The organism is Proteus sp. GOKU (assembly GCF_015475555.1).
In the GTDB taxonomy this organism is placed as follows: domain Bacteria; phylum Pseudomonadota; class Gammaproteobacteria; order Enterobacterales; family Enterobacteriaceae; genus Proteus; species Proteus mirabilis_B.
In genome coordinates this window covers 922,743-980,413 of record NZ_CP034105.1, presented here as the reverse complement: position 1 = coordinate 980,413, position 57,671 = coordinate 922,743, and the positions used below count along the sequence as shown (strand labels likewise).

Sequence of the window (57,671 nt, the reverse complement as noted above, 5' to 3'; positions counted from 1 at the left end):
CCACCGTGCGTAGAAAGCGACTGCCTCCCTGTTTTTTTGTTTGCATCATTTATCCTTTTTATAAAAAAAACAGAAAATGCACAGTACACAACCCTTTTTATTATGACTATCTGTTAATCCTATTTATAAATACCTTATTTAAGATAAAAGCTAGGGCAAAATTGTTAAATAAAATATTTTTTACCATAATAAACAACCAATTAAAAATTAATCATACAATTACAAATCACTTGCATTAAAATTAATTTATAATATCTAAAATTAAAAAATGTGCATAAGGTAACATTTTTTAACATTTTCATGATTATTTATTAACCTTTTCTGATTGAAAATGCCTTCAATTAATAGTCAGAAACGATTAAACACTCAGATAAACCTGATAGTAACGGTTGTAATTACTATAAAAAAGAAAATAATGACGAATAAATGGTCAGGATAGGTTAAAACTTTAGATTATTTGTAACATGAACAACTAATATTGCAGTAGATATTGAACGTTCAACTATACGTAGAATGAAGAATTGCTGATCTGAGCAAAGAAAGAGAGAAATCGTAAATTAAAGATTTAAAAATAATGATGTTGATATTTTAAAGATAAAAAAAGAGGACAAAATTATATTTTGCCCTCTTTATCTACCACTCAATAAGAAAATATTTACTGATTAGAAGATAATATCTGGTGTGGTTTCCGCCATAAAATATATACACTTACTTGCATGTCTATCTTCAATCTCTTCTTCAACGTGAAAGCAATCTTCAAAAAACCAGTAAATTGGGGTTCTTAAATAGACAGCTAATGTCACAAGGTAGCTCAAATCTATTTTATTTAACCCGCGTTCATAACGTGAGAACTGTTGTTGGCTTATACCTAGTTTATCAGCAATGTGGCTGCCAGTATAACCAAGCTCTTTGCGTTTTTTCTGTATTCTTCTGCCAACTAATTCATTCACATTGATGTCTATAAAATTATAATCCATCATCGCGTTTTCCAACTTCATCTCTATCAAGGCATTGTTAAAATAATTGTCCCTACACCAGAGAATGGGCCTGGTGCAACTCGACCTCGAGTACGTAATATGGTGCTAACTTCAATAGGTGCTGCACGGAATTTTTGTACAAAAACAGTTGCACCACTTTCACCTGGTCTATCATTAAGGTAGAGGTCGGCATATAGACTATTATCAGGGCGAAGTCTTACGCTTGAACCATCCATTCCTGATGCGATTGCCATAACCAGCATATCTTTATTACAAGTGACATTAATGGTTTTCTTTCTATAAGCATTATTCAGATTTTCTTCATTAATATCGCCGTAATCCATATCCACCGAACCTTCAATAATTTGGCAGGCACCTGCCGGTGGTGGGGCAATACCACACATTGAGCCTGGCAATAAACGACCATCATCAGCAATCCCGCCAGAGTTTTTTTGATAGAACAAGCCTACACACTCTTGAATGGTATCAACAAGGACACCACTATGCTTCGCAACTTTAGGGCCATACGGCAGTGGTAATTTTCCACTATTTTGAACCGCAACACGCAGTTCCTCCATCGTTCTATACTTCTCAGCATGGCTCAGAATAACCGTTGTTCTGAGTCCCCCCGAACCATCAGGCTGGTGTCTATGGTTAATAGTAATATAGCATTTTGACCAACCATAACATGGGTTTAATGCCCCAGGAGGCTCAGGGTCCCAACGTTGAATTATAAAGGTATAGTCAGCAGCCTTTCCGCTACTACTCACTTTTGATTCCGTAATATAAGAAAAAATGGCAGCCATTGATGATGCTGAAAATAGCATCATTACGCTAAATATAAATAATGCTGATAATCGTTTTGGGGTAAACATATTAACCTCAATCGTAAAGATTAATCATAATTCAGATGGAATGTGGCTATTGCACTGAAACGGCCTCGTTTTATTGACTCGTTTGCAATAGCATTCGGTTCTGCTTGTATAAATGCACGGAACCTTAAAATCGAATCCCCTGAATTTAAGGCGATATTACTTGTTTCCTGATTAATCCGCAGTGGACTACCATCAGAATTTTCTAAACCAATAGCAATGCCTTCTGCTTGGCTTCCTGCACTTAATGCAAGAAAACCTTGCCCAACCATTGCTTGATTTTCATTACCACTGAATGTCACTCTTACTTTCTTATTAATAGAAAGGTCACATTCTGATAAATGAATTTGAAAAGTTTGGCTATTTGTTCTACCCGCGCCAATATAAAATGTTTTATCAGGTACATTACCAAATTCTAGAGAAATGGTTTCATCACCTGGCTTAATCACACAAGGCTCATCCACCAATGTGCCATAAAGTCGCATATTATTCGGTGCTGCATTGGCTGTTGTTAGTGTTCCCATTAGTAGCGTTAACCCGCAAATAACAGGAAGCGATAATGTCTTAAATTTCATTTTCACACTCCTATTGATATTCAGCGAGTAATGTTGCTGTTACTTCGAATGGGCCTTTTGCCAATGTACTGCCCGGTTTTTTCACCGGAACAGCTTGAATAACAGGTGGCTTAGTGGGCGATATAATAACGCGTTCATTTAAAATAAAAGGTTCGCCATCACGTATCATATGTATGGCTAAATTTGCCATGTTAGTCTGTAATCCCGCATCATCAAATTGGCTTTTAGGACCAATAATTGACAAGGTAAGATCCCAACCCTTTATATTTTGATCGCACTTTAATGTGTAATTCACAGGTTTTGTGTAATTAATTCCATCTACTCTATTAATACCCACATTGTTGCCAAAAAAGACTTCAATTAAGTTATTATTTTCAATCACACAAGGTGGCGGAATTAATAATGTGCCAAATAACTTCATATTGGGTTCATCAGCACTTGCAAACAAAGGTGTCACTGCAAGTAGTGTTGTCAGACAAACCTTTTTCAAATTCATAAGCATTGTGCTGACTCCTTACTGATATTCCATTCGAAGAGTGGCTGTTGCTGTAAATTCACCACCTGTTGTTAATGTTGTCGAATAATCGCGAACAGGTACTGCCTCAAGCTTAGGAAAATCAGGATAAGTAAAGTTTACTGTTTGTCCTAATCTTAATGTCTTGTTTTGGTAAAGAATGCGTACACCAAGCCCTGTAAAATTCGTTCTTAATGCATTTGCATCAAAACTTGCACCATTTCCCACAATAGAGACTTTTAGTGTATTCACTGGCATCTGCTTACATACAGCATTGTAAACAATAGGTCTTGTATAATTAGTACCATCAATACGCGTACTCATTACTTCACCAAAATCGACTTCAACCGTTTTGCCGTTATTAATAACACAAGGTGGAGGTGCGATTACGTTGCCTCTAATATAGATATATGACATCCCCGGTATAACGGCGCTAGGTGCCGCTACCGCTTTAGGTGATGTACTTGCAACAGCAGCTGAACTCAGGACACCAGTAAATGTTGTCATTAATAAAATCAACACTGCTTTGCTTGTGTTTAACCGCTGTTCCATATCCATAAATAAACCTATTAATTTCCAGTCGCTGTTTCTACAACCTTACATTCGTTGCCACTACAGCTAAATTTCAAACGAGGGCGTCCACCGTAGTCATTGATATAACTTAGTACAGGTGATGCACCAAGTGCAGAAGCTTTTAGACTAAGGTCAGCACTACTTTTTGGATCAATCATTAAAGGCATAAATCCAGTTATACTTTCACCTTTTAACCCTGTTAAACCATCAACAATTGTCACAAAATAAGGCGTTGGATTATTAACCTGATAGGTATCCCCTTTCTTCGTTAAGGTGATTTTTTCCTGCCACGGATTTGTTAAATCCGTTTGTGTGGCATAAATAGCTGCTGGACGATAAAACAGTTTAATACGTGTTTGTAATGCAATTTGTAATACGTTTGGTTTATCACTACGTGGTGGAATTTCACGTAAGTTAAAATAGAATACGCTCTCTCTATCTTGAGGTAACTTAGCGACATCAGGTAATGATTGTATTTTTATTTGGCTTTTATCACCTGGTTCAATACGCTGAATAGGTGGCAGAACGATTAATGGACTTTCTACTTTTTGCCCATTGATATCTTCCATCCAACCTTGTGCTAAATAAGGTAGATCTTTATTTTGATTACTAACATTCAGGCTGACAGACTTATCAGCTCCATTAAAAATGACACGAGTTCTATCCAATGCAATCGCAGCAATGGCTTGTTGAGTGAATACCATGCCAGTTAATAATGTGGTTGCTACAATGAATGAGCGCTTTAATAACATCATCTTTAATTACTCTTTTGTTTATAAAATCGTTTAATTTTTCCCTTCTCAACCTTCTGTTTTAACAAGCTGTGGTTGAGATGGTGATTCGGTTCTCTCTTCTGCTGGAGAAGATATTGATGGAGTGGCTCCACAAGTTAATAATAGTGAAGAAATAAAATAACCTTCATCTAATTTAGGAACTTGTACTGTGCACTGTTTTTTACCACTCCAACGTACGTCTAAAATATCACCTGAATTTATTCCACTGAGATAAACATTACCGCTATCATTCACGATCCCCAATTCACGCCCTTTCGTGGTGGTAATGCTTGCTCCAAATGGTGGATAAGTACCGTCTTTCAAACGTACGATTGCCATCGCTTTTTGCCCTGCAATAACATCAAACTCACGGTAACCAATAGCCCCTTCAGTCAGGGTTAATTGTTGTATTGAACGTACCGCATCGACATCATCAGGTAATTTATCTAAATCGATTGTTGCACTATTGCGATAATAGTTATTAATATCTGGAAGTACTGCTTTACCAAAGGCATTGGTGTAGCTTACTGCCCCTAAACTTCTCACTGGGACTCCAGAAACGCCATTAGTATCAACTAATAGCCGCGCCGCTCCCGGCATTGCTGTACGGTGGAATGCGCCACCTTTTGGTGTCAACGTTGCCCCACCTTGGAATGAAAGTGATGCCGATGTATTTTCACCTTGAATATGGCTTGCACTTGCAGTGACTAATGCAGTATCACCATAACGAGTATAATAAGCGTCAGCTGAAGGACGACCACGGCTACTTAAACCAGCACCTAAACGATAGTTATTATTGTCATCAAGACGGTCGAAATAACTTACGTTATGTGAATTACCGTGTTTATTAATCACAGTGTTATAGCTAATTGTGGCTTTATCACTCCACGGCATACTGACGTTCAGATAAACACCATCATCATTCGTGCCATTAAATTTGTTGCGATATGCTGACAAGTTAAAGTTAATATTTTTAAACTTACCAATATCCATAAACTTAGATAAAGATAAGTTGTAGTAATCGTTATCAGGCTTATTCCAATAAGTTTGGTGGTTATAGTTAAGATAAGCACTCAAACCTATATCTGGGAATTGCTTACTTAATGTTATGGTATAGAGCTCTTTGTTATTATCGCGGTTATTGTCACGATAACGACGATCCAAATATTGATCCATACTCATAAAGTCACGTTCTGAGAAGCGATAACCGGCGAAAGTCACCTGACCATTAATTTCTTCAAAACGTTTAGAGTAACTGACTCTATAAGAACCACCGTGATAGTTGTTACCATCATTAGGAATTTTTGCCCATGAATGTGTCGCATCAAATGAAATTGCACCTAATACCATCAAGTCACGACCAATACCTAAAGAAACAGAATTATAATCCCCTGCAACTAATGACCCCCCATAGAGTGACCAACCATTAGCAACACCCCATGAAAACTCACCCATTGCAAAAACAGGCCCTTCTGTCTTGTGATCCATATCAGAAGGTTTACCTGCTGATAATTTATATTGCACACGACCCGGACGTGTTAAGTAAGGGATACTTGCGGTATCCATTTGATATTCTTGTACTGAGCCATCTTGCTCTTCTACTCGAATATCAAGCTTACCACTCACTGCATCATTAAGGTTTTGAATACGGAATGGACCCGGTGCGACTTGAGTTTCATAAATAACACGGCCTTGCTGACTAATTGTTACTTTAGCATTAGATTTCGCCACACCCGTTACTTCAGGAGCATAACCTCGTAAGTTTGGAGGTAACATCTGGTCATCAGTCAGTAAACTGATACCTGTAAAACGGAAGTTATCAAAAACATCAGAGCGTGAGTAAGTCTCACCCATAACAAGGCGAGCACCCCACTGAGTGATTGCTCTATAAAGATAATATTGGCTCCAATCCCAATCATTTTCTGAGCTACTATTCACACCTGTTGTATGTTGATAGCTTGCTTGCCAATCAGCACGGAAACGCCAAACACCTAAGTTCGCCCCCGCAGTACCACTTCCTGTTACTTGTTGTCTTTGTTTACCATTTGCAGGATCGTTGACGTTCGCATTGACGTTATAGTCAAAAATAAGACCTGAAATCCCCTCATCCCAACGAGAAGGCGGATCCCAGTCTTCAGTTGAATATTCAACATAAGCTTGCGGAATGGTGACAATAAAGCTACCCGCACCTAAGTTAGTGCTTGTTGTCATACCCGGCAATGAGGACTCATTAAGACAGGCGTCACCATCCTTCCAAGTTACCGCTTTAACCCACTCTGGTTTCAGCGTAAATTGATTGACCAATTCACGAGGAATACAAGGAATACTCGCTTTAGGATCATTTTCGGGAACTATATAATTAATAGTATAGAGATCAGGTAATTCATTATTATTAACTTTAACAATGAATTCATATTTTCCTGGCATAATATAGCCAGCTCTAGAGAAGTCAGATAAATCAATATTTTGTTTATCTTTAAGATCAAGAATATCAGAGTTAAACTCGATGTCACTAGCAGCAAACACCACATTAGAAGCACTTGCCATACCAGCAATAATTAAATAGATCAGTGCCGCAACAGGTCGAATAGTATGCTGATTACTCTTTTTTTCTGCTTTTCGTGAAGCAGTTTTGAATGATTTAGCCATAAATAATCCAACCAATCCATTTAATAATATTCGAGTTTAAAACGCAGGGTTGCTTGGTAATTACCTGCTCGTGGAATTTCGTTATTTTTGACGAGTCTTGCTTGATATAGCAAAGACAACGATTTTGTATCAATATCCACAGGAGGTAGAGGTTTCCCTGGTATTGCCAATCTTCCATAACGGTCAGCAATAGCTAACGAAACACCTTTCGCGTCACCAAAAAGTTGGAATAATCCGTTCTGTGCGGGGCCTTCAAAAGTAGCAATAAAACGAGGACGCTCAGCTTGTGTACCTTTCTGGTCAACAAGAGAACATTCTGTTAAGCGAATAGAAAAATATTCAATAGGACCTTGGCCTTCGACAGCTAAGGTTGGAATAGACACGGTACTTAAAGAGATAACTTGCTCTCGGCTTCCTGCTGAGATGGTACATGTTGGTTCTAAAATAGAGCCTTGTAGACTAACCACGCCGAATCGCTGATGTGATTTTACATCTTGTTTTATGTCGGTCACTGCTATTACAGGTTTAACAAATAATCCTGTTGCAACAAGTAATAATAGTGGCACCATTTTGCGATTCATTGCGCTCTACTCCATAAAATAAACCATAAAAAAATAATGCTAGAAATGAAGCCCTATACATCCTTATACAGGGCTTAAAAGAACATCTATTATTGGTAAGTTAATGCGAAAGTAGCGATCGCAGTAAAGTCACCAGGTACAGCTGCATCTGTTGCAGAACCTTTTAAGTAAGCTGCAAAGTTCAGATCATTGTTACCGTCACGTAATGTTTGAGCTTTAGTTGGTTCACCTAATTTGATTTGTGTACCACCTGCATCAGTAATAACAACTGCTGCATTTTGCGCTAAACCTTCGATACCTAAAGAGCCAGGCAGGATAGCCGCTGCTTCAGCACCAGTGAAAGTAGTTTGAACTGTTTTATAAGTTTCAGTAGAGCATTGCAGTAATTTGATTTTGAAAGTGTTAGAAACGCTACGGCCGCCATCTTTCAGTGCATTTGCTGAAACTTGTCCTAGTGGAACACGTTGGTCACCTGAGTTAGGATCAATTGAACATGGAGCATCGATGATTGAACCCCAAAATTCTACAGTACCATGACCTTGATCAGCCGCGAATGCAGAACCAGCAGCAACTGTTAAGCCTAAACCTAAAACTAAACCTAATTTATTTAATTTCATCTTTATGTTTCCTGAAAATATAAGAACGAAGATATTTAAAATAATAAAATTCAATATAAGCAAATTGCTTAAATGAATGACACACTAAATAGAGTTTCTATATTTTGATAAATTTCATCTAACCAATTTCATATTTAATTATGAAACCAGATAAAGGAACCGTATCAAGTTGGATATATTATTCGCTCGGGTTTTATTTAAGTCAAACCACCAAAAATTAATTAAACCTATTTTATTAATTTACTGATATTAGGTGTATTTTTTACATTTTCATACAAAATATTACTTTTTGAAAATGACGAAATGGAATTTAAAACCAACAAAATACTCTTAAAAAGAGAAATATGAGATTTAAATTCTGCCATCTCAAAATTTAAAGTTAAAAGATCTAACTTTCTTTTTACGAATAGGAGTAATTGTCAATTAAGTAACATTTTATTATTTATTTATCTTAACCTAATATAACCAAAATTTTACATATTGAAACAAATCAAATCTAATATATTGATTTATAAGTAGATCAAAATAATGAATTTGTTAATTGATTTATTATCATTATTTACTCCCATGCGGAAATCACATTAAATAAATCTTTTAATGATAATCTTAAATTGAATTGGATATTAAAACACCAACCCCAACAATATATAACTCATTGTATTTAATAGATAAATTAATAGTTACATCTTTTATAGTTACGCATATTTACAATAAATAACATAAAAAGAGTAAAAAAATTATAACACATTGATTTATAATTAATTATACAAATAAGTCAGTCAAGAATAGAGTGTTTTGATAATAATTTAACACTTAGACATAAGTATTTATACTTAAGAAATTGAAGTCAAAAAGCGAGTTTTTTATACGACTTGCATTTTTTGATTAAGAACACTCCTATATGTTAACTAGCTGATAATTCAAAAAAGAAATTCGTGTAATGCTCATTTCCCCCTCAAAAAAAACCAAAAATCTAATCATTTGATTGAGAATAATTACGCCTTTTTTGGGTAAAAAATTTAATGTATTTACTAAGAGCTACTTCAAACATTTAAATTATTTATTTATTGGATTATTGACTATTTTACGTATTGCTACTAATTTTATTATTAGCTTATTCATATTATTACTTTCCCACAGAATCCACATATTTTTATCCAAACAGAAACACAGTAAAATACATTTCATTCACATTAAATATATATTAACTTAACATTACTCATTTAAAGCGTATATATATTAGTCGTTATTACTTGTTTTTTAATTATCAAATCTTTTTCAATAAGAATATTGGAATTTTTTTATCTTTACGATAAATTAGGAATAGTTTTATATTATTTGAATAGATTTAACTCATTTTTGAATAGTTAATTAATTTAAAGAAGTAAGTTTTAAGGTATATATTGGAAACAATCTTTTATCGACCAAATGATAACAAGTTAATAATTTAAATAAAAATAGAGAATTCCATTAATATTATTTAATTATTCAACTCACCACCTCTTAATAAGAATGTCATTATTAGAAGATCTTTATTTAATAAATTAAGTTAGATTTATTTATCTTTTTCATGATGTAATAAAAAAAAGACATGTTTAACTTAATAGAAGCCTATATTTGCAAGACACTCGCTTTAAGAGTATTCCGATCCCGCTTTTCAAGAAAAATACCTGTTTTAGATAATTATTATCATCATAAAATGATAACTTTACTTTTATGACCCATTTTTTCCTCTTATCAAAGTGTAAAAATTGATTATCTATCCCCTCTCTTTTTTGCTGATTACACGATCAATAACTCAAGTTTAACTAACAGTACTTAGTATTTTTTAGCATAAAAAAAGGGCAGGGTTTCCCCTGCCTTACCAATTTGGTAATCAATCAAAGAAAAAGCATACGCTCTAAAACACCAAGTTTGAGTTCCTTTTAGCGATATGCATTAGTATAAAAAAACATCAGGCATCGCTTCAGCAGTGATGCTACTGCGTTTATCAATTCGCTGATTTTCAGATGAAGATTTCGAGGTAAAGCAGTCTTCGAAAAACCAATAAATAGGAGTATTCAGGTAATTCGCTAACAAAACGAGGTAACTTAAATCTATTTTATTCATTCCTCTCTCATAGCGAGAAAATTGCTGTTGGCTTACACCTATTTTTTCAGCAATCTGCACACCGGTATAACCTAATTCTTTACGTTTTTTCTGAATTCTCTTGCCAACTAATGCATTAACATCAATATCTGTAAAATCGTAATTCATCATAATATTCACCCATTATCATGATTAAGGCATCGTTAAAATAATTGAACCTGAACCAGAGAAATAGCCCGGTGCAACGCGACCATTGGTATGTAAAACTGATTTAACCTCTACGGGTATCGTTCCATTTTTAGGAACATCAATGACAGACCCCTTTTCTCCCGGGTGTCCATCAAGAAATAAATCGGCATAGAGACTGTTATCTGCTCGTAATGGCACTCGTCCACTATCTGAACCTGATGCAATAACCAGAACTTTCATTGCCAAGTTACAAGTCACATTAATATTTTGAGCGCGTTCCGCATTTTCCAAACTCACTTCATCAATATCGCCATAATTTAGATTTACAGCTCCTTCTGTTATTTTGCAGGCACCTACTGGTGGCGGCGCGATACCACATAGTGATCCTGGTAATAAACGTCCATTTGGAGACCAACCTCCTTCCTTAGATTCATAAAATAGTCCAACACACTCTTGATTTGAGGTTAACGGATCACCATCGTGTCTTGCCGTTCCTTGTATTGGAAAACTTTCAACTTTCATTACTGCTTCACGAACCCCTGCTAAATACTGTTCCTTTTCAACACGAACAATACTTCTTACTGCCGACCCCGGAGAACCATTAGCATCATGTTTATGGTTAATGGTTATCCAGCATTTACTCCAGCCATAACAAGGATTGGGAGTATAAGGATCTTCAGGATCCCAACGCTGAATAACATAGGTATAAGTGGCGTGAGCTGGCTCACCTTCAGAATGTGTAATATAAGAAAAGATAGATGCCATCGTAGGTGCTGAAAACAGCAAACCTATTGCAATACATAAAGCCGGAAGTCGCTTTAATATGGACATATAAAACCTCAACCCTAATAATTAGTCATAATTCAAATGGAATGTGGCTATTGCGCTAAACGGGCCGCGTTTAATGGACTGGTTAGCAATCGCATCCGGCTCCCCTTGAATAAAGGCATAAAAATTTAAAATCGTGTCATCTGCATTTAATGACATTTTGTCTGTTTCTTTATTAACAGGTAGCGCATTTCCATTTTCAGATTCCAGTCCAACAGCAATACCCGCCGCTTGACTACTTGGGCTGATCGCTAAAAAACCTTGTCCTGCCATGGCTTGATTTTCATCACCTTTAAAGGTGATTTTGACACTTTTACCAATCGTTAAGTCACATTCAGACAAACGTATTTGAAACAATTTGCTGGGTGTTCGTTGATACGCATAAAGGTTTTTATCCGGAATATTGCCAAAATCTAACTCAACGGTTTCGTCCCCGGGCTTTATGGTGCAAGGCTCATCGACCAATATGCCGTGAAAGCGCATATTATCTGGCGCAGAGAAAGCGGTTGATGTTAATCCCATAAATGTGGCAAAACCCAATACGAACGGGATCGATAATCTTGTTATATTCATCAATACGCTCCTATTGGTATTCAGCAAGCAGTGTTGCAGAAACTTCAAATGCACCTTCAGGCAAAGTGCTCCCCGGCCTTTTAACAGGTACTGCTTGGATCACCGGTGGATTATCGGGTGATATCGCAATACGCTCGTTTAATTTAAAAGGCTTACCATCTTGCGTGAGATGAATACCTAAATCAGGAATATTGGTTTGTAGCGCTGCTTCATCAAACTGTGTTTTAGGGCCAATAATAGAAAGCCCTAAATCCCAACCTTTTAAATTTGGATCACAGACCAATCGGTAATTCACGGATTCGGTGTAGTTAATGCCATCTACTTTATGAATACCTACATTGTGCCCAAAATAGACATCAATCAGTTCGTTGTTACTGATGACACAAGGTGGTGGCACTAATAAGGTGCCAAACAATTTCATATTAGGTGCATCTGCGCTCATGACAGAATAAGAATTCAGTAATGCAATCAGGCACATGTACTTTAATTTATTCATCTTCTGACCTCTTACTGATAATCCACATGCAGTGTGCCACTTGCGACAAAATCACCACCCACTAAGGCTTCATTCTGATCACGAACAGGAATAGCTTCTAATTCAGGTAAGTTGGGATAGGTAAAATTCACCGCCTTACCTAAATCTAATAAGTTTCCTTGATACAGAATACGCACGCCCAATCCTGTAATATTTGTTTGTAGCGCATTTGAATCGAAGCCAGTTGCGCTACCCGTAACATAGACTTTCATCGCATTTGTCGGCATTTTTTGGCAAGTCGCGGTGTAGTGAATAGGCTCTTTATAACGAACACCATCAATACGTGTACTCATCACCTCACCAAAATTAACTTCGATCATTTTGCCGTCATTAATTAAGCAAGGCGGGGGCGCAATGACATTCCCTGAAATATTGATATAAACAATTCCCGGAATGACATCTTTCACCGCTCTAGCGGGTAAATTCGCAACAGCAGTAAAACTTAGGCCTCCAGTAAACGTTGCCAAAATAAGAATCAACACTGCTTTGCTTGGGCTAAACCGCTGTTCCATTTTCATAAAATAGACCTATTTAGTTTCCTGCTGATGTTTCTGCGACTTTGCATTCATTGCCATTACAAGTGAATTTCATCTGTGGGCGTCCACCGTAGTCATTGATGTAACTGAGTACAGGTGATGCACCAAATGCAGAAATATGCAGATTTATCGTTCCTGTGCTTCTAGGGGCAATCATGATCGGTTCAAAACCGTCGAGGCTTTTTCCTTGTAATCCTGTTAGCCCATCCACTAATGTCACGTAATAAGGTGTTGGGTTATTCACTTCATAACGATCACCTTTCTTTATTAAGGTGATTTTTTCCTGCCAAGGATGGGTGAGATCCGTTTGTGTGGCGTAAATTGATGCGGGGCGATAAAACAGTTTAATTCGTGTTTGTAATGCAATTTGCAACACGTTAGGTTTATCACTACGAGGTGGAATTTCACGCAAGTTGAAATAGAAAACGCTTTCTCTATCTTGTGGTAACTTGGCAATATCTGGTAATGACTGCACTTTTACTTGGCTTTTATCGCCCGGCTCAATACGCTGAATTGGAGGCAAAACTAATAATGGGCTGTCAATACGTTCTCCATTTTCATTTTCCATCCAGCCCTGAGCCAAGTAAGGTAGCTCTTTGTTTTGATTGCTGACATTTAAGCTAATAGATTTATCTGCACCATTAAAAATGACGCGCGTTCTATCTAAAGCAATCGCAGCAAGGGCTTGACTAGTAAAGACCATTCCAGTTAATAAAGTGGTTGTTACAATGAATAAGCGCTTTGATAACATCATTTTGAATTACTCTTTTTGTCTGAAATTATTTTTATCTTTCCCTTCTTTCCTAACCTTATTGTGTAATCAGTTGAGGCTTAGGTAAGGGCTCTGTTCTTTGATTGATTGTCGAAGGTGTTGCATCTCCATCACTACAAGTCAGTAATAATGAAGACATAAATAATCCTTCAACTAATGTTGGAATACGAACTTTGCACTGCTCCTGACCATTCCAACGCACACTCAATACATCATCACTATTAATCCCCGTCAGATAGACATTCCCACCATCATTGACAATACCAAGCTCACGCCCTTTCTCGGTTGTGACACTGGCACCAAATGGTGGATAAGTTCCGTCTTGTAAGCGAATGACAGCCATGGCTTTTTGTCCCGAAACCACATCAAAGTGGCGGTAGCCTATTGCACCTTCTGTTAGGGTTAATTGTTGAATTGAGCGTAATGCTTCAGCGTTATCTGGCATCTGATCAAGGTCGATACTGGCACTGCTGCGGTAATAATCATTGATATCAGGCAGTACGGCTTTACCAAAAGCATTGGTACGAGTAATAGCGCCGATACTTTTCACTGGTACATCAGAAATACCATCTGTATCAACCAATAAACGAGTACTACCAGTACGACTTGTACGGTGTAATGCACCACCTTTTGGTGTTAATGTTGCTCCACCTTGTAGTGATAATGTGGCTGATGTGTATTCGCCATTAATATGGCTCGCACTGGCAGTGACCAATGCAGCATCAGCATAATGCATGAGATAGGCATCTGCGGATGGTTTACCGTTACTGCTTAAACCAGCACCAACACGATAGCTACTATTGTCATCAATACGATCGTAATAACTGACATTATGTGAATTACCGTGCTTATTAATCACAGTGTTGTAGCTAATGGTCGCGCGATCGCTCCAAGGCATACTGACATTCATATAAACGCCATTATCATTGGTGCCATTAAATTTATTGCGAAACGCTGACAAACTGAGATTGATATTTTTAAAGCTACCAATATCCATCGTTTTGGCTAACGATAGGTTATAGTTATCATTATTAGGTTTATTCCAATAAGTCTGATGACTATAGTTTAAGTAAGCACTCAACCCCCATTCAGGGAACTGCTTACTAAACATAATGGTATAAAGCTCTTTATTGTTATCTTCTTCACCACCACGATAACGGCGATCTAAATATTGATTCATACTCATAAAGTCACGTTCAGAGAATCGATAGCCTGCGAATGTCACTTGGCTATTTATTTGTTCAAAACGTTTTGAGTAACTTAAGCGATAGGAACCACCGTGATAACGCTTATTATCACTTGGAATTTTTGCCCAAGAATGTGTCGCATCAAAAGAGATAGCACCCAGTGCCATCAGGTCACGACCAATACCAGCAGAAACCGAGTTATAATCTCCCGAGACTAATGAACCACCATAAAGTGACCAACCGTTACTGATCCCCCATGAGAATTCACCCATACCAAAAATAGGACCTTCTGTATTACGGTTCATATCCGACGGTTTACCCGCAGATAATTTATATTGCACTCTGCCGGGACGTGTTAAATAAGGAATACTTGCAGTATCCATTTGGAACTCTTGAACAGATCCATCTTGCTCTTCAACACGCACATCTAATTTGCCACTTACTGCATCATTGATGTCTTGAATACGAAACGGTCCCGGAGCCACCTGAGTTTCATAGATCACACGACCTTGCTGGCTAATCGTTACTTTCGCATTTGTTTTTGCTACTCCCGTTACTTCAGGGGCATATCCCCTTAAGTTAGGTGGTAGCATATTGTCATCCGTAGACAAGTTAACCCCAGTAAAACGGAAGTTATCGAAAATATCAGAGCGTGAATAAGTCTCCCCCATTACAAGGCGAGCCCCTAATTGCGTAATTGCTCTATAAAGATAAAGTTGGTTCCATTTCCAACTATTTTCAGTGCTATCAGGAAGACCCGTTGTATGCTGATAACTTGCTTGCCAATCGGCACGGAAACGCCAAACACCAAGGTTTGCTCCCACGGTTCCTAAACCTGTAACTTGTTGGCGCTGTTTCCCTTTAGCGGGATCGGTCACGTTAGCATTGACGTTATAGTCGAAAAGTACGCCTGAGATACCATGATCCCAACGAGACGGTGGATCCCAGTTTGGTGCTGAATATTCAAGATACGCTTGAGGAATAGTAAGAATAAGATTGCCATTTCCCAGACTTGCATTTACCGTCATTCCGGGAATAGAAGAGATATCAAGACAACTTCCATTATCTTGATATTTCACTTTTTCAGCCCATTCAGGTTTGAGCCCTATTTGGTGGATCAATTCTGGTGGTAGGCAAGCCTCGCTACCTTTAGGATCATTAGCTGGCACAACATAGTTAATGTTATAAAGTTCAGGGAGTTCATTATTATTCACACGAACAACAAACTCATATCGGCCGGGCATAATATAGCCAGCACGAGAGAAATCTGATAAGTCGATATTTTGCTTATCTTTTAGATCCAAAATATCGGCATTAAATTCAATATTACTATTTGCTAAAGCTGAACTTGAAATACTGGAAGCGCCAGTAAGAATTAAATAGATCAGTACAGCAACAGGCCGAATAGTATGTTGTTTTTTCTTTTTTTCCGTCCCTAAACCAACGGTTTTGAATGTTCTAACCATAAGTTATCCAACCCGATCCATTTAATAGTATTCCAGCTTAAATCGCAGCGTTGTTCGGTAATTTCCAGCTTTTGGTATTTCGTTGTTTTTGACTATTCGCGCTTGGTAAAGTAACGCCATTGATTTAGAGTCAATACCAACAGGGGGTAATGGCTTACCCGGAATTGCTCGTCTGCCATAACGATCAGCTATCGCTAATGACGCACCTCTTGCTTCACCAGAAAGTGCAAAATTACCATTCCCGTTAGAGGGACCTTCAAACGTTGCAATAAAACGAGGGTTGTCCGCTTCCTGACCTTTTTGTTCAATTAGCGTACATTCCGTTAATCTGATAGAAAAATACTCAATAGGTCCTTGCCCTTCAGTCACCAGCATCGGAATTGAAACCATTGTCAGTGGAATAACTTGTTCACCACTTCCTGCTGCAATCGTGCAAGATGGTTCTAAGATCGAGCCTGAAAGATTAAGTACCCCAAATCGCTGATGCATGTTTTTATCTTGTTTTACATCACTCGCTACTGCTGTTGTTGTCAGTAAGCTGGCAATAAGGCATAGCCATAGTGGTGTCATCTTGCGATTCATATTTTTCTCCGTAAGAAAAAAATCGTTAAAAATAGACACAGGAAAAAAAGCCCTGTACATCCCTGTACAGAACTCATTTTTTCTTACTGATAAGTCAGTGCGAAAGTTGCGATTGCAGTGAAGTCACCAGGAACAGCAGCTTCTGCAGAAGAACCTTGTAAGTAAGCAGCAAAGTTCAGATCGTTATTACCATCACGTAATGTTTGAGCAGCACTTGGTGTGCCTAATTTGATTTGTTTGCCACCAGCATCGGTGATAACAACAGCAGCATTTTTAGCAATACCTTCAATACCTAAAGAACCTGCTAAGATGTCTGCATCTTCTGAACCAGTGAAGGTTGTTTGAACAGTTTTATAAGTTTCTGTTGTGCAATTCTCTAAAGTAATTTTAAAATCACGAGAATTACTACGACCGCCATCTTTTAATGAAGCAGTAGAAATTTGACCTAATGGAACAGTTTGATTTTCTGAATCAGGATGAATAGAACAAGGTGCATCAATAATTGAACCAACAAATTTAACTGTACCGTGACCTTGATCAGCAGCGAATGCAGAACCTGCAGCAACAGATAAACCTAAGCCAAGAACTAACGCTAATTTATTTAATTTCATCTTTTTGTTTCCTAAAATATAAAGGACGAAGACATTAAAAATAATAAATTCACTAGGAATAAATAATTCCTAATTGAATGACTCACTTATTGAGTTTTTGAATTTTGGTATATCTGTGCCCCGTCCTAAACGAAATTAAATATCGTTAGAAACAAAACAAAATACACCAAATTGTTTTGTTAAAAATTTTCATCTCGAAATTAAACGTATTTAGATAATCAATCTTTAAATATCGGAAAAAGAGTTTATAATTCTAAGTGCAAATACTATAATTTGTGAAAAAAGTAAAAAAATTTATTTCTGGATTTTAAACAAAGTAACCAATCATATTCGTTTTTTAAAATAATGATAAATATCAATATGTTAATTAAGTTAAGATATGTGGTTAACATTAAATTTGACTTAAGTGAGAAGCCAGAGAATAATAGTAAACAATTTGGTGTATTCTGTTTATTTCTCTAAAGATGCCTGAATTCCTATCTCTGCTCGTTTTTCACTTTTCCAATCAATAACTTTCATTTTCTAAAAATAAATAAGCTTTCAATAAACTTGTTTAAAATGAACAAGTAAAAGTGAAAGCATAAAAAAAATACAACTCTTTATTGATGCATATTACTTGTTATAGTGATGCAACAATTGACTTTTGTTCCTTGTTATCTCATTGAAAAGGTTATAAAAAATGAAGCAACGTAAGTTTCTTACACGTTTTGAGATCAATTCTATTTTGAAGCAAGCCAAGGAAGGACGGTATCCAGAAAGAGATTACTGTATGTTTTTAATGTGTTTTTTACATGGATTTCGCGTTAGTGAGCTATGTAGATTAACCCTCAGCGATATTGATTTGGAAAGTCGGATACTCTATGTCAGACGTTTGAAGGGGGGGTTATCTACAACGCAGCCAATTATCGAAGAGGAGTATGAAGCGTTAGCTAACTGGTTGAAAAAACGAGAAACATGGAGAGAAGCGGATTCTGAATGGGTGTTTTTATCTCAAAAAACGGGTCCAATTTCGCGTCAACAAGTCTATGGATTACTTCGCCGTTTAGGTAAGAAAGCTAATGTATCCATTACTCCTCACCCTCATATGCTACGCCATGCATGTGGCTATGCTTTAGCTGATTTGGGGCGAGATACACGTCTAATTCAAGATTATTTAGGACATCGTAATATTTCACATACTGTTATCTATACTGCAAGCAATTCAAAACGCTTCGTTCACATTTGGGACGCAAGAAATTAACAATTACTTTTTTATTAATATACACTATGAAGATTAATACACTAAATATAGTAGGCTATACTTTTACAATAAGAATAAAGTTAATTTTTAATATAATTAAGAAATTTAGGATTTGTTTTATACTAAATAAATAACTGCGGTTGTAGATATTAATAAGTTATTAATAATTCCTTTTTAATTAAAGAATGACTCAATATAAGTATTCATTTTATGATTATCTTTATTGGTCAATAATAAATTTAATATCAGAGATTATTTATTAATAATACTAAACATTAATTGTTTGAATTTTGAACAGTAAATAAGGGCTTAATTTAAAGATAACTTTAATTCTTTAACTTGTATTCATTTGCATATCAGCACACGCTTTCATATCTCACTATCCCCAACGTTACCGTTTGGGGATAGTTATGAATTATCTTAAAAAAAACACCATTATCCTTTTACACAAACAACCTGCCGTAGTGTATGAACAACCTCAACAAGTGATAACTGAGCCTTCATAACAGCATCAATATCCTTATAAGCCATCGGAATTTCATCAATCACATCTTCGTCTTTTCGACATTCCACATGTGCTGTTGCTCGAATTTGGTCTTCAACACTAAAGGCTTTTTTTGCTGCTGTTCGGCTCATTACGCGTCCTGCGCCATGGCTACATGAACAGAAACTTTCTGCATTTCCCTTACCTCTAACAATAAAACTCTTCGCTCCCATTGAACCCGGAATGATCCCCATTTCACCTTTTTGAGCAGAAACGGCACCTTTTCGAGTCACCAGAACTTCTTCACCAAAATGCATTTCCTTTTGCACATAGTTATGGTGACAGTTCACTGCCTGTTGCTGAGTCGTAAAAGGTTTAGTTATTTGTGTTGATAATGCCGCCAACACGCGTTCCATCATGATTTCACGGTTATGACGTGCAAAATCCTGTGCCCATTCTACGGCTTCTATATAGTCATCATAGAAAAGCGTTCCTTCTTTTAAGTACGCTAAGTTTTTATCTGGCAAGTTAGCGATATGTTCTCTCATGTCTTCTTGTGCCATTTGTATAAATAACGTACCGATAGCATTACCAACACCACGAGATCCACTATGTAGCATTACCCAAACATTATCTGATTCATCAAGACACAACTCGATAAAGTGGTTTCCTGTTCCTAATGTACCTAGGTGACGATAGTTATTCGTATTTCGTAAACGTGGATACTTATCAGTTAAAACCTTAAAACGCCCTTCAAGTTGTTGCCAATGTTGATCAACAAGTTTAGGTGGGTTCTTCCATGAACCACGATCGTTCCCTGACTGATAACTTGTTCGTCCATGAGGTACTGCTCTTTCTATTGCCGTTCTTATGGCAAATAAATTATCTGGCAGATCATTGGCGTGTAATGATGTTTTCACCGCAATCATTCCACATCCAATATCCACACCAACAGCAGCCGGAATAATCGCACCTTTTGTTGGGATAACACTTCCTATTGTTGAACCTTTCCCTAAGTGAACATCGGGCATTACTGCCATATGTTTAAAAATAAAAGGCATCTTGGCGGTATTGATAAGTTGCTTTAGAGCATCTGCTTCAACAGGTACACCATTTGTCCACATTTTGATTTCCGCAGTCCCTGCTTCTTTTACTATTTGATGATCCAATATCATGCCTGTGCTCCTTTAATTTGTACTAGCCCGTTTAATACTTGGTCTAAACCGCCATAAACGGAAATCTTATCAATACGTTCTGCAATACGTTCTACGGTTTCTAGCTCTTTTAATCGTAGAGCTACTGGATTGTTTTCCATCACTTTTGCCGTATTTAATAAAGAACGTGTCGCGGATGTCTCTTCTCTTCGACGTATAACATTAGCCTGAGCTGATTTTTCAGCCTCAACCACTTGCGCTAAAATCGTTTTCATTTCGCCTGGTAAAACAATATCTTTTACCCCTAATGAAGCCACTTCAATACCATATCCTTTAGTCACTTCACTGATTTTTTCACTTACTAAACTATCAATCAGTGTTTTATTTTCTAATAATTCATCCAACGTTCTTGTTCCTACGGCCTCACGTAACGCAAATTGCAACTCTTTATATAAGAACTCAAGAGGTGAACTCAGTAGTTGATACGCTGAAAGCACGTCGCGATAACGCCAACTCGCTGACAAATTAATGCGTAAGGTCACTTTATCTTTCGTTAAGATCTCTTGTCCGCTTACATCGAGTGTTTGCAAGCGCATATCTACAACTTCAACATCAACTTTGTGCTGATAACGCCAATAGCCTTTCAATCCCGGGGGTAATAGTGATTGAGTTTCACCATTAACACGGATAATGCCCGCATGCCATGTCGGAATATCCACACTTAATACACCTTCACTGCCTTTTATCGTCTGGTTACGTAATTTTGGATGCTGTAATTTTTTAACCAAAGCTGGCGAAACTTCCAATTCATTTGCTGACAACACTTCCATTGAGCGCTGTGCATAATTCCAATAGAGACGGCGAGTGCTCGGCGCTAAGATCTCTTTGAGTGAGCCATTTTCATAAAGTAAGCCAATCTCTTCATCAGATAGCACAATATCAAAACAATATTCACTCACCCATTCTGGATGATATTGGCGTAAAAATTCGGCTTTCTCTCTTTCAATTGCAGGACCGTTCAATTCCACCAGCTCAACACTTAATTGACGGCGAAGATCGAAAAATTTATGTTCCCCCATAGTAAGGACATCAATATATTCATCGTCCTTCTTTAATAAACCCAGTTGTCCCTGTTTCACTTTTATTGTTGTTCTTATCATCATTGCTTCCTTTTTCTCTTCTTTATTATTGGCTTTCTTTTATTACCATTTTTATCGTGACTTACTTTCCACGAACAAACTTGGCGAAATCGAAGGGAAAACAAGAGAGGAACGATACTTTGTTTGTCTCTTCTTCTGCCTTCAATCCAGCGTAGTTGCTGGTGGATAAGCAAGGTGACGATACTGCTGTCACAACGATTTTTTTATATTTAATTTTACATTTGGATTTGTAATGGTTTTGGTGTCAGGAATCGAACCTGAAAATAACCCTCTTCACCTACAGAGTCCCGATGTGGAGGAACACATTTAGATAACACCACAGAGTGTTCTTTATGTGCCTACCAGATTTAAAATCTGCTCAAGACATTAATAATATTGCGAGGATCGTGCCAAGTTTTTAAAATCCACCAAAAATATTTTTAACCAATTGTTTTAATTGATAAAAATACCCTCAATGTAATTTTCAAATATTTAGCTATTGAATTAAAATCGATAAAATCTTATCTTTTTATCTATACATTTATAAATATAGATAAAAAGATAAGTAGGGATAACTTAATGAAACGCAAAGTGGTGATTGGTGTTTTAGGTACGACATTAGATAAACGAGGTAAAAGCCATAAAAGATGGAATTCATGGCGTCCAACAATTTCTATTTGCCATCAAAAAGATTTCCCCGTTAGTCGATTGGTCATGATCCATCAACCCAATGATTCAATGCTAGCGTCAAAAATCACTGAAGATATTCATACCGTCTCTCCTGATACAGAAGTATTACCTTACGAAATTGATATTTGTGATCCTTGGGATCTGGAAGAGGTTTACAGTCACTTTCTTGATTTCGCAGTGAATTATCCATTTGATACTGAGAATGAAGAATATTATGTCCATATCACAACGGGTACTCACATCGCTCAGATTTGCTGGTTTCTACTGACTGAAGCGCACTACTTACCTGCAAAACTATTACAAACCTCCCCTTCTTCTAAAATCGAAAATGAAGATGGTATCAAAACAATACAATCAGCCACGGGAAGTTATGCTGTTATTGATCTCGATTTAAGCCGTTACACAAAACTAACGAGCCGATTTGAGCACTACCATAATGAATCACTCTCTTTCTTAAAATCAGGGATAGCCACACGCAATGAACGTTTTAATGCTTTAATCGCTCAGATTGAACGAGTAGCATTACGCTCTGTTGCACCAATTTTATTAACCGGTCCCACTGGAGCCGGGAAATCATTCCTTGCTCAGCGTATTTATGAATTACGACAATCTCGCCATTTTGTAAAAGGCCGTTTTATCGCTGTTAACTGCGCCACTTTGCGCGGTGACAATGCAATGTCCACTTTATTTGGCCATGTAAAAGGGGCATTTACAGGTGCGTTGCAAGCCAGACAAGGCTTATTAAGGGAAGCCGATAAAGGAATTTTATTTCTTGATGAAATTGCGGAATTAGGACTTGATGAACAAGCGATGTTACTGAAAGCTATAGAAGAAAAATCGTTTTATCCTTATGGCTCTGATACTGAAGTGCAAAGTGATTTTCAGTTAATCGCAGGTACACATCGTGATATGGATAAGCAAATTGCGAAAGGGCTTTTTCGTGAAGATCTCTATGCGAGGATCAACTTATGGTCTTTTTCTCTGCCCGGTTTAGCCGATCGTAAAGAAGATATTGAGCCTAACATCGATTATGAATTGCATCACTTTGCCAAGCTTTATCAAAAAGCAATCCGCTTTAACTCTGATGCAAAATTACACTATATTCGATTTGCAACATCTGAACAGGCATTATGGCGTGGTAATTTCCGTGAACTTAGTGCTAGTATAACGCGAATGGCAACACTTGCCGAAAATGGTCGTATTACCCTTCCTCTTGTTGATGAAGAAATTAATCGTTTAAAACAAAATTGGGGAGTTGCTTCCTCTTCTTTATTTAATAGTACTGATATTGATCTTTTCGATCTTAGCCAACTCAATACCGTTATCAAAACGTGCCAGCAATCATCAACACTCTCAGAAGCCGGTAGAAAACTTTTCGCAGTATCAAGACAAAATAAAAAACAACCCAACGATGCCGATCGCCTACGTAAGTATCTTGCGAAATTCGATTTAAGTTGGGAACAAATTCGACATGGAGAATAATATTTCATTATGGAGCTCACTTTTTTAGGCACTAACGCAGGCGTTCCTTCTAAAGAGAGGAATGTCACCAGTATGGTGCTTGATTTACAAAATAAACAAAAAAGTATGTGGATGTTTGATTGTGGCGAAGCGACACAACACCAAATATTGCATACCCGCGTAAAATTACCGCGTTTAAATAAAATTTTTATTACCCACTTACATGGCGATCATATTTTTGGTTTACCGGGATTACTTTGTAGTCGCTCAATGGGAGGAACCGAAACGCTGTTAACGGTGTATGGCCCTACGGGTATCAAAGCTTTTATAGAGACAGCACTGACCCTAAGCCAATCTTATTTAACTTACCCTATTAATATTGTTGAAATTGATGAAGCGGGTTTTCTGTTTGAAGAAGAAGGTATGAAAGTGAGCTGTGAAGCACTTTCTCATCCTGTACCTTGTTTTGGTTATCGCTTAGAAGAAGAAAACAGCCCAGGTAAATTAGATGCAGAAAAACTGAAAGCCAACAATATTCCTGCGGGTGCTTGGTTACAAGAGTTAAAACAAGGTAAAACCATTACATTGCCAGATGGAAGAGTCGTTGACGGCAAAGAGTATATTGGCCCTGAAACAAAAGGTCGTTGTATTGCAATTTTCGGTGATACACAACCCACACCAAATGCATTAAAACTGGCTAATAATGCAGATGTTATTGTTCATGAAGCGACGTTTAAACATGAAATGGCAGAGCAAGCGAATAGCCGTGGACACTCAACTACTGTGCAAGCGGCACAGTTAGCCAAAGAGGCTAATGTCAAAAAACTGATTATCACGCATATTAGTAGTCGCTACTCACCCGAAGACTGTGTTGAATTACTCAAGGAAAGCCAACAGATCTTTAGCCATACTGAAATGGCTTCTGATTTTGAGGTATTTAAGTTGTAATTGCGTTTTCACTAAATAACAATGGCGATATTATATCGCCATTGTTATAAGTCATACTCCACTCGTTGACGTATATTTTAGTGAGTTATCTATAACGTCGTGCGTTTTATCTTTCCATCTTGCAAAATAAAATTAACTTTTCCATCCCAGAATTCAGCTAAGAAAATATCTTCTGGTTTCTCAATATGTTGATTTTTCATCTCATCTTGAAGCCATGTTTCATCTTTTTCTATTTGCGCTAATTCTGATGTTCGAATAACACCGTCTTTCATAACAATAATCGAAGGCATTTTTGCACCGTCACATACCACAGTGATTTGTCCATCAGGTTCAATTTGCGCGTAATTAACCTCTTGAAACGAATGAATACCTTGTGCATGAAGACGAGACGTTATATTTAAAATGTCTATTTTGTTCTTTTTCTCCATGATGTTTTCCATTATAAATTCGCCCTTCTTTATAATGGGAATAGGATTACCAATAGTCACAGCTCGGAAAAAATTGAATCGCTTACTGATATAATTAAGCAACGAGATAAAACAGACACCAATTAAGAAGACGATAATATATTGATAAAGAGGGATCGCATCGGTGTAAATCACCCCCCCCATAATGCCTCCGAGCACAAAATTACCAATAAAATCAATAGGTGTTAATTGAGAGAGTTGAGTTTTACCCGATAAATTCATATGGACTAATATGATAGTAAAACCAATAATAAATTTGATAATAACCAGAAAGTAATATTCCATTTGCGTCTCACATTTCCAATAATTTCTGCACTTATTATAAAGCAGAAAATCTCACCCAGATAAAAATCTAAATTATTTTTGATGATATTTGACTAAGAAAAAACACTTAATATACTTAGGTTTGTTGATTTTAAGACTCACACTATACTTATTACGATCATTTATTCGTAATATCTTACTATCAACTCGATAGCTTCTCGCCTTTTCTAGTTCTTACGCGGGATATCACTGAATTGTTTTTGAACACACATTTTGGAGAAAAAAATGAATAAAAAACTACTTACTTCATTGGTTCTAGCGGGTCTTGTTACTATTACAGCAGGTTGTGATGATTCATCTAAAAAAGTTGATGAAGGTATTGATAAGGCAAAAGAAACAGCAACTCAAGTAACTGAAACGGCGCAAGATAAAGCCAAAGAGTTAACTGAACAAGCTAAAGATAAAGCTGCCGACTTGAAAGAAGATGCATCCGCAAAAGCAGATGAATTAACACAACAAGCTCAAGAGCTAAAAGATAAAGCTGAACAAAAAGCGGCTGAGCTAAAAGCGCAAGCTGATGAAAAAACAGATGCCCTGAAAGAGAGCATTTCACAAAAAACTGATGAACTAAAAGATGCAAGTGCTGCAAAAGCTGAAGAAATTAAGCAAAGCCTAGAAGCTGAAAGCAATAAATTATCTGAAAAAGCCGCTGAGCTAAAGCAAGATGCGAGCAAAACAGCAGATAACCTGATGCAAGAAGCAGACAACAAGGTTGATCAGCTAAAAGGTGATGCATCAAAAACCAGCGATGATGTGAAACAACAAGCTCAAGAGACTGAAAATAAAGCGCTTGATAAAGCGGATCAATTAACGGATCAAGCCAAACAAAAAATTGATGATTTAAAAACTGAAAATAAATAATCTGATTTCAGTTTTTTTGATGGATCTAGAGCCAGTAAGTTTTTACTGGCTTTTTTTGTACAAAAAAAAGACAGGGGTTGATCGATTAAGCAAAAAATGTAACCATGTTCTCCTTTTTTCAACAGGAGAAACCTATTAAAGAGCGAAAGCATCTAGCATAAAAAGTTAGTAATAAATTGATTTAACTGTGTTTTTCTTCATTTTGCGGAAAAGATAATTTACTTCCGTTCTTTTATAAAACATCTTTCCAATTTGGTGTTTTATTCAAATTTTCTTATGAACTTTTCTTTTCTGATGACATAAGCAATCAGAAAGTGGGTAGCGAAAAGTCTCTTTCTAGGAAAATAACAAAAAATAGGTTAACTATGAGTCAACAAAACGATATAACCCCTCAAAAAGTTAGGATGAAAATTAATCCTCCCGTTTTTTATACATCTGCACTGTTAATTTTACTGGTCGTTGGTTTCTCTGCATTATTTCCAGAGTTGGCTAATGATAAATTAGGTCATCTTCAGGAAAACCTCTTCACGAATGCGAGCTGGTTCTACATTCTAGCCGTTGCATTGGTTTTGCTGAGTGTGACTTATTTAGGCCTTTCTCGTTTTGGTCAAATCAAGTTAGGGCCAGATCATGCCCGCCCCCACTTTAGTTATTTTGCTTGGTTTGCCATGCTCTTTTCAGCAGGAATGGGAATTGGCTTAATGTTCTTTGGTGTTGCTGAACCCGTTATGCATTACCTTATGCCCCCGACAGGTGAAGCTCAAACCATAGAAGCCGCAAAAGAAGCGATGCGATTAACCTTTTTCCACTGGGGATTACATGCATGGGCAATTTACGCCATTGTCGCTTTGATCTTAGCGTTTTTCTCTTATCGTCATGGCTTGCCGTTAACACTGCGCTCAGCACTTTATCCAATCATTGGTGATCGCATACATGGCCCTATTGGTCATGCTGTTGATATTTTTGCCGTTATGGGAACCGTATTTGGTGTCGCAACTTCTCTTGGATTTGGTGTTCTGCAAGTTAATGCGGGTTTAAACCATCTTTTTAATGTCCCCATTAATCCAACCGTGCAAGTCATATTGATTGTTGTGATAACAGGACTTGCAACTATTTCAGTTGTTTCTGGATTAGAAAAAGGTATCCGCTTTTTATCTGAACTTAACTTAGGATTAGCGGTAATTCTTCTTTTATTAGTCATTATTCTTGGTCCAACCGTATTGATATTAAAATCATTTGTTGAAAATACGGGAGGATATCTATCCGAAATTGTCAGTAAAACTTTTAATCTTTACGCATACGAGCCAAAATCGAGTGATTGGTTAGGGGGATGGACTCTACTTTATTGGGGTTGGTGGCTTTCATGGTCTCCATTTGTAGGGATGTTTATTGCCCGTATTTCTCGTGGACGTACTATTCGTGAATTTGTTGTGGGTGTTCTGTTTGTTCCTGCTGGCTTTACCTTACTTTGGATGACCGTTTTTGGTAATACAGCAATTCATTTAATCAAAGATAAAGGTGCAGAAGCTCTCGCAAATATCGTACAGCAAGATGTCTCATTGGCTTTATTTGAGTTCTTAAATTATTTTCCATTTTCGTCCGTCTTATCCTTCTTTGCGATGTTGATGGTTGTTGTCTTCTTTGTGACTTCAGCCGACTCGGGTGCAATGGTTGTTGATACTTTAGCTTCAGGTGGTGATAGCGAAACACCTGTGTGGCAACGTATTTTCTGGGCGGGCTTAATGGGCGTTTCTGCAATTACTTTATTGTTAGCAGGTGGTTTAACTGCGCTACAAACAGTCACCATTGCGAGCGCACTTCCCTTCTCAATGGTATTGCTTGCTTCTATTTATGGACTAATAAAAGCATTGCGAGTGGATGTATATAAACGTGATAGCCAACAATTAACGACAATTGCGCCACCAGCAAGCCGTAATCCGATCCCTTGGCAACGCCGTTTAAGAAACATTGCCTATTTCCCTAAACGTTCTCATGTAAAACGTTTTATGGATGAAGTTATTCAGCCTTCAATGGAAATGGTGTCTGCCGAGCTAAGTAAACAAGCAACACAATGTATTATCCATAACGAAGAAGAGGATCGAATTGGTATTGAAGTCGATTTAGGCGATGACATGAATTTCTTCTATGAAGTTCGTCTGCGTTTTTATACTCAACCTGCCTTTGCTTTAGCTGGATTAAGTGATGAAGAAAGAGACGAAGAACATAAGTATTATCGCGCTGAGATTCATTTAAAAGAAGGTGGACAAGACTACGATGTAATGGGTTGGACGAAAGAACAAATCATTCACGATATTCTTGATCAGTACGAAAAACACATTCACTTCTTACATGTATTAGGTAAGCAATAATTTTACCTGAGTGAGAACAACAAAAAGGAGATGCCATAGCATCTCCTTTTTTCTTATTAAATAACTTATTTTTCTGATTGTTCAACATCATCTGGATTAAGTGCAATCAGCTCTTTTAATAATCCAGCTAGTCGTTGTAGTTTTTCAGTGGAAAACTTTTGCTCAAGTAATTGATAGCCTTCTTCAATTTTAGGCTGAATTTTATCGTATAAGCTTTGCCCATTGGCAGACAATGAAACGAAAAGTTTACGTTGGTCACTCACAGGTTTTAAACGACAAATTAGCTCATCTCTTTCCATTCTAATAAGAATACCCGTTAGACTTGGTCGAAGAATACACGATTTTTGTGCTAATTCGTGGAAATCAATAGAGCGTTTATCCGCAAGTACGCGAATGATCCGCCATTGCTGTTCTGTCAGATTATGCTCTTTAAGAACAGGTCGAAAAAAACCCATCGCAGATTCCCGTGCTTGTAATAGCGCGATAGTTAATGATTCATGCATAATCAAGAAGCTCTTTATATGGTGTTATAGGTGAAATGACAAAATATCACTCAATATAGACAGTGAAAAAGTACCGCTGTTTATGGTTTATAAAATGACTATATTCTAAGAATAGACTAATTGTTACAATTATTCATATTAACAAATAAATAAAGTTGACTCAATTTTTGCAATTTTATTCCCTTTGTGCAATTTATCACCCATGCTTCTTTTTCGTGTTAATTTCACCTTCTGCAACATCTTGACCTATACGCAATTTTCATCAATTGGCAATTTGTGTTATCTCTCAACCAACTAAAAAAAAGTAGCCTGATTTGCCTATTACCCTACCTCTAGATTAGGAATAATGGCGCTTAGCGATAAGGTTGTCTCACAGTTTTTTGAGATAAAGTTAACAGGTTGTAACAAAGAAAGATTGCTATCTTTGTTCATGCGCGGTAGCGTTACGGCTTTAAAACAACGCAACAAAGAAACCGGCAATAACATTACAACTTTGTTAGCGGAGTAGTTAGGTAATTTATTAGTTATCTAACTAATAATTATTTTAAGTGAAGACGCCCACAGACGAGAAGTCTGGCAGTAGGAGTAAATAATGTCTGAGGAAAAACAGGCTAACCCACTTTTTCGGGATGCAATGGCAAGCTTAGGTGCCGCAGTCAATATCGTGGCAACAAATGGCGATGCAGGATGTTGTGGCTTAACAGCAACAGCGGTATGTTCTGTTACTGATAACCCACCTACCGTGATGGTTTGCATCAACAGTAAAAGTCAGATGAACTCTATTTTTCAAGAAAATGGAAAATTGAGCATCAATATATTGAATCATGAGCAAGAAGAAATGGCATGTCATTTCGCCGGAATGACAGGACTCGCGATGGCAGATCGCTTTACTCAACCTGGATGGCAAAACGGACAATTACAACAACCCGTGTTAACAAATGCGCTTGCCTGCCTTGAAGGTGATATTTATGATGTGCGCCAAGTAGGTACACATTTTGTTTATATGACCGAAATTAAGAATATTTCTGTACGCGAAGATGGTGATGGACTTATTTATTTCAAACGTCGTTTCCATTCTGTTAAAAATGAACAAGTACCCATCCCTGTTTAAATTTCACCTATTCTACCTCAAGATAAAAACGCACTTTTAATAAGGGCGTTTTTTATTGATTATCATCACAATATAAAATTAAATATTTATTTATATTAAGTGAATACTTATTTAACTAAATAACATTAGCTAACTTTTAGGTATTTATTAAATATTTATTAACATCTGTTTGTTATAAAAGAATAATTTTTAATTATAATGAAAAATTTCTTTCTAGAATCAATCAGTCACATAATCAAAAACATTTCCCCTCTACTTTTATTCTTTCTCTTTATTTAATTTACTCAGATTAAAATATAAACAAACAACAATCCAATTGGTTATATTTTATACCAAAGATCAATTAAATGACTTTATTTGAAAATAAACTAATGAATATTTTTTTCAATCTGGTATTAATCTTACCCACAGTGTGATCAACCTTTGAGAAGTCATTCTATCAATATATTAGTCTACTCGACTTGCTGATTACCTTCTTAAATTTGCAAACATCACTCTAAATGCGACAGATAATGTTACCGTTGTGTAACATTCCTCGTGAATGTGAGTAAATAACATCGTTGTTGAAAATAAATAATAATTAGGGGCATTACAGATATGGATAAACCCGCTCAAGTCGGTTTATTACAACAGCCTAAACCATTCTTTATGATTTTCTTTGTAGAATTATGGGAACGTTTTGGTTACTACGGCGTACAAGGTATTCTTGCCGTTTATTTTGTTAGTAAACTCGGTTTCTCTCAAGAACAGGCTTTCATTACTTTTGGTGCATTCTCTGCACTGGTTTATGGGCTTATTTCTATTGGTGGTTATGTTGGTGACCACTTATTAGGAACAAAACGAACAATTGTTTTAGGTGCTATTGTCTTGGCTATCGGTTATTTCATGACTGGTATGTCAATTATGTATCCTAATTTAATTTTCTACGCATTAGGAACTATCGCAGTAGGTAATGGCTTATTTAAAGCTAACCCTGCCAGCCTATTAGCAAAATGTTATCCACCTAAAGATCCACGTCTTGATGGTGCATTTACATTATTTTATATGTCGATTAATATCGGCTCATTAATTTCTTTATCTATCGCCCCTGTACTTGCAGAACGTTACGGATATGCACTGACTTATAATATCTGTGGTGTTGGCTTGATCATGGCGTTATTAGTTTATTTCTTCTGTCGCAAAATGGTTGCCAATATTGGTTCTGAACCAGACCATTTACCAATGAGCTTTAGCAAACTGTTATTAGTTATTGCTGGCTCAATTGCGATGGTATTTGTTTGTGCATGGTTACTGCACAACGTGATGATTGCAAATATCGTTTTAGTCAGTCTGTCTATCATTGTTGTCTTCATTTATTTCCGTGAAGCCTTTAAACAAAAAGACAGAGTTGCTCGTAATAAAATGTATGTTGCATTTGTTCTGATGTTAGAAGCGGTTATTTTCTACATTCTGTATGCACAAATGCCAACTTCACTGAACTTCTTTGCTATTCATAACGTTCATCACACGCTTTTAGGCTTTGATATTAACCCTGTAAGCTTCCAAGCACTAAACCCATTCTGGATCATTATTGCTAGCCCAATCCTTGCTATCACTTACAGCCATTTTGGCGCGAAAGGTAAAGACTTCTCAATGCCAGCGAAGTTTACCGCAGGTATGCTTCTGTGCTCGTTAGGCTTCCTTACAGCGGCAGCATCAGGTATGTGGTTTGCCGATGCTCAAGGCTTAACATCACCTTGGTTTATCGTTCTGGTTTATTTATTCCAGAGCTTAGGTGAACTGATGATCAGTGCGTTAGGTTTAGCAATGGTTGCAGCGTTCGTACCACAATACATGATGGGCTTTATTTTAGGTATGTGGTTCTTAACACAAGCAACGGCTTACCTGTTAGGCGGTTATGTAGCAACCTTCACCGCAGCACCAGAAGGTATTACTGATCCACTACAAACATTACCTATTTACACTGACGTATTTGGTAAAATTGGTATTGTGACCTTAATTGTAGGTATCGTTATGTGGGCAACCGTACCTTTATTAAATCGTATGATGAAAGAAGAAAGCAAAGACGCTAAAGTCACGGGCTGATCTTCCAAATAATATATTGCTCAATTTAAGCGTCTATTTATTAATAGGCGCTTTTTTATATCTGCTTTATCTCAACGTTAGGTTTCATTTCGTATTGGCTAGATATCCCTAATAGGGCCGCATCTACATTCCCTCACACCCATTTTAATAATAAATATTGCCATAGCCAAACTACCTAATCGCTTTTTATCAGGCATAAAAAAACCCGCCAAATAAGCGGGTTTAGTTTAATCATTAAGAATGACTCAATTACAGAACGTCAACTGAATTCAATTCTTTAAATGCTTGTTCTAAACGAACAACCATTGATGCTTGTGCTTGACGTAACCAGTTACGTGGATCGTAGTATTTCTTGTTAGGTTTATCAGCACCTTCTGGGTTACCTAATTGGCCCTGCAGATAGCCTTCGTTCTTTTTGTAGAACTGTAAGATACCATCCCAAGTTGCCCACTGAGTATCGGTATCGATATTCATTTTGATAACACCATAGCCAACAGCTTCTTTGATTTCTTCAGCAGAAGAACCAGAACCGCCGTGGAAAACGAAATCTAAGCTATTGTGTGGCAGATTGAATTTCTGTGATACGTAGTCTTGTGAGTTACGTAAGATTTTTGGCGTTAACTGAACGTTACCTGGTTTATAAACACCGTGAACGTTACCGAAAGATGCCGCGATAGTGAAACGAGGGCTTACTGCGCTCAGTTTTTCATATGCGTAAGCAACATCTTCTGGTTGAGTATAAAGCGCAGAGCTGTCCATACCTGTGTTATCAACACCGTCTTCTTCACCACCAGTACAGCCTAATTCGATTTCTAAAGTCATATCGATTTTAGCCATACGCGCTAAATATTTAGCACAGATTTCGATGTTTTCTTCTAATGATTCTTCAGATAAGTCAATCATATGAGAAGAGAACAGTGGTTTACCTGTTTTAGCGTAGTGTTTTTCACCCGCATCTAACAGACCATCAATCCATGGTAATAATTTTTTAGCACAGTGGTCAGTATGCAGAATAACAGGAACACCGTAGTATTCAGCCATTTGATGCACATGATGAGCACCAGAAATTGCGCCTAAAATAGCAGCTTGCTGTGGTACATCAGATTTAAGACCTTTACCTGCGATAAATGCAGCACCACCGTTAGAGAACTGTACAATAACAGGAGAACGAACTTTCGCAGCAGCTTCTAACACAGCATTGATTGAGTCAGTACCTACACAGTTAACCGCAGGCAGAGCAAATTTGTTTTCTTTTGCTACTGCAAATACTTTTTGTACATCATCACCAGTGATGACACCCGGTTTCACGAAATCAAAAACTTTAGACATGTAATAAGATCCTATATTTGGAACAGGTAGAAAATAACTTTCTACCTGTATGAGCTGACTTAATTACTGTTTAGCGCGTTCTTCTAACATTGCAACAGCAGGAAGTTTTTTGCCTTCAACGAATTCTAAGAAAGCACCACCACCGGTTGAAATGTAAGAGATTTTGTCTGCGATATCAAATAAATCAATAGCAGCCAGCGTATCACCACCACCTGCGATAGAGAATGCGTCGCTATCTGCGATTGCATTAGCGATGATTTCTGTACCTTTGCGGAAGTTAGGGAATTCGAATACACCTACTGGACCATTCCACAGGATAGTTTTCGCATTTTTCAGGATTTCTGCTAAACGCTCAGCAGTTACATCACCGATATCAAGTACTTGTTCATCATCTTTGATGTCACTTGCTGATTTTAAAACAGCATCTGCAGTTTCAGAGAATTCAGTCGCAACGCGAACATCACTTGGTACTGGAATATCACATTTTTCCATCAGCTTTTTAGCATCATCAACCAGGTCTGCTTCATATAAAGAGCGGCCTACTGGATGACCTTCTGCTGCGATAAAGGTATTTGCGATACCACCACCAACGATTAATTGGTCAGCAATTTTTGATAAGGAATCTAATACAGTCAGTTTAGTTGAAACTTTAGAACCACCAACAATCGCAACCATTGGGCGAGCTGGTTTATCTAATGCTTTACCTAATGCTTCAAGTTCTGCTGATAACAGTGGACCCGCACAAGCAACTTGTGCAAATTTAGCAACGCCATGAGTTGACGCTTGAGCACGGTGAGCAGTACCGAATGCATCCATTACGAATACATCACATAATGCAGCGTATTGCTTAGACAGAGTTTCGTCGTCTTTCTTTTCGCCTTTGTTAAAACGAACGTTTTCAAGAACAACTAATTCACCTGCATTGACTTCAACACCATTTAAATAGTCTTTAGCAAGGCTAACTGGTGCAGTTAATTTGTCTTTCAGATAGTCAACAACTGGTTTTAAAGAGAACTCTTCGTTGTACTCACCTTCGGTAGGACGACCTAAGTGAGAAGTTACCATCACTTTAGCGCCTTGTTTTAACGCGGCTTCAATTGTTGGTAAAGAAGCACGGATACGCGCATCTGAAGTCACTTTACCATCTTTAACTGGAACGTTCAGGTCAGCACGGATAAGAACTCGTTTACCCGCTAGGTCTAAATCGGTCATCTTAATTACAGACATGATGAATCCTCTCATTGATTCTCTAAAATTTAGTAATCTTCTGTTCAGTGCGTCGTATTATTACGCGACACCGTCATTAAAACATGATTATTTAAAACCAGTTGCAGCCATTGCTAACGTTGTATCAAGCATTCTGTTAGCAAAGCCCCATTCATTATCACACCAGACTAAAGTCTTGATCAGGTGTTGCCCACTGACTCTTGTTTGTGTGCCATCAACGATTGCACTATGAGGGTCGTGGTTAAAATCAGTTGAGACTAATGGCAATTCTGTGTAATCCACTATACCACGAAATGCGCCAGTTGCTGATTTTTGAATTAACCGATTGACATCTAACACATTTACAGCAGTTTTTACAGTGACACTTAAATCAATTGCCGTCACATTAATTGTAGGAACTCGTACAGAAATTGCCTCAAAATGATCCTTAAATTTCGGGAAAATTCGAGTAATTCCTGCTGCCAACTTCGTATCAACAGGAATGATAGATTGTCCTGCTGCACGAGTACGGCGTAAATCCTTATGGTATGCATCAATCACGGGTTGATCGTTCATTGCTGCATGGATTGTTGTTACTGTTCCTGATTCTATATTAAATGCGTCATCCATCATTTTAATAATGGGAATAATGCAATTCGTTGTACAAGATGCGTTTGAAACAATTCGGTGCTCTTTTTTTAGTTCGTGTTGATTGACACCAAAAACGACAGTTGCATCTAAATCAGTTGTACCGGGATGAGAAAAAAGTACTTTCTTTGCGCCTTGTGCAATATGTGCTTCACCATCAGCACGAGAGCCATAAGCACCACTACAATCAAGTACAACATCGATACCAAGTTCACCCCAAGGTAAATCAGTAATATCAGCGTGGTGAAAAAGACGAATAGTATCATCACCCACTTGCAATAAATCGTTATTAATTCGTACATCCCAAGCAAAACGTCCGTGACTAGAGTCATACTTGAGAAGATGCCCAATACCTTGTGCATCAGCCAATTCATTTATTGCAACAACTGTTATTTCAGCTCGTTTACCTGATTCATAAAGCGCTCTTAACACATTACGCCCTATACGACCAAAACCGTTAATAGCGACTCTGATTGTCATGTGACTCCCTTGATAACTTGTGATTTGCAACCGCTTAGAATAATAGAGCAAGATACTAATCAACAACGATAAATCAAGTAAATCTAGAAATTGTGCAGTCACCGACATTTTAGGATTAACTGAAACGGTTCAGCTTACTGATAATCAGATTACGAGAAATGAGAGAAGATCGCAATAGTAAACAAAGATGGAAGGATAAAAAAAGAGCACATCTGAGAAATTCTTCCCAAAAATGTGCTCTTGTTAACACTTATTGATTATTTAAGTAAAGATTTTGCCTGTGTAACCACATTTTCAACAGTAAAACCAAACTCTTCAAATAGTTCGTTTGCAGGTGCAGATTCGCCGAAGCTACGCATACCTACAATCGCACCATCTAAACCAACATACTTGAACCAGTAGTCAGCAATACCCGCTTCGATAGCAACACGAGCTTTCACTGATGTTGGTAATACTGCTTCACGGTAATCTGCATCTTGTTTATCAAATGCATCAGTTGCTGGCATAGAAACAACACGTACTTTACGGCCTTCCGCTGTCAGTTGTTCATAAGCGCTAACCGCTAATTCAACTTCAGAGCCTGTTGCGATAAAGATTAATTCTGGAGTACCTGCGCAATCTTTCAGGATGTAACCACCCTTCTCGATGTTTGCCAGTTGCTCTGGAGTACGTGGTTGTTGTGCAAGATTTTGACGAGAGAAGATCAGCGCTGTTGGGCCATCTTTACGATCAATTGCATATTTCCATGCAACAGCTGATTCAACTTGGTCACATGGACGCCATGTGCTCACGTTTGGCGTTACACGCAGGCTAGCCATTTGCTCAACAGGTTGGTGAGTTGGACCATCTTCACCCAGACCGATAGAGTCATGAGTATAAACAAAGATACTGCGGATCTTCATCAGTGCAGCCATACGTACAGCATTACGTGCATATTCCATAAACATCAGGAAGGTCGCGCCGTAAGGAACAAAACCGCCGTGTAATGCAATACCGTTCATGATTGCGGACATACCGAATTCACGAACACCGTAATGGATGTAGTTACCCGCTTTGTCTTCGTTCAGTGCTTTAGAACCAGACCACATAGTCAGGTTGCTTGGTGCTAAGTCCGCAGAACCGCCCATGAATTCAGGTAATACTTTACCGAATGCTTCTAATGCATTTTGAGAAGCTTTACGGCTTGCAATGCTTGAAGGGTTTTGTTGCAGATTTTCAATAAATGCTTTGGAATCTTTTTCCCAGTTTGCTGGTAATTCACCAGAAACACGACGTTTGAATTCAGCCGCTAATTCAGGGAACTGTGCTGCGTATGCAGCAAATTTAGCATCCCATGCAGCTTCTTTTGCTTTACCCGCTTCTTTTGCATCCCACTCTTTATAAATTTCTTGTGGAATTTCGAATGCTCCGTATTCCCAGCCTAACGCTTTACGTGTTTCAGCGATTTCTGCATCACCTAATGGAGAACCGTGAGAATCAGCAGTACCTGCTTTATGAGGAGAACCGAAACCGATAGTGGTTTTACAAATCAACAGTGAAGGTTTGTCAGTGATTTGTTTTGCTGCTTCAACAGCGGCTTTAATGCTTGCTGCATCGTGACCATCAATGCCACTGATTACATGCCAGCCATAAGCGTCGAAACGTTCTGCAGTGTTATCAGTAAACCAACCATGCACTTGACCATCAATAGAGATGCCATTGTCATCATAAAATGCAATCAGTTTACCTAACTGTAATGTTCCCGCTAAAGAACACACTTCGTGAGAGATACCTTCCATCATACAACCATCACCCATAAAGGCGTAGGTGTAGTGGTCAACGATATCATGACCAGGACGGTTAAATTGAGCCGCTAATGTACGTTCTGCAATAGCAAAACCCACTGCGTTTGCAATACCTTGACCTAAAGGACCTGTTGTTGTTTCAACACCAGCGGTGTAACCATATTCTGGGTGACCAGGTGTTTTAGAATGCAATTGACGGAAGTTTTTCAGATCATCTAAAGAAAGATCATAACCAGACAGGTGCAGTAAGCTGTAAATCAGCATTGAAGCATGACCATTAGATAAAACGAAACGGTCACGATCAGCCCAGTTAGGGTTAGTTGGGTTATGATTTAAAAAATCACGCCATAATACTTCTGCAATATCAGCCATACCCATAGGGGCGCCAGGGTGTCCTGATTTAGCTTTTTGCACAGCATCCATACTTAAAAAACGGATCGCATTAGCAAGGGTTTTACGAGTGGTCATTTTCTACTCCAAGTCGGATAAAAAGCATCTAGATAGCTGATTCTCTCAATGCGGGCAAAAAACCGCAATATAAAAAATCCACAAAGGTGGCTATCGTAATTAGCATAAAGCAATAATTCTTTGATTTGCACGGCATTTTTTACGATCAAAGCGGAAAATAACATTACACCACCGCATTGTTGCGCAACAAAAAGCAAAAAAGACAATGATTTGCGCAATTGAGAAGCGTGCTATTAAACCTTAGCTTGATATGACTAATCAAGATAAAATTTCATTGCTGAATTATCCATCAAATCAAATAAATACCGTATTTGTTTTAATTATAGCCTAATAACTGACTGAACTTGTTACAAGGACGTAGAATTATAAGAGCTTAAAAAAGATAAAAAGCAGATAATTCACTGATTCAGTAATAAAAATCTTATTTACATCATATATAGCTAAAAGGAAAAATCAGCGTAACGTAAATGTTACTTACCACCTTAGCAAAATGAGTTAAAAAATAAGTAATTAAGCCATTTTAAGAAGGTTTTTATAAAGTTTGTTACGATAAAGAATATATTTTTCGTGTTTTGACTTTCATTAAGCTTAAAATTTCTTTTTTCTGTGTTAATTGAATATTCTTTTCTCTTATTATTTTTTGCAGAAAAATAGTTTCAGAAAACATCTTATTAATAATGCGCGAAAGTTTGCTTTTCATTTTATGTTTAATAAAGAAAGCCGTTAATTTATCTATCTCGTCAAAATCGAAAAAGAGAATATACATAACGTAGTTTTGTAAAAAAGTGCTTAAGCAATATTTGTCATAATCACCATTACCCAACATATCTAATGCTTGGCTTAGTTGTTCAAAAAAGTCAGTATTATTATGATGATAAGCATAAAGAAAATCATCAATATGATTAAGTTGATGTAACAACCACGTACTATGATTATTTTCAGGATAAATAATTGGTTGCTCTTTTCCTTCAAGCGCTTTAAGCAATTGTAATGATAATGCTTTTATTGCCTGAATTTCTTCGGTTTTAACATCCACGTTATTAGTAATAGATGGGTAATTTACTAAGTAGTTATGGTAATAATCTTCAATATATTCAGAAGCTTTGACTTTACTTGGGATATGGGTAATACATCCATTTATCATACTAAACGATGCTAAGGTGTCATAATTAACGGGATGACAATAAAGAAAAAACTTAAATAAAAACTGGCGAAGTTGATCTATCTGCCCACCATTGAGCATTTCAATGTTATTTAATCGTGATAACTGAAAGAAGCAATATTCTTTAATGAAATCATTCATTCGATTATAAAAATTAAGTTTTCTTATAAAACCTATTGAATTAATGGTTATGATTAAATAATAAAAATTTTGCTCATCGTAAATAGTGATTTTATTTCGGTATTTTTCTAAGCCAACTAGCTTACCTTCATTGTCAGAATAGCTCGGATCACTCGGCTGTAACTCTGCATCCCAGCCAATAACAGTATTGTCTTTATTCTTTTTAAAAAATAACTCTGCGTTATTATCATCGCCTATACAGTACTCAAAATCATTGCTGTTAAGGTGGAGCGCCTTACTTTTATACTTATGCTCTAAGTAAGAGCAAAACCATTGATTCAATTCCATTTTGTACACGCTCCCCTTTTTCAACTAATCCGCAGTTAAATCACCACTAATTTCTTTTTATAAAAACCTATCGGAAAATGACCTTGGTAGTAAATCTGAATGATATTTTCCCAGTTGTCACCATAATTGAAATATTTTTCAGTAAGATACTGTCTAAATGCGTAACATATCGCATTTCTTGCTGCAATTTTAAAGTTATGTACATCGTATTGAAATTGACTATCTGGCACAGGAAATGCTTTTAGACTTTCTATCACTGCCTTACTGACGACTAATCGCATCTCGACCAAATCTTTGGGATATTCTTGTTTTATATAGAAAGGATCATCTTGCGTGGGAGAAGTTGGCAACCATTCGACATTTAAAGACGATTCAAAACAAGCTTGGATACTTTGAAAATAGATAATTTTTTTATCATCGAAGCTTCCCTTTCCCATATTAGAAAAGAAAGGTGTAATGCTAATTTTTTGTTGGATTTCGTTAAAAAAGCTCATGACTAATAGACTCAATTATTTCTACGTTAATTCTGTCTGATTTCAACATAACATACTGATTTTCAATATGTGAATATTGATAAAATAGATCATCTTCAAAAACTAAATTAGTGACAATAAACTTATTATCAAGCAATTTACCATTTAATTGATAAGCAAAAGAATTTCCAATTTGAGTCAACGACATAACGTGATCATTTGATGGTTTAATCTCAATATCATCAAAAAACATTAATACTAACTCGACTAAATAGACTTCCCCTATCACAAATACATTGGGCTCATTAATAAAACAACAAATTTCATATTCACCAAAAGAGAGTGTAACCTCTTCTTCCACATAAGGATTGAGGGCAACAACTCTAGCAAAATATTTCATTCTTATTCTGGCTCATCCCATTTTGATAGAAAGTAGAATATTAATAAATTAGCTATATTGCCAAAAACCAGCAATAACCTCTTTAGTTTCTTCATGTTGATAAAGATACAAAGCTCCGTAACCAAAAATATAGGAGCCAGTAAGAAGTTCTTCAGGATAGTAATCTTCATCTATTTGTAAAAAAGGTTTATACCCTGCATCAGCAAGATTTTCAAAGTAATAGATTTCATCCTGCAATAAGTTAAATTGAGATGTTACCGTAATAAACTCACCTTCCAATGCCGTCTTATAGCCAACTAAGTTCATTTTATTGATCTGTTCTAATGTGTAATTACAGTTTTTGCTTTCTATTGACGATGTATGTGGAATAACTTTTATTGCACAATGAGGGTAAATATTCTTTTCAAGCATTATGTCATACTGTTGAGGAACTAATATGGTTAAATACATTCCTTTTTGTGCTGGATGCTCAATAGATAGATAAAATTTATATCCATCAATCTGTTCACTTTTATCTAAAAAGTATTCAGGAATATTTCCACCTATGCGCCCAACTACAGAATGGATGGATTGATTACCAATAGTTGCAACTAAATAATTTTTATTCATTCTTACTTATCTCAAGTATATTCAAATAGTCGTTATTCAATTCCTGATTATTCTTAATTACTCTTTATAGTAGTCAATTTCTGCTAATAGGCATTCGGAAAATTTAAGCTTTGTTTTCTTTACTTTATCACCTTCCGTATAAACATAAACGTCAGGATCATCACATTCCCTATCTATAAAAAACAAACTAGAATAACCTTGATGTAGTAAAAACGAGAAGAAATTCAATGGTATTTGAATATTATTTTCTTCAAGTAACTCAATAGAATATATATTTATATCATCTAATTCAGAATATAAAACACTCGTTCCTTTTTTAAAATCCCCCATCTCAAAACCTAATATGGACAAATAGATTTTATAAAAATAAGGTAATTTTCCATACTTATCTTCTAACTGTAAAATTTGCTCATCAGAACACCCTATGACAGAAAATCCTTTATCCATGATAAATTTTTTAAAACTTTCTAATACAATTAAAAATTCAGATGATGTCATTACTATCTTCCACCAACGCTAAAAAACTGTCTTGAAGGTCGCCTTGAATTTCTTCATTATCATAAATAAGCTGAAAATCCTCATCGATATTATTAACGAAATGAGTACCGTCTAGCATTCCGAATATTGTTGATGCGGTATCTGTCATCACGATTTTCATCATATCAATCACTGATTGCTTTTCTTTTTCTGATAAATTAACAAAAATCTTATTCACTTGAGAGAAAGTACCTTCATGATAACTTTCTGGATCTTGTCTATTTAACCTTTCACTATATTGCTTAAGATTATCTTCAAATAATTCTTTGTATATTTCATTGATAACAAGTTTATCTTTTTTCATGATTAATCCACTAGTTAAAAAAAATCACAACTTAATTAAAGTAATATAGCCTACTATTATTTTATCTTTAAATTTATGACAGTATTATTTTAACTCTAAAATAAAGAAATCTTCTAATATAGAAACCATCTCTTCCGCTAGAGATGGATAATATCCAGAAGGTATCGTACTATCAATAGCCATAAATGATAAATTACTATCAATCCATGTTATTTTTCTTTCTGGAATTTCAGCTATATCAATAAACAAATCTCTAACTGCATCAAGATTACTGCCCATATAACCATAAGGGCCTAATAAGGAATATCCCAATTCACAAAAGAAAGAATAGTAATCTTGAATATATTTTCCCTCAATCACTAACTCATCTTTTAAAATTTTCCCAGGAAATCCATTTTTAACATAACTCGCTGAGATATATATATTTTTTAATTCACCACTCATTTCCAACCAAATTCTTTCTTTACTATCCTCATGGAATTCAAGTAATGAAGCCACACCAGAAACATACATCCCTGGAGTAAAATAAGAATCTACAATTAAGTTGTTTCCATAAAAATGATATTTAATTAAATTAAAAGAAAATCCTAATCGACCATCATAATTTTGAGAAACCACATAATAGTTTTTACCTTTTTCAAGATGTAAAACTTTTTCTTTCAATCCAATAAAAACAAATGATTGTGTTTTATTTGTATTTTTGTAGTCATAACATTCAACTAAATTTTCAAATGAAAAAATTAAATTATTTTCATAGTCTAATACTTGATATGATCCAATCATACTATTTCCTTATAATACTTATTGAAGATTCACTATTTCAATATCGAATTGAATTTATTTATAATAAATTAGACTTGATAAAGAATAAATTCCACTAAAAATTCAGTATGAGAAGAATATAATAATACTTATCTTAAATTTCCTCGATAAAAGTATCATAATTATTATCCAATTGTATTAAAACCAACGCCCCATAGGTGAATTTTCTCTCAGATTTTTATCAATCAATTCTGGTGTAATGATTTTTTGTTCAATAACAGGAAGCATGATTTCATTTAGAATTTCGCAATCAATATGACAACCAGTATTATGAAATATAAGATTTAGAGCCTCATCAATTAATGCTTGCTCACCCTGTTCTTTCATTTCAAGGACAAACTGAACAATGGCTTGTTTTATCTCTTTATTTTTATTGTATTCGGCTTGTTCAGTTTCAAATTCTTGATAATAAAAATGGTCGAGCGTTTTAGATAGCATACTTAAACGTAAATAAAATTCCGTGTTCATAAATTAATCCTAAATATCCCTAAGACTATGATTTGATACCGCGCAGGCTGTCTTTCACCAATAGCAAATAAACCAAGCAACTGCATATTCTCTTTTTTTGATTTTTGAAGATCATACATTACTGATAAACCATCATAGCTATAACGCGTTCCTTGATTTAAAGTGAGTCCTTTTACCTTATTTATTACCTGCTGTTTTACCTCTTTATCTAGGCTGTTTAAGTCTCTTAATTGCGTTACGCTAACTGACATATCCTCATCATAATAAGGACATTGAATAAGGTGATTTAGCTGATAAAAATCATCTTCAAAACCATCATAAACTAGCTCTTTTTTCTTTATATTTTTCATCTTATTCAAGTTTTAATTGATGCCAAAATGAAGTTGTTTGAGATGAGGTTAGGTCAATAATTCTATCTGGTGAAATATCAGTTAAAAACAGTGTGGCAACTGCGCGAAAAAAAGCAAAAAAATTCACTGCAATATGTTCAAAACTATCCATAGATGACTCACTTGTCATTGCAAAAACATTCCCAGTTAGAGTATTTAATAAGATGGTATAAGGATCTGACAATGCAATAACAATGATGTTTTCAGGTCGTTTATCTCCAATCCACCATTGAGCAAACTCATTGAAGCCATTTAGCATGAAAAGTCTTTCAAGATAATCTTCACCACAGCCAAAACTGATATTAAATAATGAGAAATTATCTAAATTATAGAGAGAGATAAAAGAGGTAAAATCATCAGGAAGAGAGAGTGTTAGCGTCTGTTCTAGCAAACCGAAATCTGTAAGTGGTGCTTTTCTTTTAAAAAGAATTAAATCATTAAAATCCTCTCCTAAAGGAGAAAATTTATCTTCTAGCTCTTTTGTGATTTCATCAAGCGTTAATAGCATGCTCAGCCCAGCCTAAATTAATTTTTAAACCAGCTAATCACCATTATATTCGCCAATATAATGTAAATTATTATAGGTTTGGTTATCGCTCTTTTTGATAACAAGTTCAGGATTTTGATACCAAAATATAGCGTTAGCACTTTTAATTCCTAGCTCTTCACATTTAGCTTTAATAAACGATATTTCACTTTCATCAACAGCTGCATCTACCAAAACTTCATCAAGCGTAACATTGTTATCAAAACGAGGGATAACACCAATAAAATCTTCGTCGTACCACACCATCCCCAGATCTTTGCAGAATCCACATACTCTATAATTAGGAGAGTCAATTCCGTCTTCCTCAGAGTAATCTAACTCAAAATAGTGCATATACTCTTCTTCAGAAGAAAAATTACTGCCAATCCATAAATGTACTCTATTTTCCATATTGATTACCCTGCGAAATGCCATTGTACATAGTATTAATATCATTAATAAATTCTAAGATAGTGATATCAAATATTGAAAGCAAGAAATAGTGGCTTAGAAAAATACGGGAAGAGAAAATTGCTGAGGCTGTAAAACGCAAAAACCCCAGCATAAATGCTGGGGTTTGGAATGTTGGCGGAACGGACGGGACTCGAACCCGCGACCCCCTGCGTGACAGGCAGGTATTCTAACCAACTGAACTACCGCTCCGCGTATCCTTTCGGACGAGGTGAATATTACGAATCTCTTGCCTTGTCGTCAACTGTTTTTCTAACAAAAAGATGCATTTGGATAGTTTTTAATCTCAACTAACCATTTCTGCTTTTTTTATATTCAGACTGCCTCATCATTTGATGCCGGACGCCATAAACAATGTCCGCCTTTCTTCTCAACTAGGTCTAATCGAGACTCATGTTCGGCAAGTTCTTCTGCGGTTGCTCTTATTACTCTTAATCCTGAAACGGGGCGTTCAATACGCTGAATATCATTTTGCTCTTGTTCGTTACTTGATTCACCATCCATTGAAAATGCTAGTGCTGTTTGTCCACCGGTCATCGCCAAGTAAACATCAGAAAGTATTTCAGCATCCAATAACGCGCCGTGAAGAGTACGTTTAGAGTTATCTATTAAGTATCTATCACATAAGGCATCAAGGTTATTTCGTTTACCAGGGAATAATGCCCTCGCCATTGCAAGGCTATCGGTAATTTGGCAGAACGTTTCAGTAGGCGGAATATCACGATTAAGCTTTCTAAACTCATAGTCCATAAAGCCGATATCGAACGATGCGTTATGAATGATCAGCTCTGCGCCACGAATATATTCTAAAAACTCGTCAGCAATATCGGCAAAAGAAGGACAATCCTCTAAAAACTCATCACTGATGCCGTGAACTTCAAACGCTTCGGGATCAACTAATCTTTCAGGCTTAATATAAACATGGAAATTTCGCCCTGTTAATCGACGATTGATAACCTCTACGGCACCAATTTCAATGATATTATGACCTTCATAATGAACGCCCAGCTTATTCATACCGGTGGTTTCGGTATCAAGTACAATTTGTCGTGTGATTGGAGTGCTCATAATCCGTTTTTATGTCAGACTTAAGGTTAGTTTTTCGTATTAATCAAAAAGGATAAGTCGCCTTTATGCACAAGCAGGTAGAAATATTCACCGATGGTTCATGCTTAGGCAACCCAGGCCCCGGTGGTTATGGCGCTATTTTACGCTATCAACAACATGAAAAAACCCTAAGTGAAGGTTTTTTTATGACCACCAATAACCGAATGGAACTTCTTGCCGCTATCGTAGCATTAGAAACATTAAAATTCCCTTGTAAAATTACACTGACAACAGATAGCCAATATGTCAGACAGGGTATTACGCAGTGGATCCATAGCTGGAAAAAGCGCCAGTGGCGTAAAGCAGACAAAAGCCCTGTGCTTAATGTCGATTTATGGAAACGCTTAGATAGTGCTATTACTCGTCATGAAATTGAATGGCATTGGGTAAAAGGCCATGCTGGTCATGATGAAAATGAACGTTGTGATGAATTAGCAAAAACAGCGGCTCAATCACCGACACAAGAAGACACTGGCTATATTGAAAGTCAGAAAGATAAAACAGCTAACGAATAATGTGCTATGGCTCTGAGTGATTGCGTGTAGCCCCTAAAACTCGACCTTTTACACTCATGCGAGGCAATGCAAATTTCAACGCGGTGGGTGTTAAAGGAAGCGTTCTTTTGCGAGCGATAATTAAATTTAAACAGCCACCAGTGTGATAGCGGCTACCATCACGTTTTATTGGTCTTGAAAATGGCATAATCTGGAAATTCTGTTGTGTCATCACTTCGTAATTTAGCACACTAAGCCAATCAATTTGGCGACGAAGTGAAAACATACGACTTGAATAAGGCTGTTTTTGTCGCAAAAGAGGCGTGCATTTACCCAGTCCTAATAAACTAATCGGGTTGAAGCTCGTTAATACTATCCAGCCATCATCAATTAAAACACGATCAGCTTCTCTTAATAGCCAATGGGGATCTGCACTATAATCAAGTACATGAGCCATAAGGCAAACATCAACCGATTTATTTTCAAAGGGTAGATAATCTAAAGACGCGATAACATCCGCATTTATTGCATTCGATGTCACATTGACTTGATGTGAAACGATACTTAATTTGGTATCCAGTTCGGCACTGAGTTGACCGAGTTTCAGCAAATGAAAGCCATACATTTTCGGCCACCAGTTTTGTAAACGCAGTTCAATCGCCATGCGATAATATTCCCCCCAAGGAATATCACGCCAAGAATCCGGCATTGTAATTGGTTTTACTGAACGCGCTGCTTTCATCGTTTAACCCTTTATATTTTATAAGTAAGGTAACTTATATGGAGCTTATCAGAATTCCTGCTTTATCCGATAACTACATTTGGCTATTAAGTAATGAAAATAGTGAATGTGTGATTGTGGATCCTTCACAAGCCAAACCTGTTATTGAAATGCTCTCACAACGCTCACTAACACCTATCGCGATTTTATTAACCCATCATCATGATGATCATGTTGGTGGTGTTGCTGAACTTGTAAAAAAATATCCTAACATCGACGTTTTTGGCCCACAAGAAACACAAAGTAAAGGGGCTGAAAATATTATTCATAATCAAGAGCGCATTATTGTTGGCTCTTTTACTTTTAATGTGATTGGCACACCAGGCCATACATTGGGTCATGTTGCTTATTATTGTGAGCCCTATTTATTTTGTGGAGATACACTTTTTTCTGGTGGTTGTGGTCGTTTATTCGAAGGCACCGCACAACAAATGTTCAGTTCATTACAAAGATTGAGTGCTTTACCTGATAACACATTAATTTGTTGTGCTCATGAATACACCCTATCAAATATGACCTTTGCACACCACATCATGCCAGAAAATGCACTTATTACCGATTATTTAGCCCAAGTTAGTGAAATGCGTAAAAATTTACAACCTACTGTGCCAATAACACTGAAAAACGAAAAGAACATTAATCTTTTTTTGAAATCTGACGATATTGATTTGCAAAGGATTTTAGGTATAACCACTAATACTTATGCTCCAATTAAGACATTTACAAAATTAAGAGAATTAAAAGACAACTTTTAATTCCTATTGGTTGTTTTATTTTGGCACACTAAGTATCATTTGGTTCAAAAAACACACAGGATGAATTTTTCTATTATGAAGACAAAAGCGATTTTGTTCTCCATATTGCTACTGGCAGGTTGCCAGCAATCGGAGAACATTAAACCTAATTTGTCTGCGATCACACCAATATCAACGAAAGGGACTTCAACTTCTCACCAACCTCAATATGATGTAAAAACCAATTTATGGGGTTATGTGGTAAGTGAATTGAAAATGGACCTCCCTGAAAATGAAAGGATCTCGCAGCAAGAATTATATTTTTTAAATAATCCCAAACATATACAGAGCGTTGCTGCTCGCGCTGAGCCTTATATGTATTCGATTATTGATGAAATTGAAAAACGTGAATTACCGATGGAACTTGCACTTGTTCCTGTCGTTGAAAGTGCGTTTAATCCCCATGTTACCTCTTCTGCCAATGCAGCGGGTTTATGGCAATTTGTGCCAATAACTGGTAATTACTATGGTTTGGCACAAAACCAATGGTATGACGGTCGTCGTGATGTTATGGCATCAACTAAAGCGGCACTTGATTTGCTAGAGCGCTTGTATGTAATGTTTGATAGCGATTGGGCACTTGCCCTTGCTGCTTATAACGCTGGTGAAGGCCGTGTTATGCAAGCAATAAAGGCAAATGAGAGTCAAAACTTACCAACAGATTATTGGTCGCTTTCTTTACCTAAAGAAACGATGAATTACGTACCGAAAATTCTCGCTTTAAGTAAGGTTATTCGTGAAAACGAAGAAAACATTACCTTTCCCAAAAGCAACTATCGCGATAAAGCATTAGCTTCATTTGATGTCGGTGAGCAAATCACGTTAAATAAAGTCGCTGAATTAAGTCAGTTACCTATTAATACCGTGAAAGACTATAATCCCGGCTATAAACGTGGAATAACTGCACCGAATGGCCCTCATGTCATTATGTTGCCTCGCAATAAGCTTGACCAATTCCGTAACGCTTTTGAAGATGAAGCTGTATTAGAAACTATTCGCTTGGCTGTTGCCAAAACGAATCAATCTATTAAGCAAGAAGGCGTTTATAAGGTTCGTTCAGGGGATTCGTTTTACGCTATTGCTCGTCGCTATAATATGAGTATAAAAGACTTACAGCGTATTAATGGGTTAAATGCAAAGAGCACTTTGCTGGTTGGTCAGACATTAAAAATTCATAATGCAGGTAGTGTCAGTAGCACTACAACAACGAAACCAACAAAACCTTCACCAAGCTATTATAAAGTGCGCCAAGGTGATTCTTATTACAGTATTGCCCGCCGCCACGGCATTAACCTAAAGCAGTTAATGAGCTGGAACGCTGATATTAAAATGTTAAAACCGGGTACTCAATTAACACTGTATGTAAAATAGTCTTCTGAACTTTAGTTTCTTTAAAGCCATCAATATATTTAATACCTTAGAGGTGATAAATAGAGATGGCTTTTTTCTTTCTTCTCTATGGGTGATCCCTCCCAAGAAAAACGCATCTTTTCATTCTTCCCTTTATTCCTTTCCCTCTATTTGAGTTCGTATGATTACGACGCCATCTATTACTCCAAATGATAGGCAATAAAAAAGCGCCTGATATTTAACTATCAAGCGCTTCGTTTTTATCTCTATTTGATTAATTTAGCGTAGTGACTTATAGCCAGAAGAACCAAGCAAACAGAGAGATAACTAAGATACACACTAAGTTCAGTACACCACCGACACGTACCATCTCTGTCTGTTTAATATAACCAGAGCCAAAGACAATCGCATTTGGTGGGGTAGCAACAGGTAACATGAACGCACAAGATGCACCGATACCGATAATCATAGTTAACGCCATTACTGGCATACCTAATGCTTGTGCAACTGTTGCAAAGATTGGTACTAATAACGCCGCACTCGCTGTATTACTGGTAAATTCAGTTAATACGATGATGAAGGTTGTTACTGCAAGGATAATCACGAACCAGTGGCTTGCACCGAAGGTTTCTTTCATGAAATCTGCCATTACAAGGCTTGCACCAGAAGACTGTAAAATAGCGCTCAGTGTTAAACCACCACCGAACAGCATTAATACGCCCCACTCTGTGTTTTCTTGGATTTGGCTCCAACTTGCTACACCTGTTACACCGATAACAATCGCTGCACTGACTGCAATGACAGTATCTAAATCTTTTACACCACCAAAAGCACTGCTGATGAAAGAACTGAAGATCCAACATACTACGGTAACTAAGAAGATAATCATGGTGATAACACGTTTGTTATTCCACTCTAACACTTCTAATTTCAGGTCAAATTTATGTTTTAAGTTAGGGCGTAGCATCAGATACATCACAATAAACATGATAGGCAATAACACCACCATGATTGGAATACCGTACTTCATCCACGTGATGAAATCTAAGTTCAACTGAGCCGCTGCAATCGCATTTGGTGGGCTACCAACCAGCGTACCTAAACCACCGATACTTGCACTATAAGCAACACCTAATAATACGAATACAAAAGTATTGCGCTCTGAACGAATATCTAAGTTAGATAAAATACCTAACACTAAAGGTAACATCATTGCCGCTGTTGCTGTGTTACTGATCCACATTGAGAGTAATGCGGTAACACCAAATAACAGCAATACAGCAATTGAAAGTTTACCTTTTGCAATCATCAACAAGCGGTTAGCAATTAAGCGATCTAGCCCTTGAATATGAAGCGCTGTCGCTAATGCAAAGCCACCGAAGAATAAGAAAATGATGGGATTCGCAAATGACTTTAATGACTCATTGGTATTCATTAGCCCAAGTACAACGGCTAAAATAGGTATAAATAATGCTGTTATCGTAACGTGAATGGCTTCTGTCAGCCATAACACACCCACAAACACCATTAATGCTAAACCTGCATTGGCCTTTGGATCATAAGGTAAAAATTCTAGCAGAAGCAGTAATAACACCACATCAATAGCTAGAATGATTAACCCTCGTTTGTTTATCGGGCTCGACTTCGCCGATGGGGCTAAATTGGACGCGTCCATGATAATACTCCACATTAGCTGATATGAACATTAGGTTCACTAAGCCATAATTGTTAACGAAATAGGTTATATGTGAAATATAAAAACATTTCTCGCCATTGAAAATGCGCAAAACTAATAATTGGGATCTCATCCACGAGAATTAACCAATTTATTAATAAAAGAGTAATAATTGAACACTATTTCCTCTTACACATCACACTTTTTCAAAGATGTTAAGAATAAATATTCTGTTTTTTCTGAAAAAAATTAAAAAAAAGAGGAGAACTTAAGGTTCTCCCCTTTCAAATTAATAAGATTTTTTAATCAAAGGTGCAAGATTATGCTTGGCCTTTAACTTCTTTCAGACCGTTGAAAGGTGCTTTGTTACCTAAAGCTTCTTCGATACGGATCAGTTGGTTGTATTTAGCAACACGGTCAGAACGGCTCATAGAACCTGTTTTGATTTGGCCTGCTGCTGTACCAACTGCTAAGTCAGCGATAGTTGCATCTTCAGTTTCACCAGAACGGTGAGAGATTACAGCTGTGTAGCCTGCATCTTTCGCCATTTTGATTGCTGCTAAAGTTTCTGTCAGTGAACCGATTTGGTTAAATTTGATCAGAATTGAGTTAGCGATGCCTTTGTCGATACCTTCTTTCAGGATCTTAGTGTTAGTTACAAACAGGTCGTCACCAACCAGTTGGATTTTGTCACCAAGAACTTTAGTTTGGTATGCGAAACCATCCCAGTCAGATTCGTTTAAACCATCTTCGATAGAAACGATTGGGTATTGTTTAGTCAGTTCTTCTAAGTAATGAGTGAACTCTTGTGAAGTGAAGGTTTTGCCTTCGCCTTTCAGTTCGTAGTTACCCGTTTCATTGTTGTAGAACTCAGAAGCTGCACAGTCCATAGCCAGAGTAACGTCTTTACCTAAAACGTAACCTGCTTTCTCAACTGCTTCTTTGATAGCAGCTAATGCAGCAGCGTTAGATTCTAAGTTTGGTGCATAACCACCTTCGTCACCAACTGCAGTGTTCATACCTTTTGCTTTCAGCACTTTTGCTAAGTGATGGAAGATTTCTGAACCCATACGCACAGCTTCTTTCAGAGAAGGCGCGCCAACTGGTTGGATCATGAACTCTTGGATATCAACGTTGTTATCTGCGTGCTCACCACCATTGATGATGTTCATCATTGGCAGAGGCATAGAATATTGACCGTGAGTACCGTTCAGATCAGAAATGTGCTCATACAAAGGCATACCTTTCGCAGCAGCTGCTGCTTTTGCGTTTGCTAAAGAAACCGCTAGGATTGCGTTTGCACCAAAGTTTGATTTGTTTTCAGTACCGTCTAAATCGATCATGATTTTATCGATGTTAGCTTGGTCTTTTGCATCCTGGCCAAGGATCGCTTTAGCGATTGGACCATTAACAGCTGAAACTGCTTTCAGAACACCTTTACCTAAGAAACGTGATTTATCACCATCACGTAATTCTAAAGCTTCGCGAGAACCTGTTGATGCGCCTGATGGAGCAGCCGCCATACCAACAAAACCACCTTCTAAGTGAACTTCTGCTTCAACTGTTGGGTTGCCACGAGAATCAATAATTTCACGACCAAGTACTTTAACGATTTTGGACATTCGGTTTTCCTCTGTACAAGTTAAATTTCCGAGAAGAGATACCCTATCTCTTCTCATATATCCTATTTCAGCAGGCCTTTTTGGTTATCAAAGGCTGCTTTCACAAAGCCTGCAAATAACGGATGGCCGTCACGCGGCGTTGAGGTAAACTCTGGGTGGAACTGACAAGCAACAAACCAAGGATGGTTTGGATTTTCAATAATTTCCACCAGTTTGTTATCTACTGAACGACCTGCAATACGTAAACCCGCATCTTCGATACGTTTTAATAGTAGATTATTTACTTCATAACGGTGACGATGGCGCTCTGTAATGGTGTTTTTGCCATACAGTGTACGAACTAAGCTATCACCACTTAAATGGCAAGGCTGAGCACCAAGGCGCATCGTGCCACCTAAATCACTTTCATCTGAACGCACTTCAATGTTGCCATTTTCATCGCGCCATTCAGTAATTAATGCGATAACTGGATATTTGCAATCTGGTGCAAATTCAGTGGAGTTTGCGCCTTCCATACCAACGACATTACGTGCAAACTCAATCATAGCAACCTGCATACCTAAGCAAATGCCTAAGTAAGGGATTTTATTTTCACGCGCATATTGAGCAGCCATAATCTTGCCCTCAACACCACGTTCACCAAAACCACCTGGTACTAAGATTGCGTCTAACCCTTTAAGCATTTCTACGCCACGAGTTTCAACGTCTTGTGAATCAATTAATTTGATATTTACAGTAACACGGCTTTTGAAACCACCATGTTTTAATGCTTCAATCACTGATTTATAGGCATCTGGTAATTCAACATATTTACCAACCATACCAATGGTGACTTCGCCTTCAGGATTAGCTTCTTCGTAAATAACTTGTTCCCACTCTGCAAGATTTGCAACTGGGCAATCTAAGCTGAATCGTTTACAGATATAATCATCTAATCCCTGTGATTTCAATAGTGCAGGGATTTTATAAATGGAATCGACATCTTTTAATGAAATAACCGCTTTCTCTGGCACATTACAGAACAGTGCAATTTTAGCACGTTCGTTTGCAGGAATAACGCGGTCTGAACGGCAAATCAACGCATCAGGCTGAATACCGATCGACAGTAATTCTTTTACAGAATGCTGAGTTGGCTTGGTTTTCACTTCACCAGAAGCGGCTAAATAAGGCACCAATGTTAAATGCAGGTAGAATGTGTGCTCACGGCCCACTTCTGCAGCCATTTGGCGAATCGCTTCTAAGAATGGTAAAGATTCGATATCACCAACCGTCCCGCCGACTTCAACTAAAACAACATCATGGCCTTCACCGCCACGGATGATACGTTCTTTGATTTCATTAGTGATATGAGGAATAACTTGAATTGTAGCCCCAAGATAGTCACCACGGCGCTCTTTGCGTAATACTTCAGAGTATACGCGACCTGTCGTGAAGTTATTACGACGAGTCATTTTCGTGCGAATGAAGCGCTCATAGTGTCCTAAGTCGAGATCAGTCTCAGCACCATCGTCAGTGACGAAGACTTCCCCGTGCTGAATTGGGCTCATAGTACCTGGATCGACGTTGATATACGGATCCAACTTCATCATGGTGACATTGAGTCCACGGGCTTCGAGTATAGCCGCCAGAGAGGCTGCGGCAATGCCTTTACCCAGAGAGGATACGACCCCGCCGGTCACAAAAATATAATTCGTTTTCATGCTGAACCTGAAAGTTTAGGTGTATTAGGATGATGGATATAACTGGACGGGAACACAGTATACCCGAACCTTATTTTCGCTACAAACATTCTTAGTAGTATAAAGTTCTTTTTCATCACGCCACTTATCCGTTTAAACACGAAAAAACAGTAAAAATTCAATAAACTAAACCCGTGAAAATATTTCTCAAGCATTTTAGCTTAATCCTTTCAGCTAAGATACCACTTTTAGAAAAGAGATGCTTTATTTTTTTCACGACATTAAGTGTAGCAGGTTTATAGCGAGATCTTTTGCTTATGATCATGCTTTTAATTTTTTTGAGGTTAATCACATTTTTAATGCAATAAAATGTAATTACAATATTTAAAATTACTTAAAAACAAAAAAACGAAATTACCTTTTATAATTTCGCTTTTTAAAAATTTTTATAAAAATGGCTGAAAAAACGAGATGTTATAGATCATTTTTATCGCATTTTATGTCACGCTGACGCTAATTTGCGTGTCACAATTCACTCAATCTGTTGTTTCTTTGCTTTCTGCCAACAGATCTCCATCTCTTCCAATGAAGCATTTTCTATGCCTATGCCATCTTCCGAGAGTGTTTTTTCAACAAAGCGAAAGCGTTGTTCAAATTTACGGCATGCTCGATTTAATGCTTGTTCTGGTTTTTGTTTTAAATGCCGAGATAAATTTACAACTGAAAATAGTAAATCACCCAATTCATCTTCAATTTTAGACGCATCTTGAGGCACTTTTTTCACTTCAGCCATCACTTCATCAATTTCCTCAAACACTTTACCTAAAACAGGTTCAAGTTCATTCCAATCAAATCCAACAGAAGCACATCGTTTCTGAATTTTTTCTGCTTTCATCAAAGCGGGTAATGTGGCGGGAATATCATCTAATAATGAAAATTGTGCTTTTGCCTCACGCTCTTGCGCTTTAAGTCTTTCCCAGCGATGTTTTTCTGTTGATAAATTGTTTTCGCTTTCAGAGGCAAAAATATGAGGATGACGACGTTCTAGCTTATTACTAATGGCGTCACAAACATCATTAAAATCAAATAACTTTTGCTCTTGCGCCATGCGTGAATAAAAAACAACTTGATAAAGTAAGTCGCCTAACTCTTCTTTTAAATCAGTAAAATCTTTACGAATAATAGCATCTAACACCTCATACGTTTCTTCTAATGTATAAGGTGCAATAGTGTCAAAAGTCTGCACTTTATCCCATTCGCATCCAGTATTAGGATCACGTAGCTGCGCCATAATTTCTAATAAACGAAAAATTTCACGATTTTCTGACATCATATTGCCTTTTAAATAAGAGTGAGCTTTATCCTGTTTAACACATTTTTAGATAAAAAAATGCCGAGAACAGTTGTCTCGGCATCTTATCATTTTAATGTTTTAGTGAGAAAAGCGTTTCGCCTCTATCACATCAGGCAACTGATTAAGTTTTGCCAAAATACGACCTAATACTTGGAGATTATAAATCTCAATATTCATGTCGATTGTCGCAATTTGTTGCTTCACATCACTACGGCTACTGACGCCTAGTACATTCACTTTTTCATTCGCTAAAATAGTGGTGATATCACGTAATAATCCACTACGATCATTGGCAACAACGCGAACGACTAATGAATAACCGCTAGAATAATTCTCTCCCCATACCGCATCAACAATACGTTCTGGTGCATGAGAAAGCAGTTCAGCAAGTTGCTCACAGTCTGCTCGGTGAATCGAAATACCACGACCTTTAGTAATAAAGCCGACAATATTGTCACCCGGAATAGGTTGGCAACAACGTGCGATATGATGCATTAAGTTACCCACACCTTCGACAACAATGCTTCCACCTGATCCTGTGGCTCTAGGTGCTGGCGTTTTGTTTTCAAGTGTCCGCAGAGCTTCTTTATCTTCATCTTCCGCAGTGGCTTTATTTAATTTACTTTGAATAAAGTTCACTAACTGGTTAATTCTGATATCACCGACACCAATGCCAGCTAATACTTCATCAACACTATGCACGTTATAACGCGCAATCAGCAGTTTTTCTGCTTCTTTCATGTTGATATCCATATGCGCCAATTCGTTATCTAAAATCTGGCGTCCAGCAAGAATATTTTTATCGCGATCTTGCTTACGGAACCAATTGTGAATTTTCGCACGCCCACGACTTGTGGTGACATAGCCTAAGTTAGGATTTAACCAATCACGACTTGGATTAGGGTGTTTTTGCGTGATAACTTCAATTTGATCGCCCATCTGTAATTGATAGCTAAACGGTACAATACGCCCGCCAATTTTCGCCCCAATACAGCGATGTCCCACATCACTATGAATATGATAAGCAAAATCAAGTGGTGTTGATCCCGCAGGTAAATCAACTACATCACCTTTTGGTGTAAAGACGTAAACCCTATCATCAAAAACTTGGCTACGGACTTCATCCAGCATTTCGCCAGAATCAGCCATCTCTTCTTGCCATGCAATCAGTTTACGTAACCACGCGATACGGTTTTCATAGCTGCCTGTACCACCTTTCGTCGCTGCGCCAGTTGCACCTTCTTTATATTTCCAGTGCGCAGCCACACCCAATTCGGCATCTTCATGCATTTGGCGAGTACGAATTTGAATCTCAACTGTTTTGCCTTCAGGCCCTAATACAACGGTATGAATAGATTGATAGCCATTAGGTTTTGGATTTGCGACATAATCATCGAATTCATCAGGTAAATGACGGAAATGAGTATGCACAATCCCTAATGCCGCATAGCAGTCTTGAAGACGTTCAACGACGATACGCACCGCTCTCACATCAAATAACTCATCGAATGCGAGATTCTTTTTCTTCATTTTGCGCCAAATACTATAGATGTGTTTGGGACGTCCATAGATATCTACATCGACATTCTCTTCTTTCATATAACCGCGTACTGTACTGACAAAATTATCAATATACTGTTCGCGATCAATACGGCGCTCATGAAGCAAGCTTGCTATTTTTTTGTATTCATCAGGATGAAGATAACGGAAACAAAAATCTTCTAATTCCCATTTTAATTGACCAATACCCAATCGGTTGGCTAATGGTGCATAAATATTAAAACACTCTTTAGCAGCCAGTACGCGCTCATCTTCTGTGGCATCTTTCACTTCACGTAAATGGGCAATACGTTCTGAAAGTTTAATGACCACACAACGGAAATCTTCCACCATAGATAACAGCATACGGCGCACGTTATCTACCTGAACCGAACTTG

The 57,671-nt window shown here is 37.1% G+C and carries 55 protein-coding genes and 1 tRNA gene (2 of these 56 cut by a window edge); 10 read left to right on the top strand and 46 right to left on the bottom strand.

All coding sequences use genetic code 11. The features are described from left to right. The 19 genes from EHE21_RS04495 to EHE21_RS04405 all read right to left on the bottom strand — a co-directional run. Nucleotides 1-46, bottom strand: the start of a protein-coding gene (locus EHE21_RS04495; protein ID WP_088493544.1) for an AbgT family transporter. Its footprint begins 1,529 nt before the window's first position; only the first 46 of its 1,575 coding nucleotides appear in the window; its start codon is at nucleotides 44-46; the stop codon falls past the left edge of the window. A gap of 616 nt (nucleotides 47-662) precedes the next feature. Then, entirely contained in the window at nucleotides 663-980 is a 318-nt protein-coding gene (locus EHE21_RS04490; protein ID WP_194951964.1) for a helix-turn-helix domain-containing protein, read from the bottom strand. A gap of 23 nt (nucleotides 981-1,003) precedes the next feature. Then, the gene (locus tag EHE21_RS04485) at nucleotides 1,004-1,852 is read right to left on the bottom strand and encodes an adhesin (protein ID WP_194951963.1); all 849 of its coding nucleotides are present in this window, start codon (nucleotides 1,850-1,852) and stop codon (nucleotides 1,004-1,006) included. 20 nt (nucleotides 1,853-1,872) lie between these two features. Beyond that, entirely contained in the window at nucleotides 1,873-2,424 is a 552-nt protein-coding gene (locus tag EHE21_RS04480) for a fimbrial protein (protein ID WP_194951962.1), read from the bottom strand. Between the two features lie 10 nt (nucleotides 2,425-2,434). Then, nucleotides 2,435-2,920: a fimbrial protein gene (locus EHE21_RS04475; protein WP_228766734.1), complete on the bottom strand. Its 486-nt coding sequence runs from the start codon at nucleotides 2,918-2,920 to the stop codon at nucleotides 2,435-2,437. Nucleotides 2,921-2,938: 18 nt separating this feature from the next. Next, complete coding sequence (locus EHE21_RS04470) at nucleotides 2,939-3,496, bottom strand: fimbrial protein (protein WP_228766733.1); 558 nt, start codon at nucleotides 3,494-3,496, stop codon at nucleotides 2,939-2,941. A gap of 11 nt (nucleotides 3,497-3,507) precedes the next feature. After that, entirely contained in the window at nucleotides 3,508-4,266 is a 759-nt protein-coding gene (locus EHE21_RS04465) for a fimbria/pilus periplasmic chaperone (RefSeq protein WP_194951960.1), read from the bottom strand. Between the two features lie 45 nt (nucleotides 4,267-4,311). Continuing rightward, entirely contained in the window at nucleotides 4,312-6,933 is a 2,622-nt protein-coding gene (locus tag EHE21_RS04460; protein WP_194951959.1) for an outer membrane usher protein, read from the bottom strand. 20 nt (nucleotides 6,934-6,953) lie between these two features. Then, nucleotides 6,954-7,514 carry a fimbrial protein gene (locus EHE21_RS04455; RefSeq protein ID WP_270754177.1) on the bottom strand — a complete coding sequence of 187 codons (561 nt, stop codon included), beginning with the start codon at nucleotides 7,512-7,514 and terminating at the stop codon, nucleotides 6,954-6,956. 89 nt (nucleotides 7,515-7,603) lie between these two features. Further along, nucleotides 7,604-8,131, bottom strand: a complete 528-nt coding sequence (locus tag EHE21_RS04450; RefSeq protein WP_194951958.1) for a fimbrial protein — start codon at nucleotides 8,129-8,131, stop codon at nucleotides 7,604-7,606. 1,938 nt (nucleotides 8,132-10,069) lie between these two features. Next, the gene (locus EHE21_RS04445; RefSeq protein ID WP_088493554.1) at nucleotides 10,070-10,390 is read right to left on the bottom strand and encodes a helix-turn-helix domain-containing protein; all 321 of its coding nucleotides are present in this window, start codon (nucleotides 10,388-10,390) and stop codon (nucleotides 10,070-10,072) included. A 21-nt stretch (nucleotides 10,391-10,411) separates the two neighbouring features. Continuing rightward, on the bottom strand, nucleotides 10,412-11,239 hold the full coding sequence (locus EHE21_RS04440; protein ID WP_194951957.1) for an adhesin: 828 nt from the start codon (nucleotides 11,237-11,239) through the stop codon (nucleotides 10,412-10,414). 21 nt (nucleotides 11,240-11,260) lie between these two features. After that, nucleotides 11,261-11,809 (bottom strand): fimbrial protein, encoded by a 549-nt coding sequence (locus EHE21_RS04435; RefSeq protein WP_194951956.1) that lies wholly within the window; start codon nucleotides 11,807-11,809, stop codon nucleotides 11,261-11,263. Between the two features lie 10 nt (nucleotides 11,810-11,819). Next, nucleotides 11,820-12,305, bottom strand: a complete 486-nt coding sequence (locus tag EHE21_RS04430; RefSeq protein ID WP_023581062.1) for a fimbrial protein — start codon at nucleotides 12,303-12,305, stop codon at nucleotides 11,820-11,822. An 11-nt stretch (nucleotides 12,306-12,316) separates the two neighbouring features. Beyond that, nucleotides 12,317-12,862: a fimbrial protein gene (locus EHE21_RS04425; protein ID WP_088493558.1), complete on the bottom strand. Its 546-nt coding sequence runs from the start codon at nucleotides 12,860-12,862 to the stop codon at nucleotides 12,317-12,319. 13 nt (nucleotides 12,863-12,875) lie between these two features. Further along, nucleotides 12,876-13,634 (bottom strand): fimbria/pilus periplasmic chaperone, encoded by a 759-nt coding sequence (locus EHE21_RS04420; RefSeq protein WP_194951955.1) that lies wholly within the window; start codon nucleotides 13,632-13,634, stop codon nucleotides 12,876-12,878. A 55-nt stretch (nucleotides 13,635-13,689) separates the two neighbouring features. After that, on the bottom strand, nucleotides 13,690-16,305 hold the full coding sequence (locus tag EHE21_RS04415; RefSeq protein ID WP_088493560.1) for an outer membrane usher protein: 2,616 nt from the start codon (nucleotides 16,303-16,305) through the stop codon (nucleotides 13,690-13,692). Nucleotides 16,306-16,326: 21 nt separating this feature from the next. Next, nucleotides 16,327-16,875 carry a fimbrial protein gene (locus tag EHE21_RS04410; RefSeq protein ID WP_153050571.1) on the bottom strand — a complete coding sequence of 183 codons (549 nt, stop codon included), beginning with the start codon at nucleotides 16,873-16,875 and terminating at the stop codon, nucleotides 16,327-16,329. A 95-nt stretch (nucleotides 16,876-16,970) separates the two neighbouring features. Beyond that, nucleotides 16,971-17,498 carry a fimbrial protein gene (locus EHE21_RS04405; RefSeq protein WP_023581066.1) on the bottom strand — a complete coding sequence of 176 codons (528 nt, stop codon included), beginning with the start codon at nucleotides 17,496-17,498 and terminating at the stop codon, nucleotides 16,971-16,973. A gap of 679 nt (nucleotides 17,499-18,177) precedes the next feature. Here EHE21_RS04405 and mrpI point away from each other — a divergent pair. After that, nucleotides 18,178-18,738 (top strand): phase variation DNA invertase MrpI, encoded by a 561-nt coding sequence (gene mrpI, locus EHE21_RS04400; protein WP_194951954.1) that lies wholly within the window; start codon nucleotides 18,178-18,180, stop codon nucleotides 18,736-18,738. Nucleotides 18,739-19,173: 435 nt separating this feature from the next. Here mrpI and EHE21_RS04395 read toward each other — a convergent pair whose 3' ends face one another. Together EHE21_RS04395 and EHE21_RS04390 are read right to left on the bottom strand one after the other, a co-directional pair. Further along, nucleotides 19,174-20,397: an RtcB family protein gene (locus tag EHE21_RS04395; protein WP_088493562.1), complete on the bottom strand. Its 1,224-nt coding sequence runs from the start codon at nucleotides 20,395-20,397 to the stop codon at nucleotides 19,174-19,176. Beyond that, on the bottom strand, nucleotides 20,394-21,533 hold the full coding sequence (locus EHE21_RS04390; RefSeq protein WP_194952582.1) for a slipin family protein: 1,140 nt from the start codon (nucleotides 21,531-21,533) through the stop codon (nucleotides 20,394-20,396). The genes EHE21_RS04395 and EHE21_RS04390 overlap by 4 nt, the downstream gene beginning before the upstream one ends. A gap of 561 nt (nucleotides 21,534-22,094) precedes the next feature. Here EHE21_RS04390 and rtcR point away from each other — a divergent pair. Both rtcR and rnz read left to right on the top strand, forming a co-directional pair. Continuing rightward, the gene (rtcR, locus tag EHE21_RS04385; RefSeq protein WP_088493564.1) at nucleotides 22,095-23,687 is read left to right on the top strand and encodes an RNA repair transcriptional activator RtcR; all 1,593 of its coding nucleotides are present in this window, start codon (nucleotides 22,095-22,097) and stop codon (nucleotides 23,685-23,687) included. A gap of 9 nt (nucleotides 23,688-23,696) precedes the next feature. Further along, on the top strand, nucleotides 23,697-24,614 hold the full coding sequence (gene rnz / locus EHE21_RS04380; RefSeq protein WP_194951953.1) for a ribonuclease Z: 918 nt from the start codon (nucleotides 23,697-23,699) through the stop codon (nucleotides 24,612-24,614). An 89-nt stretch (nucleotides 24,615-24,703) separates the two neighbouring features. Here rnz and EHE21_RS04375 read toward each other — a convergent pair whose 3' ends face one another. Then, the gene (locus EHE21_RS04375; protein ID WP_194951952.1) at nucleotides 24,704-25,366 is read right to left on the bottom strand and encodes a DUF421 domain-containing protein; all 663 of its coding nucleotides are present in this window, start codon (nucleotides 25,364-25,366) and stop codon (nucleotides 24,704-24,706) included. Between the two features lie 264 nt (nucleotides 25,367-25,630). On the opposite strand from EHE21_RS04375, the gene EHE21_RS04370 reads away from it, so the two are divergent. Both EHE21_RS04370 and betT read left to right on the top strand, forming a co-directional pair. Continuing rightward, on the top strand, nucleotides 25,631-26,266 hold the full coding sequence (locus EHE21_RS04370; RefSeq protein ID WP_088493567.1) for a hypothetical protein: 636 nt from the start codon (nucleotides 25,631-25,633) through the stop codon (nucleotides 26,264-26,266). Nucleotides 26,267-26,631: 365 nt separating this feature from the next. Further along, on the top strand, nucleotides 26,632-28,635 hold the full coding sequence (betT, locus tag EHE21_RS04365) for a choline BCCT transporter BetT (protein WP_194951951.1): 2,004 nt from the start codon (nucleotides 26,632-26,634) through the stop codon (nucleotides 28,633-28,635). A 65-nt stretch (nucleotides 28,636-28,700) separates the two neighbouring features. Here the strand turns inward: betT and hpaR are convergent, their stop codons facing one another. Continuing rightward, nucleotides 28,701-29,138 (bottom strand): homoprotocatechuate degradation operon regulator HpaR, encoded by a 438-nt coding sequence (gene hpaR, locus EHE21_RS04360; RefSeq protein ID WP_075673407.1) that lies wholly within the window; start codon nucleotides 29,136-29,138, stop codon nucleotides 28,701-28,703. Between the two features lie 592 nt (nucleotides 29,139-29,730). Between hpaR and hpaC the strand changes: the two genes are divergently transcribed. Next, nucleotides 29,731-30,249, top strand: a complete 519-nt coding sequence (hpaC, locus tag EHE21_RS04355; RefSeq protein ID WP_088493569.1) for a 4-hydroxyphenylacetate 3-monooxygenase, reductase component — start codon at nucleotides 29,731-29,733, stop codon at nucleotides 30,247-30,249. A 597-nt stretch (nucleotides 30,250-30,846) separates the two neighbouring features. Then, nucleotides 30,847-32,334, top strand: a complete 1,488-nt coding sequence (dtpB, locus tag EHE21_RS04350) for a dipeptide/tripeptide permease DtpB (protein WP_194951950.1) — start codon at nucleotides 30,847-30,849, stop codon at nucleotides 32,332-32,334. 249 nt (nucleotides 32,335-32,583) lie between these two features. On the opposite strand, the gene fbaA is transcribed toward dtpB, so the two are convergent. The 17 genes from fbaA to dnaQ form a co-directional block, all read right to left on the bottom strand. Next, complete coding sequence (gene fbaA / locus EHE21_RS04345; RefSeq protein WP_088493571.1) at nucleotides 32,584-33,663, bottom strand: class II fructose-bisphosphate aldolase; 1,080 nt, start codon at nucleotides 33,661-33,663, stop codon at nucleotides 32,584-32,586. Between the two features lie 63 nt (nucleotides 33,664-33,726). Continuing rightward, complete coding sequence (gene pgk / locus EHE21_RS04340) at nucleotides 33,727-34,890, bottom strand: phosphoglycerate kinase (RefSeq protein ID WP_088493572.1); 1,164 nt, start codon at nucleotides 34,888-34,890, stop codon at nucleotides 33,727-33,729. Nucleotides 34,891-34,977: 87 nt separating this feature from the next. Beyond that, nucleotides 34,978-35,997 (bottom strand): erythrose-4-phosphate dehydrogenase, encoded by a 1,020-nt coding sequence (gene epd / locus EHE21_RS04335; protein ID WP_075673402.1) that lies wholly within the window; start codon nucleotides 35,995-35,997, stop codon nucleotides 34,978-34,980. 257 nt (nucleotides 35,998-36,254) lie between these two features. Continuing rightward, nucleotides 36,255-38,249, bottom strand: coding sequence for a transketolase (tkt, locus tag EHE21_RS04330; protein ID WP_088493573.1), 1,995 nt, complete (start codon nucleotides 38,247-38,249; stop codon nucleotides 36,255-36,257). A gap of 544 nt (nucleotides 38,250-38,793) precedes the next feature. Next, entirely contained in the window at nucleotides 38,794-39,879 is a 1,086-nt protein-coding gene (locus EHE21_RS04325; RefSeq protein ID WP_194951949.1) for a hypothetical protein, read from the bottom strand. 35 nt (nucleotides 39,880-39,914) lie between these two features. Further along, nucleotides 39,915-40,373, bottom strand: a complete 459-nt coding sequence (locus EHE21_RS04320) for a hypothetical protein (protein ID WP_194951948.1) — start codon at nucleotides 40,371-40,373, stop codon at nucleotides 39,915-39,917. Next, nucleotides 40,360-40,752, bottom strand: a complete 393-nt coding sequence (locus EHE21_RS04315; protein ID WP_194951947.1) for a hypothetical protein — start codon at nucleotides 40,750-40,752, stop codon at nucleotides 40,360-40,362. Before EHE21_RS04315 ends, EHE21_RS04320 begins: the two co-directional genes overlap by 14 nt. A 48-nt stretch (nucleotides 40,753-40,800) precedes the next feature. Beyond that, a complete protein-coding gene (locus EHE21_RS04310; RefSeq protein ID WP_194951946.1) occupies nucleotides 40,801-41,361 on the bottom strand; it encodes a hypothetical protein in 561 nt (186 codons plus the stop codon). A gap of 57 nt (nucleotides 41,362-41,418) precedes the next feature. Beyond that, nucleotides 41,419-41,859, bottom strand: coding sequence for an SMI1/KNR4 family protein (locus tag EHE21_RS04305; RefSeq protein WP_194951945.1), 441 nt, complete (start codon nucleotides 41,857-41,859; stop codon nucleotides 41,419-41,421). After that, nucleotides 41,846-42,202 carry a hypothetical protein gene (locus EHE21_RS04300; RefSeq protein ID WP_194951944.1) on the bottom strand — a complete coding sequence of 119 codons (357 nt, stop codon included), beginning with the start codon at nucleotides 42,200-42,202 and terminating at the stop codon, nucleotides 41,846-41,848. Before EHE21_RS04300 ends, EHE21_RS04305 begins: the two co-directional genes overlap by 14 nt. Before the next feature lie 84 nt (nucleotides 42,203-42,286). Then, complete coding sequence (locus EHE21_RS04295; RefSeq protein ID WP_194951943.1) at nucleotides 42,287-42,985, bottom strand: hypothetical protein; 699 nt, start codon at nucleotides 42,983-42,985, stop codon at nucleotides 42,287-42,289. A gap of 177 nt (nucleotides 42,986-43,162) precedes the next feature. Then, on the bottom strand, nucleotides 43,163-43,492 hold the full coding sequence (locus tag EHE21_RS04290) for a hypothetical protein (RefSeq protein WP_194951942.1): 330 nt from the start codon (nucleotides 43,490-43,492) through the stop codon (nucleotides 43,163-43,165). After that, the gene (locus EHE21_RS04285; protein ID WP_194951941.1) at nucleotides 43,489-43,842 is read right to left on the bottom strand and encodes a hypothetical protein; all 354 of its coding nucleotides are present in this window, start codon (nucleotides 43,840-43,842) and stop codon (nucleotides 43,489-43,491) included. The genes EHE21_RS04290 and EHE21_RS04285 overlap by 4 nt, the downstream gene beginning before the upstream one ends. Nucleotide 43,843: 1 nt before the next feature. Beyond that, nucleotides 43,844-44,389 (bottom strand): nuclease, encoded by a 546-nt coding sequence (locus EHE21_RS04280; RefSeq protein WP_194951940.1) that lies wholly within the window; start codon nucleotides 44,387-44,389, stop codon nucleotides 43,844-43,846. Nucleotides 44,390-44,422: 33 nt separating this feature from the next. Continuing rightward, entirely contained in the window at nucleotides 44,423-44,818 is a 396-nt protein-coding gene (locus tag EHE21_RS04275) for an immunity 22 family protein (RefSeq protein ID WP_201161571.1), read from the bottom strand. 175 nt (nucleotides 44,819-44,993) lie between these two features. Then, nucleotides 44,994-45,070 (bottom strand) — tRNA-Asp (locus EHE21_RS04270). 123 nt (nucleotides 45,071-45,193) lie between these two features. Further along, the gene (dnaQ, locus tag EHE21_RS04265; protein ID WP_088493582.1) at nucleotides 45,194-45,946 is read right to left on the bottom strand and encodes a DNA polymerase III subunit epsilon; all 753 of its coding nucleotides are present in this window, start codon (nucleotides 45,944-45,946) and stop codon (nucleotides 45,194-45,196) included. A 65-nt stretch (nucleotides 45,947-46,011) separates the two neighbouring features. Here dnaQ and rnhA point away from each other — a divergent pair, with 65 nt between their 5' ends. Continuing rightward, nucleotides 46,012-46,500: a ribonuclease HI gene (gene rnhA / locus EHE21_RS04260; RefSeq protein ID WP_075673396.1), complete on the top strand. Its 489-nt coding sequence runs from the start codon at nucleotides 46,012-46,014 to the stop codon at nucleotides 46,498-46,500. A 4-nt stretch (nucleotides 46,501-46,504) separates the two neighbouring features. Here the strand turns inward: rnhA and EHE21_RS04255 are convergent, their stop codons facing one another. After that, the gene (locus EHE21_RS04255; RefSeq protein WP_075673395.1) at nucleotides 46,505-47,221 is read right to left on the bottom strand and encodes a methyltransferase domain-containing protein; all 717 of its coding nucleotides are present in this window, start codon (nucleotides 47,219-47,221) and stop codon (nucleotides 46,505-46,507) included. 38 nt (nucleotides 47,222-47,259) lie between these two features. Here EHE21_RS04255 and gloB point away from each other — a divergent pair, with 38 nt between their 5' ends. Together gloB and mltD are read left to right on the top strand one after the other, a co-directional pair. Continuing rightward, complete coding sequence (gene gloB / locus EHE21_RS04250) at nucleotides 47,260-48,015, top strand: hydroxyacylglutathione hydrolase (protein WP_194951939.1); 756 nt, start codon at nucleotides 47,260-47,262, stop codon at nucleotides 48,013-48,015. Between the two features lie 75 nt (nucleotides 48,016-48,090). Further along, nucleotides 48,091-49,425 carry a murein transglycosylase D gene (gene mltD, locus EHE21_RS04245; RefSeq protein WP_088493585.1) on the top strand — a complete coding sequence of 445 codons (1,335 nt, stop codon included), beginning with the start codon at nucleotides 48,091-48,093 and terminating at the stop codon, nucleotides 49,423-49,425. A gap of 271 nt (nucleotides 49,426-49,696) precedes the next feature. On the opposite strand, the gene EHE21_RS04240 is transcribed toward mltD, so the two are convergent. The 5 genes from EHE21_RS04240 to relA form a co-directional block, all read right to left on the bottom strand. After that, nucleotides 49,697-51,079, bottom strand: a complete 1,383-nt coding sequence (locus EHE21_RS04240) for an SLC13 family permease (RefSeq protein WP_088493586.1) — start codon at nucleotides 51,077-51,079, stop codon at nucleotides 49,697-49,699. 320 nt (nucleotides 51,080-51,399) lie between these two features. Further along, nucleotides 51,400-52,701 carry a phosphopyruvate hydratase gene (gene eno, locus EHE21_RS04235; protein WP_072070732.1) on the bottom strand — a complete coding sequence of 434 codons (1,302 nt, stop codon included), beginning with the start codon at nucleotides 52,699-52,701 and terminating at the stop codon, nucleotides 51,400-51,402. A gap of 62 nt (nucleotides 52,702-52,763) precedes the next feature. After that, nucleotides 52,764-54,401 carry a glutamine hydrolyzing CTP synthase gene (gene pyrG / locus EHE21_RS04230; protein ID WP_075673391.1) on the bottom strand — a complete coding sequence of 546 codons (1,638 nt, stop codon included), beginning with the start codon at nucleotides 54,399-54,401 and terminating at the stop codon, nucleotides 52,764-52,766. 511 nt (nucleotides 54,402-54,912) lie between these two features. Further along, nucleotides 54,913-55,710, bottom strand: coding sequence for a nucleoside triphosphate pyrophosphohydrolase (mazG, locus tag EHE21_RS04225; RefSeq protein WP_194952580.1), 798 nt, complete (start codon nucleotides 55,708-55,710; stop codon nucleotides 54,913-54,915). 102 nt (nucleotides 55,711-55,812) lie between these two features. Next, nucleotides 55,813-57,671, bottom strand: the 3' portion of a protein-coding gene (relA, locus tag EHE21_RS04220; protein WP_088493589.1) for a GTP diphosphokinase. Its footprint extends 379 nt past the window's final position; only the last 1,859 of its 2,238 coding nucleotides appear in the window; its start codon lies off the right edge, out of view; its stop codon occupies nucleotides 55,813-55,815.

Coding starts and splice junctions, on each gene's coding strand:
- EHE21_RS04490 (WP_194951964.1), bottom strand. CDS start 980: ATGATGGATTATAATTTTATAGACATCAATGTGAATGAATTAGTTGGC.
- EHE21_RS04485 (WP_194951963.1), bottom strand. CDS start 1,852: ATGTTTACCCCAAAACGATTATCAGCATTATTTATATTTAGCGTAATG.
- EHE21_RS04480 (WP_194951962.1), bottom strand. CDS start 2,424: ATGAAATTTAAGACATTATCGCTTCCTGTTATTTGCGGGTTAACGCTA.
- EHE21_RS04475 (WP_228766734.1), bottom strand. CDS start 2,920: ATGAATTTGAAAAAGGTTTGTCTGACAACACTACTTGCAGTGACACCT.
- EHE21_RS04470 (WP_228766733.1), bottom strand. CDS start 3,496: ATGGATATGGAACAGCGGTTAAACACAAGCAAAGCAGTGTTGATTTTA.
- EHE21_RS04465 (WP_194951960.1), bottom strand. CDS start 4,266: ATGATGTTATTAAAGCGCTCATTCATTGTAGCAACCACATTATTAACT.
- EHE21_RS04460 (WP_194951959.1), bottom strand. CDS start 6,933: ATGGCTAAATCATTCAAAACTGCTTCACGAAAAGCAGAAAAAAAGAGT.
- EHE21_RS04455 (WP_270754177.1), bottom strand. CDS start 7,514: ATGAATCGCAAAATGGTGCCACTATTATTACTTGTTGCAACAGGATTA.
- EHE21_RS04450 (WP_194951958.1), bottom strand. CDS start 8,131: ATGAAATTAAATAAATTAGGTTTAGTTTTAGGTTTAGGCTTAACAGTT.
- EHE21_RS04445 (WP_088493554.1), bottom strand. CDS start 10,390: ATGATGAATTACGATTTTACAGATATTGATGTTAATGCATTAGTTGGC.
- EHE21_RS04440 (WP_194951957.1), bottom strand. CDS start 11,239: ATGTCCATATTAAAGCGACTTCCGGCTTTATGTATTGCAATAGGTTTG.
- EHE21_RS04435 (WP_194951956.1), bottom strand. CDS start 11,809: ATGAATATAACAAGATTATCGATCCCGTTCGTATTGGGTTTTGCCACA.
- EHE21_RS04430 (WP_023581062.1), bottom strand. CDS start 12,305: ATGAATAAATTAAAGTACATGTGCCTGATTGCATTACTGAATTCTTAT.
- EHE21_RS04425 (WP_088493558.1), bottom strand. CDS start 12,862: ATGAAAATGGAACAGCGGTTTAGCCCAAGCAAAGCAGTGTTGATTCTT.
- EHE21_RS04420 (WP_194951955.1), bottom strand. CDS start 13,634: ATGATGTTATCAAAGCGCTTATTCATTGTAACAACCACTTTATTAACT.
- EHE21_RS04415 (WP_088493560.1), bottom strand. CDS start 16,305: ATGGTTAGAACATTCAAAACCGTTGGTTTAGGGACGGAAAAAAAGAAA.
- EHE21_RS04410 (WP_153050571.1), bottom strand. CDS start 16,875: ATGACACCACTATGGCTATGCCTTATTGCCAGCTTACTGACAACAACA.
- EHE21_RS04405 (WP_023581066.1), bottom strand. CDS start 17,498: ATGAAATTAAATAAATTAGCGTTAGTTCTTGGCTTAGGTTTATCTGTT.
- mrpI (WP_194951954.1), top strand. CDS start 18,178: ATGAAGCAACGTAAGTTTCTTACACGTTTTGAGATCAATTCTATTTTG.
- EHE21_RS04395 (WP_088493562.1), bottom strand. CDS start 20,397: ATGATATTGGATCATCAAATAGTAAAAGAAGCAGGGACTGCGGAAATC.
- rtcR (WP_088493564.1), top strand. CDS start 22,095: ATGAAACGCAAAGTGGTGATTGGTGTTTTAGGTACGACATTAGATAAA.
- rnz (WP_194951953.1), top strand. CDS start 23,697: ATGGAGCTCACTTTTTTAGGCACTAACGCAGGCGTTCCTTCTAAAGAG.
- EHE21_RS04375 (WP_194951952.1), bottom strand. CDS start 25,366: ATGGAATATTACTTTCTGGTTATTATCAAATTTATTATTGGTTTTACT.
- EHE21_RS04370 (WP_088493567.1), top strand. CDS start 25,631: ATGAATAAAAAACTACTTACTTCATTGGTTCTAGCGGGTCTTGTTACT.
- betT (WP_194951951.1), top strand. CDS start 26,632: ATGAGTCAACAAAACGATATAACCCCTCAAAAAGTTAGGATGAAAATT.
- hpaR (WP_075673407.1), bottom strand. CDS start 29,138: ATGCATGAATCATTAACTATCGCGCTATTACAAGCACGGGAATCTGCG.
- hpaC (WP_088493569.1), top strand. CDS start 29,731: ATGTCTGAGGAAAAACAGGCTAACCCACTTTTTCGGGATGCAATGGCA.
- dtpB (WP_194951950.1), top strand. CDS start 30,847: ATGGATAAACCCGCTCAAGTCGGTTTATTACAACAGCCTAAACCATTC.
- fbaA (WP_088493571.1), bottom strand. CDS start 33,663: ATGTCTAAAGTTTTTGATTTCGTGAAACCGGGTGTCATCACTGGTGAT.
- pgk (WP_088493572.1), bottom strand. CDS start 34,890: ATGTCTGTAATTAAGATGACCGATTTAGACCTAGCGGGTAAACGAGTT.
- epd (WP_075673402.1), bottom strand. CDS start 35,997: ATGACAATCAGAGTCGCTATTAACGGTTTTGGTCGTATAGGGCGTAAT.
- tkt (WP_088493573.1), bottom strand. CDS start 38,249: ATGACCACTCGTAAAACCCTTGCTAATGCGATCCGTTTTTTAAGTATG.
- EHE21_RS04325 (WP_194951949.1), bottom strand. CDS start 39,879: ATGGAATTGAATCAATGGTTTTGCTCTTACTTAGAGCATAAGTATAAA.
- EHE21_RS04320 (WP_194951948.1), bottom strand. CDS start 40,373: ATGAGCTTTTTTAACGAAATCCAACAAAAAATTAGCATTACACCTTTC.
- EHE21_RS04315 (WP_194951947.1), bottom strand. CDS start 40,752: ATGAAATATTTTGCTAGAGTTGTTGCCCTCAATCCTTATGTGGAAGAA.
- EHE21_RS04310 (WP_194951946.1), bottom strand. CDS start 41,361: ATGAATAAAAATTATTTAGTTGCAACTATTGGTAATCAATCCATCCAT.
- EHE21_RS04305 (WP_194951945.1), bottom strand. CDS start 41,859: ATGACATCATCTGAATTTTTAATTGTATTAGAAAGTTTTAAAAAATTT.
- EHE21_RS04300 (WP_194951944.1), bottom strand. CDS start 42,202: ATGAAAAAAGATAAACTTGTTATCAATGAAATATACAAAGAATTATTT.
- EHE21_RS04295 (WP_194951943.1), bottom strand. CDS start 42,985: ATGATTGGATCATATCAAGTATTAGACTATGAAAATAATTTAATTTTT.
- EHE21_RS04290 (WP_194951942.1), bottom strand. CDS start 43,492: ATGAACACGGAATTTTATTTACGTTTAAGTATGCTATCTAAAACGCTC.
- EHE21_RS04285 (WP_194951941.1), bottom strand. CDS start 43,842: ATGAAAAATATAAAGAAAAAAGAGCTAGTTTATGATGGTTTTGAAGAT.
- EHE21_RS04280 (WP_194951940.1), bottom strand. CDS start 44,389: ATGCTATTAACGCTTGATGAAATCACAAAAGAGCTAGAAGATAAATTT.
- EHE21_RS04275 (WP_201161571.1), bottom strand. CDS start 44,818: ATGGAAAATAGAGTACATTTATGGATTGGCAGTAATTTTTCTTCTGAA.
- dnaQ (WP_088493582.1), bottom strand. CDS start 45,946: ATGAGCACTCCAATCACACGACAAATTGTACTTGATACCGAAACCACC.
- rnhA (WP_075673396.1), top strand. CDS start 46,012: ATGCACAAGCAGGTAGAAATATTCACCGATGGTTCATGCTTAGGCAAC.
- EHE21_RS04255 (WP_075673395.1), bottom strand. CDS start 47,221: ATGAAAGCAGCGCGTTCAGTAAAACCAATTACAATGCCGGATTCTTGG.
- gloB (WP_194951939.1), top strand. CDS start 47,260: ATGGAGCTTATCAGAATTCCTGCTTTATCCGATAACTACATTTGGCTA.
- mltD (WP_088493585.1), top strand. CDS start 48,091: ATGAAGACAAAAGCGATTTTGTTCTCCATATTGCTACTGGCAGGTTGC.
- EHE21_RS04240 (WP_088493586.1), bottom strand. CDS start 51,079: ATGGACGCGTCCAATTTAGCCCCATCGGCGAAGTCGAGCCCGATAAAC.
- eno (WP_072070732.1), bottom strand. CDS start 52,701: ATGTCCAAAATCGTTAAAGTACTTGGTCGTGAAATTATTGATTCTCGT.
- pyrG (WP_075673391.1), bottom strand. CDS start 54,401: ATGAAAACGAATTATATTTTTGTGACCGGCGGGGTCGTATCCTCTCTG.
- mazG (WP_194952580.1), bottom strand. CDS start 55,710: ATGTCAGAAAATCGTGAAATTTTTCGTTTATTAGAAATTATGGCGCAG.